Raw genomic sequence first — 55,692 nt, 5'->3', positions numbered from 1 at the left:
GTGGCACTGGAACAGGCGGTCGAGGACGTCACGGGTCTCGAAGGTTTCGAGCTCAAGCGCTTGATGCGCACGGGCACCGTTGCCAGCGTCGACAACCGTAATTGGGAGATCTCCGGACCTGAAGTGATCCGCCGCATGTCGCAATCGCGCGCGGTCGCGCTCGACATGGAATCGGCCGCGATCGCCGCCAACGGCTACCGCTTCCGCGTGCCCTACGGCACGCTGCTATGCGTCTCCGACAAGCCGCTGCATGGCGAGATCAAGCTCGCCGGCATGGCCAGCGAGTTCTACCGCCGCCGCGTCGGCCAGCATTTGGAGATCGGCCTGAAGGCGCTGGAGCGGCTCAAGCAGCAGGAATCGGAGCGGCTGCATTCGCGCAAGCTCCGCAGCTTCGCCGAGGTGGCGTTCCAGTAAGGACAACAGAACTGTCGCACGAACACTGACGTCACCGTGATCAGAGCTTTCCGGAATAATGCCGCCAAGGCAGGGTTATCAATTGGTCCGGGGCCGCTTGCAACAACACGAGAGGCGGAGATGTTCACGAAGATGATCAGGCTCGTCACGCTGGGTACATTCGCGGCAGTCTTGTTGAGCCCGCCGGCATTTGCCGCAGGTGGAGGCGGTGGTGGAGGCGGCGGGGGCGGGGCCGGTTCCACCGATCCCTTTGCGGCAAGCTCTTCGGGTCAGCAGCAATCGCAGCCGGTCTATCCGAAGCGCTCAGGCACTAAGGCGACCCAGAAAGGGAAGAAGGCGAACAACCAGTCCAGTATCGACGATCCCGGATTCGCGGCCGGCTACCGCATGGCCTATGACACCATCTACGAGCGCAACGACTATGCGACCGCGATCGCGGAATTGAAGTCGCTCGGCCATGACGACCATCCGAATGTCGCCAACCTGATCGGCTATTCCTACCGCAAGCTTGGCGACTACGAGCAGTCGCAGGTCTGGTACGAGCGCGCGTTGAAGGCGGATCCGAACCACGTCCTGACATGGCAGTATTACGGGCTGTGGCAGCTCGAGCGGGGCAACCGCGAACAGGCGCTCTATCATTTGAGCCGGATTGCGGCCATCTGCGGGACGGATTGCGAGGAGTATCGATCGCTGGCCGCGGCGCTCGACAAGCCGACTGGTACGGCGCTCGCCTACTAGGTCCAAAGAGGCGCCGATCGATGCAGCCTCGCTGTCGATCGGCTCCCAATGACGGCCCTGTCTCCTGGCGCGGGTGGTGACAAAGCGTGAGATTTTCAGCATTGTCCCGTTCGGGGTACGAACGGGACAATTGGATGCCGCTGACGCGCGACAGGATCATCGGTCATGACCTCGAACGGCTTGCCTTCCGCTTCACGATGATGCGTGAGGACGAGGTCGTGCATTGCCAGATCAGCGACGCCGCAATGGATGAGCTCGCGGGCATGCAGGGGACCGAGAGCAGCGCGCGGCAGGCGCAGTTCACCTCGCTGCGCGGAACGATCGAGCGGATCGCGTCCGACCTCTATGACGAGGCGCCGCGGTTCAAAGGCTATGTGGTGCGGATATTCGTGCGGCATTTGGCAAGATAGCCGGGCCGGAGCTTACCCGGCAGGAGCTTGGCGCCCAGTCGAGATATCTCGACGGTAACGCGGCTCTGATGTGCAGTGCGGCGACCAAGAAGCAGCTCAATCCGCTTTCAATGGACAGTGCTGACTCGGCCTACGCCTCGCGCAAGCGGAGAGCCGGGAAGTACGACATCGATATCGTCGAGGTTCGCGCAAAGCTCCGCCGCGAGCCCGGCAACGGCTTGTCCTGTTCTTAAGGCAGGACAGCGGCGGGCTGAGGGCTGCGTCACGGCTTGGCGCTTTCGGCGAAATGCTTGCGGAAGAACGCAACGACATCCGCGTGAAGTCGCCGATGGAAATCGACGCGATCGAACCCAGGCGCATCGGTGCAGACGGCCGGAGCCTCCTGAGCGTCCTTTGGGGTGCAGGTCGCGAGGAAGGAAAAATGCTTCGCATTCTCCACGAAATGGTAATCCGGCTTGACCGGAAGTCTTTGATTGATGGCTGCCGCACAGCATCCGGATAGACCGTCGGCACTCTGCGCGGGGTCAGAGCTCCACAATTGAACCGGCGCCGTGATCCCTTTTAGATTCTCCTCAGGGAAGACGAATACGGGATAGGGATCGATGATGACGGCGGCCTTGACGCGCGGATCATGTGCGACCGGCTGCCCGGGAAGCTCGCCGTTTTCGAGTTGCTTGCACGCTTTCAAGCTGGACGTCTCGCAGTTCGGCAATCCCTTGCGCAGATCGGGATTGCCGCCGATGACGGCAAGACCGGTGTAGCCGCCAAACGAAAACCCGTAGAGCCCAATGCGCTGAGGATCGATGCGCGAGGCCTCCGGCCACCCGTCCAGCATATAGTCGATCAACCGCCTCATATCCGTGGGACGTTCGACCAGAACCGACAAACTGTCGGTGCGGCTGGTGTCACGCCAGGTGTCGCCGGGGTGATTGAGCGCAGCCACCACGAAGCCAGCGTCCGCCAACGCCGCCGCGGTGTCATGGTGACCGCCGAACCATCCTCGCCTGCCGTGCGACATCACGATCAGCGGAAGCTTTTCTCCGGAGACCGGACATCCAGGCACCGCGAAGAAAGTGGCGCCACGCGCATCCATCTCCTGGGGAGGCTCTGCGCACGGAGTCCAGACCAGCAGCCGGATTGCCGGCCCCGCGGGCCCGGCGGGTATGTCGAAGTTTCTGACCCCGGCGGCCTGTGCCGTTGCGGTCCCGAGGACAAGCAGGATCGCGACAAGGAGGGCGTTCATCGTTCCAGCTTCTTCAACAAAAGTCTCAACGCCGTCGCTGCGAACATCTGCATGTTGGCAAACCGGTCGTTGCCGCCCGTCTCCAGCGTCATGACCTCGGCCGCAGGCCCTGCGACCGCCATGCAGCTATGGCCGGCAGCATCGCCGTAGCGGTTACCGGTTGGGCCGGCTGCGCCGGTCTCGGACAGGCCCCAGTCGGAGCTGAAGCGGCCGCGCATCTGGTCGGCGAGCAGTTTTGCGTAAGGCTCCGAGGAGGAGCGAAAGCCCTTCATTCCTTCGTCCGAAATATCCATCAGCACGCGCCGGGCGTCGCGGGTGTAGACCACCGCGCCGCCGAGGAAATAAGCGGACGCGCCGGGCACTGCGAGCAGGCTCGCCGAGATCAGGCCGCCGGTCGAGGATTCCGCGACTGCAATGGTCTCTTTGCGCGCGATCAACTTTGCCGCGACCTGTTCCGCTATGCCGGCGAGTTCTTTCATCCCAGTCCCCTGTTCCTTCGCAACCGAGCTGAGCCTTCCTAGCATATGACAACGGCCTTGGCCGAGTTGCGAGCGGCGGGCAGGCCTGCTTGAATGGCGGGCAAGGCGAAGCGGCCGAGCGCCGCCCGAGACGAGACACGACGAGGAAATGTGAGAAGGGAGACGTCATGGCGTCCCTGATCGCCGGCGGGGTAGATTGCGACGTGCATCCAGCCGTGCCGCATCTGACCAGCCTGCTGCCGTACCTGAACGATTATTGGCGCGATCAGGTGACGACGCGCGGCATGGTCGATCTCGTCTCGCAATCCTATCCGCCGAACTCACCGATCGTGGCGCGGCCCGATTGGCGCCCCGAGACTGGCAAGCCCGGCGAAAGGCTGGAGGACATGCAGCGCCATGTGCTCGATCCCTTCCAGCTGAAGCTCGCCATCTGCAATCCGCTCTACGGCGTGCAGATGGTGTTTTCGGAGGATTTGCAAGCCGCCTTCTGCCGCGCGCTGAATGCGTGGCTCGCGAAGGAATGGCTCGATCGCGACAAGCGGCTGCGCGGATCGATCGTGATCCCGACGCAGAGCGTCGAAAAAGCCGTCGCCGAGATCGAGCGCTGCGCGCAGGACAAGCGCTTCGTGCAGGTGCTGATGCTGGTCATGGGCGACACACCGCTCGGCAAGCGCGCGCTGTGGCCAATCTATGAGGCCGCGGAACAACATGATCTGCCGGTCGGTATCCACGCCGGTTCCGCCTATCACAATCCGCCAACCGCCGTGGGGTGGGGTTCCTATCACATCGAGGACTATGTCGGTCAGGCCCAGGCGTTCCAGACCCAGCTGACCAGCCTGATCGTCGAGGGCGTGTTCGCCAAATATCCGCGGCTGAAAATGGTGATGCTGGAGTCCGGGGTCTCCTGGATCTCGCCCTATCTCTGGCGGCTGCACAAGTTCTGGCGCGGGGTGCGGATGGAGACGCCGTGGGTCGATCGCGCGCCGCTCGAAATTGTGCGCAGCAACATCCGCTTCTCATTACAGCCATTTGATGCACCGCCAGACGAAGCGACATTAATTCGCCTGTTTGATCATATGCAGTCCGATGAATTGGTCCTATTCTCCACGGACTATCCGCACTGGCAGTTCGACGGCCAGGACGCGCTGCCCGAAGGTCTCACCCCCGATCTCGTGCGCAAGATCATGATCGACAATCCGCATGCGACCTATCCCCGCCTGACGTGAGCCCGCTGCCAAAGGAGGCAAGGCGATGAACATCCAGTTCCGCGAGAACCTAGAAGCCGCTTCCCTTCCGACAACCAAGACCGCGATTGCGGACTGCGATATCCATCCGGCGCGCGCGACCCGGACCGAGCTTTACCCCTATCTTGCCAAACGCTGGCAGCATCATCTCGAAGTCTACGGCGTCCATGCCTATCAGGGCATGATGGAAGGCCCGCCCTATCCGAAGGCCCAGCCCAATGCCTCGCGCCGCGATGCCTATCCGCCGGAAGGCGGGCCGCAGGGCTCATCGCTGTCCTTCATGCAGAAGCAGCTGCTCGATCCCAACAACGTGCAACTCGGCGTGCTCAATCCGCTCAACAGCGGGCAAGGCATCCGCAATCACGAACTCTCGGCTGCGCTGTGTTCCGCGATCAACGATTGGCAGATCGACAAATGGACCAGCAAGGACAAGCGGCTGAAGGCCTCGATCGTCGTCGGCAACGAGGACGGTCTGTCGGCCGCCGCCGAAATCCGCGAGCGCGCCGGCGACAAGAATTTTGTCCAGGTGCTGCTGCTCAGCCGCAATGTCGAGCCGCTCGGCCAGCGACGCTATTGGCCGATCTATCAGGCTGCGGAAGAGGCGGGTCTTCCGGTCGGCGTGCACGCCTTCGGCTTCGGCGGCAATCCGATCACGCCGTCAGGCTGGCCGTCCTATTACATCGAGGAGATGGTCGGTCACTCGCAGTGCCAGCAATCGGCGCTCGCGAGCCTCGTGTTGGAGGGCGTGTTTGAGCGTTTCCCGAAGCTGAAGATGGTGATGATCGAGGCCGGCTTCGGCTGGGCGCCGTCGCTGGCGTGGCGGCTCGACAAGACCTGGCAGCGGCTGCGCAGCGAGGTGCCGCATGTCAAACGGCCGCCGTCCGAATATATCCGCGAGCAGGTGTGGTGGACCACGCAGCCGATGGAAGACCCGGAGCGGCGCGAGGATTTGTTCGACGTCATCAACTGGATCGGCTGGGATCGCTTGCTGTTCGCGACCGACTATCCGCACTGGGATTATGACGAGCCATCGCGCGTGCTGCCGGCTGGCGTGAGCGACGACAACCGCGAAGCGTTCTATCTTGGCAATGCGAAGAAGCTGTACGGAATTGCTTGATGGCGCGTCACGTGATTGCCCCGGTCGATGAGCTCCCGCCGGGCACGCGAAAGTTTCTGGAGATCGATGGACGGCCGATCGCGGTCTTCAATATCAAGGGCGAATATTTCGGCCTGATGAACCGCTGCCCGCATCAGGGTGCAGCGCTGTGCGAGGGCCCATTGATCGGGCTCGCGCGGTCAAAGGATCCCGGCGAGATCGAGTACACGAAACTCGGCGAGATCATTCGCTGCCCCTGGCACGGCTGGGAGTTCGACATCCGCACCGGCCAATCCTATTGCGATCCCCGCCGCTTCCGCGTGAAGGCCTATCCGGCCCATGTCGAGCCCGGCGCGAGCGTCGTGAAGGGGCCGTATGTCGCCGAGACTGTCACGGTGACGGTCGAAAGCGATTACGTGGTGGTGGAGCTGTAGGTCTTCGCTGCACCGGCAGTGCGCTCCCTCGCCCCGTTCTTACGGGGAGAGGTTAAGACAGAGGCGCTACGCGCGCCCGATCAATGCCCCGCAACCGGCTCGGCCACCGCATCATAGACCGGCACCGCCTTGCCGCCGCCGCGATAGACGATCAGCGCCGCGATGATGCCGAGCACGGCCGCAAACATCAGCCAGGCACCCGGCGCGGCTTTGTTGCCGGTGTGCTCGATCAACCAGGTCGAGGCGAACGGTGTGAACGTGCCGAACAGCGCGGCCGCGAGCGCGAAGGCCAGCGAGAAGCAGGTCGTGCGCACATGGGCCGGCACGATCTCGACCAGCGCGCCGAGCATGGTGCCGCTGTACATGCCGAAATAGAACGAGAACATCATCTCGACCGCGAGCAGCTTGCCGAAGGTCGGTGCCGCCACCAGCCAGCTCAATGCCGGATAGGCGGTGAGCAGCGACAGCGTGGCGATGGCGATCAGCACCGGCTTGCGGCCGATGCGGTCGGAGAGCGCGCCGCCGACCGGGTTCCAGATGAAGTTCGTGACGGCAACCAGCAGCGTGACCAGCAGCGCGTCCTGCGTCGACAGCTTTAGCACGGTCTTGCCGAAGGTCGGCGTGTAGACGGTGACGAAGTAGAACGTCGTCGTGGTCAGGATCGCGATCATCATGCCGAGCAGGACGATGCGCCAGTTGGCGAGCGCGGAGGCGAACACCTCGCTGGCGGTCGGATGCCTCTTCATCGCGAGGAACGCCGGCGTTTCCTCCAGCGTCCGCCGCAGGAAGAAGATCAAGGGAATGATCAGGCAGCCGACGAAGAAGGGAATGCGCCAGCCCCAGGAGGCAACGGTGTCGGCCGGCATCACTTCGGAGAGGAGATAGCCGAGGATCGAGGCCACGAAGATCGCGACCTGCTGGCTCGATGATTGGAACGAGGTGTAGAAGCCGCGATTGCCGGGCGTCGAGATCTCCGCGAGATAGACCGACACGCCGCCGAGCTCGACGCCGGCGGAGAAGCCCTGCAGCAGGCGACCGATCAGCACGATCACAGGCGCGGCGATGCCGATCGTGGCGTAGCTCGGGCAGAATGCGATCACGACCGTGCCGAATGCCATGATGCCGAGCGTGACGATCAGGCCCTGACGACGGCCGATGCGATCGATGTAAGCGCCGAGCACGATGGCGCCGACGGGGCGCATCAAGGCGCCGAGCCAGAACACGCCAAAGGTGTTGAGCAGCGATGCGGTCTCGTCGGTGGAGGGGAAGAATGCCTTGCCGATCGCGGCGGCATAGAAGCCGAACAGGAAGAAGTCGAACTGTTCGAGGAAATTGCCCGATGTTGCGCGCAGGATCGCGCCGATACGCGACTTGATTGCGGGCGGATTGGTTGCTGGTCCAGCCATTGACGTTACTCCCCTGAAAGACGCGGCCGGACCGGAACTCATTTCACGGCAAGGCGATAGATTGTTGCTGCGACAATCTGTCTAACCCCTCTCGCGCGGGACCTTGCGAGTCAACCCATTTCGCCGCGGAAGCTGATGATTTTTCAGGCTTTATTCTGCGTTGCAGCGACCATCCATTGGCGGAAGGCGGCAAGCTTTGGCGCTTCGCGGCGGCCCTCCGGGGAGACCAGATAGAAGCCGGCGTCCGCCGGCAGCGCGATCTTGAAGGGAACCACGAGCCGGCCCTTGGCGATGTCGTCTTGGACGTAGGAGGTCCGGCCCATCGCCACGCCCATGCCGTCGATCGCGGCCTGGACCGTCATGAAGGTCATGTCGAAGGTGATGCCGGGCTGTCGCGAGAGGCCGGTCGACAGGCCTGCCGCCGTCAGCCAGAGGCGCCAGTCGTCGCTGTTGTTGGTGTGCAGCAGCACATGATCCTTCAGGTCCTCCGGCATGCGCAGCGGTTTGTCGCTGCGAAGGAGAGAAGGACTGCACACGGGAAACAGCTCGTCCGCCATCAGCCAGTCGGCGCGCACGCCCGGCCACTGGCCTCTGCCGTAGCGGATCGCGGCATCGACATTGTCGCGCTGGAAGTCGACGAGGCTGGTCGAGGTGGTGATGCGGACATCGATGCCGGGATGGGTCTCCTGGAAATCGGTCAGACGCGGCAGCAGCCATTTCGCTGCAAGCGAAGCGATCGTCGAGACCGTCAGCACCTTGTCGTCGTCCTTGCGCAGCAGGCGGTCGGTGGCGAGGCGGAGATCGTTGAAGGCGGCGCGGACACCCGGGAGGTAGTCGCGCGCCTCCGCCGTCAGTGCCAGCGCGCGGTTCTGCCGGATGAACAGGCGGATGCCGAGCTCCTCCTCGAGCCGGCGGATCTGATGGCTGATCGCAGTCTGCGTCACGTTCAGCTCGCTTGCGGCCAGCGTAAAGCTGAGATGGCGCGCAGCGGCCTCGAATGCCCGCAGTCCGTTCAGCGAAGGCAATCTGGCAGTCATTTGGCAGCAGGATGCATGAGCTTATTTCATGCGAAAGGGTACAAATTGTCGTTTGTGGCAGCGCACTGAGAGGCAGATATTAGCAATTAAGTTAGCTCAAGGAGCTGAGAATGTCTACTTTGACCGACAATTCGATGACAAATCATCATGTACCGGGCCTGATCCAGCAGATCGGCGAGACGCTCCATGTCTGGCATGAGCGCTATCGGACCCGGCGTGAGCTGACCAACTGGACCGCCCGCGATCTCCACGACGTCGGCCTGTCCTGGACCGACATTGCCTACGAGGCCGACAAACCCTTCTGGCGGGCCTGATTGGCCGCCAGGCCGGCGCCGCCTGATTGCTGGGGCGCCGGCGGTCCCTCTTTCTCTGGGCACGTGTCATGACCACCCTCCGCCTGGAAGATCTGAAGCAATACTCGGACGTGGTACGCACCCGGCAAGGCGAGGCGCTCAATGTGCGTTTCGTCGAGCCGCGCGACACCGACGAGCTTCAGCACTATTTCCGCTCGCTCTCGACCCGCTCACGCTACAACCGCTTCTTCGGTGCGATCAGCGAGCTGCCGTATGGTCTGTTGCGCGACTTCCTGCAGGTGGGTGAGCGCGAACGTTTTACTGTGATCGCGACCAAAATGGTCGACGGCTTCGAGACCATTGTTGCCGAGGCGCGCTATGCCTTGCATGCCGAGACTTCGACCCTCGAATTCGGCCTGTCGGTCAACGATCGCTGGCAGGGGCACGGCATCGCGACCGCGCTAATGAAGAACCTGGAATGCCGCGCCGCTGCGCTCGGAGCCGAGCACATGGTCGGCGACACGCTGCGCTCCAACGAGCCCATGATCTCGCTGGCGCGCAAATCCGGCTTCGCCTTCGTCAACCATCCCGACGACTGGAAGCTGGTGCGCTTCGACAAGGAGATCCACGTCGCGCCAAAGGACATTCCCTGCGCCAGCTGGCGTCTCGCCGCACTTTCCCGTCAGGCCGACAGCCCCTCAGCCTCGGTTTGACATCACTCCGAGCCCGGCCTGGCAAAGCCAGAGCCGGGCATTTTTTTGTTCTCACGCCAACGCGCCTACTTCCCGGTGAACGCGGCCTTGCGCTTCTCGATGAAGGCCTGCACGGCCTCCTTGTGATCCGCCGTCGTGGTCAGGCGGACCAGCCGTTCGGCTTCGTGATCCCGGGCGGTTTCGAAATCGAACAGCAGGGCCTCGTCGAGATTGTCCTTCATGTAGCGCAGCGCGAGGCGCGGGCCATCGGCGAGCGACTTGGCCAGGGCAAAGGCCTCGGTCTGGAGCTTGTCGTCGGGCACCACGCGATTGACGAGGCCAATCGCCTCGGCACGCGCGGCATCGACGCGATCGCCGGTGAACAGCAGCTCGCGCGCCCGAGCGGTGCCGACCAGGCGCGTCAGCAGCCAGGCGATGCCGTAATCGCCGCTCAGCGCAATGCGGGCATAGCCGGTGGCGACGAAGGCGGATTGCGCGGCGATCCGGATGTCGCAAGCCATGGCAATGGCGAGCCCGGCGCCGACGGCGGGGCCGGGCAGGGCGGCGATGGTCGGCTTGCGCAGCGATACCAGCGCGCCGGTGAGCAGCCGCTGCCGCTCCTGCAGATCGGCGACCCTGTCGTCAAAGGACATTTCGAGCTTCTTCGGGTCGCGATGCGCCCCCATGCCCTTGACGTTGCCACCGGCGCAGAACGCTTCGCCCGCGCCGGTGAGTAGCAGCGCGCCGACGCCGGGGTTCTCGCCGCAGCTGCGGATCATCGTGCGCAATGCCGGCGTCAGCGCGTCCGACAACGCGTTGCGCGCCTCCGGCCGATTCAGCGTGATGATCGCGACGCGGTCGCGGATAACGCAGAGGAGCTCATCAGTACCGGTGTCGATGGTGGTTTCCGTGGTCATGTCGCCTCCCTCTCTTTCGTCATTGCGAGCGCAGCGAAGCAATCCAGACTGTCTCCGCGGATATAGGCTGGATTGCTTCGTCGCTCCGCTCCTCGCAATGACGATTGTTGTGACGTAATTGCCTCAAAACTTCTCCACCCATGGCCGCAGCTCGAGCTCCCAGCTCCAGGCGCTGCGCGGCTGCTGCAACACGTTCCAGTAGCTTTCCGCGATCGCATCGGGATCGAGCATCGAATCCGGCTTGTCCGTCGGCTCGGTCCGCGCCGCACTGCGGATGCCGCCGTCGATGACGAAATGCGCGACATGGATGCCTTGCGGCGACAATTCGCGCGCCATGCTCTGCGCAAGGCCACGCAGCGCGAACTTGCCCATCGCGAACGGCGCCGACTGCGCATAGCCTTTCACGCTAGCCGATGCGCCCGTGAACAGGATCGCGCCGTGCTGGTTCGGCAGCATGCGCTTCGCCGCCTGCTGCGCCACCAGGAAGCCGCCATAGGCGCTGACCGCGATCGCGTTCGCGACATCGGACGGCACGAGGTCCACGAACGGTCCGCGCGACCGGCCGCTGGCATTGTAGACGACGAGATCAGGCGTGCCGATCTCGCGTTCGACCAGGCCGAACAGCCGCTCGACCTCGTCAGGCTCAATGGCGTTGCAGGCATAGGCCTTGGCGCCGGTCTCGCTACAGAGCGCGCCGAGCTTTTCGATCCTTCGCGCGGCAAGTGCGACGCGGATATTTTGCGCGGAGAGCAGCCGCGCCAGCGAGGCGCTCAAGCCTTCGCCGGCGCCGACGATGAGGGCGATCTTGTATTTCGGATGTTCCATGTTGTGATCTCTCGGGGACGGGACGTCGATGATCTATGCATCCGCCGTGCGGACAACCAGCCGGATCGATCACAATTCCGCAGGGCGAATTGCTCCTTCACGGCGATCATGGCTCCCTGACAATTTGCGGCTTTAACTGTCGCTGCGACGCGAGCATGATCGACACGATCTCAAGCGGCAAGCGATAAGAATGCCGCGGGGCGGAAACGAAGAGGACGATCATGCACGAGCCGGTCATAGCGCAGCCAAACGATGTCGCGGCCGCACCATCCGGCCTGCTGGCGCCGGATACCACGGGCATGAATTTCTATCGCGCCGATCAGGCGCTGACGGACCTGTTGCGCATCCACCTGCCGGACACTCTGCTCCGCCATATCGAGCCGCATCTCGACCGCCTCGGCGAACTCGCCGGCGGCCATCTCGACGAATGCGCGCGACTTGCCGACCGGCACGTGCCGGTGCTGCACCAGCGCGACAAATTTGGCCGCGACGTGCAGTGGATCGAATATCATCCGGCCTATCGCGAGCTGGAGAATGCCGCGTTCGGTGAGTTCGGCATCCATGCGCTGTCGATCCGCAAAGGCATCATGGGCTGGCCGGACAAATATCCCGTGGTGGCCAAGCACGCCTTCACCTTCCTGTTCAACCAGGCCGAATTCGGCATGGGCTGCCCGATCAACGTCACCGACGGCTGTGCCAAGCTGCTTTCGAATTTCGGCAGCGAGGCGTTGAAGGCGAGATATCTGGATGGCCTGACCCAGACCGATATGAGCAAGCTGACCCAGGGTGGCCAGTTCATGACCGAGAAGGAGGGCGGCTCCGATGTCGGCACGCTAACCACGCGCGCGGTGCGGGAAGGCGACCATTGGCGTCTCACTGGCGAGAAATGGTTCTGCTCGAATGCCGACGCCAAGGTCGTGATGCTGCTGGCGCGCCCGGAAGGCGCCGGCCCCGGCACGCGTGGCGTCGGCCTGTTCCTGATGCCGCGCTTCCTCGACGACGGCTCGCAGAACCACTATCGGATCGTGCGTCTCAAGGACAAGCTCGGCACGCGCTCCATGGCCTCTGGCGAGATCAAGCTCGAAGGCGCGATTGCCTATGCCGTCGGCAAGCTGGACCGTGGCTTTGTACAGATGGCCGAGATGGTGAACTCGTCGCGGCTCTCCAACGGCGTCAAATCGACCGCGCTGATGCGCCGCGCTTATCATGACGCGATGACGGTGGCGAAGAACCGCGTCGTGTTCGGCAACCGCATCATCGACCTGCCGCTCGGGCGACGGCAGATGCTGAAGATCATGCTGCCGGTCGAGCAGGCGCTGTCGATGAGCTTTCTCACGGCGGACGCGCTCGACCGCGCGGAAGCGGGCAGCCAGGATGCGGCGGCGCTGCTGCGCATTCTGACGCCGACCCTGAAATTTCGCGCCACGCGGGACGCGCGAAAAGTCTGCGGTGATGCGCTCGAGATGCGCGGTGGTATCGGCTATATCGAGGAATTCGCCACCCCGCGGCTGCTGCGCGATGCTCATCTCGGCTCGGTCTGGGAGGGCACCGGCAACATCGTCGCGATCGATGCGCTGCGGCGCGCGGTTGGCCGCCATGGTGCCGAATCCGCACTCGCCGCCGATCTGCACGCACGGCTCGACGACGGCGCCTCGGTGCCGCAGGCCTGGCGCGACAATTTACGCGGCCTCGTTGATCGCGCCGTCGGCTTTGCCCGCGAGGTCGCCGGCAAGTCCGAGAACGAAGCCGACGCGCGCCGCGCTACGAGCCTGCTTTATCATGTCGCCAGCGCGGTCGCGCTCGCCTGGGAAGCGCATCGCATTCATGAAATGCGCGGCGATGCGCGCCGGCTGCTGCTGTCGCGGCTGGTGATCGATCATCGCGTGGCTCCGAGCGATCCCTTCCAGCTGACGGAAAATGCCACGCAGGCGAAGATCGCAGCTCTGCTGCTCGGCGACAGCCCGGCCGGCATGAGCGAGGTTGGCGAACTGGTTCTGGCAGCGTAGGCTCTGTCTTCACCTCTCCCTATGGGAGAGGTGGAAGCCGCACTCAACGACAATCAAAACAACGGGGAAACACCGATGAAGGCCGCCGTCCTCTATGAAGTCAACAAGCCCCTGGTCATCGAGGATGTCAGCCTGCCGAAGCCCGGCCCGCGCGAAGTGCTGATCCGCACGTCGGTCGCCGGGCTCTGCCACTCCGATCTGCACTTCATGGAAGGCCTCTACCCGCATCCGCTGCCCGCGGTACTCGGTCACGAGTCCGCCGGCATCGTCGAGCAGGTCGGTTCGGACGTCACCTACGTCCGGCCCGGTGATCACGTCGTCACCTGCTTGTCGGTGTTCTGCGGCACCTGTGACAATTGCACCACGGGCCGCACCGTGCTTTGCACCGACACGACCGTAAAACTGCTGCCTGGCGTGTCCAACCGGATGCAGTGGAATAAGCCGGAGAAGCTGCACCAGTTTCTCAACCTCTCATCCTTTGCCGAGCAGATGCTGGTGCACGAGAACGCCATCGTCAAAATCCGCAAGGAGATGCCGCTCGATCTCGCCGCACTGATCGGCTGCGGCGTCATCACCGGCTACGGCGCGGTGGTGAACACGGCGAAGGTGACGGCCGGCGAGACCGTGGCGGTGATCGGCTGCGGCGGCGTTGGCATGGCCGCGATCGACGGCGCGCAGATCGCGGGCGCCGGCCGGATCATTGCGATCGACACCAATCCGGCTAAGCTCCAGCTCGCGACCAAGCTCGGCGCGACCGACATCATCAACCCCGCCGACGGCGACGTCGTGAAGCAGGTCCGTGATCTCACCAATGGCGGCGTGCATCATTCCTTCGAGGTGCTCGGCCGCAAGGAAACCGCCGAGCAGGCCTTCGCCATGCTTGCTTCCGGCGGCACCGCCACCATCGTCGGCATGATCCCGTTCGGCCAGAAGATCGAGCTGCACGGCTTTGATTTCCTGCGCGAGCGCCGGATCCAGGGCTCGTCCATGGGCTCAAACCATTTCCGCGTCGACATGCCGCGCCTGGTCGATTTCTATCTGCGCGGCCGGCTGCACCTGGAAGACTGGATCTCGGCCAAGCTGAAGCTGAGCGAGATCAACGAAGGTTTTGCCAGCATGAAGGCCGGCAAGACGCTGCGCAGCGTGATTGTGTTTGATAGCTGAGCGCTGGCGTGCACCAGCGTCGCTCCAATACAGGTGTCATCGCCCGGCTTGACCGGGCGATCCAGTACTCCGCAGCGGCCGCTGTGCGAACCAATTGCCGCTGCGGAGTACTGGATGCCCGCCTTCGCGGGGCCTGACAGCGGAGAGGATGCGAGCAGTACGCCCATCTCACCGCGACACGTGCGCTGACACCGCGAGCCATTTGCCGTTCTTCTTCGCCCAGCAATCGGTATAGCGCCCGGTCGCCTGCTGACCGTCCGCGGTCGTGTAGCTTGTCGCGGCGTGGATGATGGCGAAGTCACCCATGATGCGGATGATGACGTCGAACGCGTGCAGATTGCGGATCGCGATGGGCCGTGCTGTCTGCTCCAGGAATCCGGCGCGGTCGACCAGCGTCTTGTCGGGATTGGAGCAATAGAACTCCGGCGCCAGGATCTCGTCGAAACGCTTGACATCGCAATTCTGCACGGAGACGACGTAGTCGCGGTTGAGTGCGGTGAGCTGTTCGAGGTCCTGGCTCATGGTGCTTCCTCCTCCCGATCATTCCGGGGCGCGCATCGTGCAGCCCCCGGAATCTCTCAGTTGTTTTACTCCGTCATTGCGAGGAGCCCTTGCGACGAAGCAATCCAGACTGCCGCTGCGGATAGATTCTGGATTGCGTCGCTGCGCTCGCAATGACGAGCGGGGCCAAAATTAGTCGTCAAACATCTTCGGCGGCACGAACCCGCCAAACTCGCGCTCGATCAGCTCGGCCAGTCTCAAGGGGGTGCGGTCCTCGAGCCACGGGCCGACGATCTGCACGCCGACCGGAAGTCCATCCGGCGCAAAGCCGGTCGGGATCGCGGTCGCGGGCAGGCCGGGAAGCGTGGCGATGCCGGGCCAGGCGAGCTGGTCGGTATAGACGTGCTCCTTGCCATCGATCAGGATGCGGCGCTGCTCCTGGTCATCCGAGTGATCGTGAGGATAGGCCGGTGTCGGCATGATCGGGCAGATCACAGCATCGAAGGACTTGAACAGCTCGTGCCATTGCGCGCGCAGCCGTGTCCGGCCGCCGCGCGCCATCAGCCAGTCGCGATGGCTGAGCGCGATGCCGCGCAGGCGTTCAGCCTGCAGGCTGTCGTTGCTGGCCGGCAATGTGGCTGCTGCTGCAACTGCGCCGGCGTAGAATTCGGGCGGGAAGCTGGCGCCGAGAAACGACAGCAGCATCCGCATATAGAGGCGCGAGGACGCCGCGAAATCCGGCAGCAGCGGGCTGTTGCGCTCGATCTTGACGCCGGCCTTGGCAAGATTGTCGGCGAGCGTGTTGATGCTCCCGCGCACCGCAGTGTCGGTCGGCAGCACCGGATCGGTATCGACTACGAGGACGCGGAAATCTTTCAGCGCGCCGTGACGCGCGGCAGGCAGCTCGAGCCTGTAGGCGGTACCGTTGTCGAGCGGGTCGGGCCCGGCCATGACGTCGAGCACCAAGGATAGATCGCCCGCGCTCCGCGCCATCGGGCCGACCACGGCGAGATCACGCTCATAGGGTAATGGCGGAGCCGGCGGCGGCGTATGGCCGCGCGACGGCAACAGCTCGAAGCTCGGCTTGTGCGCGTAGACGCCGCAGTGAAACGCGGGCACGCGCAGCGAGCCACCGATATCCGAGCCGAGCGAGAGCGGGCCGTAACCGGCCGCGAGCGCCGCCGAGGAACCGCCGGAGGATCCGCCCGGCGTGCGGCCGAGATCATAGGGATTATTGGTGGTGCCGTAGATGTCATTGTAGCTCTGCCAGTCGGCCAGCGAGAGCGGGACGTTGGTCTTGCCGAGGACGATGGTGCCGGCCTCCTTCACCCGCGTCACCGGCAGCGCATCTTCCTTGGCAACAAAGTCCTTATGCGCGGGGTTGCCCCAGGTCGTGGGCAGGCCGGCGATATTATAGGATTCCTTCACGGTCATCGGCAGGCCGAGCAGCGGCTTGCGCTCGCCGCGCGCCAAGGCCGCATCCGCGCCACGCGCCGCGTCGAGGGCCCGATCGAAATCCTTGACGCAGATCGCGTTGATCTTGCCGTCGTGACGTTCGATGCGGTCGATCGCATCCTGCGTGAGCTCGACCGCGGAGACCTTCTTCGCCGTCAATGCGGCCGATAGCTCGACCGCGCTTTTGAAACTCCATTCCGATTTGGCCACGAGATGCTCCTGCGCTTCACTGGTGGATGATGCGCAGTTTTAGCCCATGCCGCAACCGTCGTTTGATCGCGGTTGATCTGTCCGGAACCCTATCCAGGCAGCATTCGCCGCATCACGCGATCGCGATAGATGAAGATATGGACGAGCGCGGCTGCGATGTGAATGCCGATGGTGATGAGCAGCGCCCATTCCATTGCCTGGTGGAGGCCGTCGATGGTGCGGCCGGCGGCTGCGTTGTCGGACGCGAGCATCGGCAGCGGCACGAGATAGAAAAACGAGACCGACCATCCGCGGAAGGACGCAAACAGCCAGCCCGAGAGCGTCGTCGCCAGCACCAGCGCGTAAAGCAGCCAGTGAACGGCTTCCGACGACAAGCGTTGCCAGGCGGGCAACGAGCTTTCAGGCGCGACGGGATGGGTGATGCGCCAGAGAAAGCGCAGCGCCGTCAGCACCAGGATCGTAATTCCAATCGACACATGGAAAGTCATGCCGGCGCCCGGGCTCATGCCCCGATGGATATCCGGCATGAGCCAGCCGATCGGGTATTGCACGGCAAGCAGTGCAACGATGAGCCAGTGGAAGAATTTAGCAGGTGTACCGTATTGAAGACGAATCGTCATGAGGATCCCGCGTTGGACGCCCGTGCGCAACGATGAATGAACGACGCAGTGTCACCGCCTACGCCGCTCCGATCAAGATGCCGACCGCCAGCACGATCGCACCGCCGAGCACGATCTGGAACACGGCCTGAAGGAACGGCGTGTCCATGTAGCGCGCGCGGATGAAGGCAATCGCCCACAATTCGAAGAACACGACGATCCCGGCGATGGCGGTCGCGATCCAGAATGCGTTGGGCCAGGTGTCCGGCACGAGATAGGGCATGGTATGGCCGAGGCCTCCGAGCGTCGTCATCGCGCCGCAGGTGATGCCGCGCAGCCAGGGCGAGCCGCGTCCCGTCAGCGAGCCGTCGTCCGACAGCGCTTCGGCAAAACCCATGCTGATGCCGGCGCCGATCGAGGCGGCGAGGCCGACGAGAAAAGTCTGCCAGTTCTGGTGCGTGGCGAAGGCGGCCGCAAACAGCGGCGCCAGCGTCGAGACCGATCCGTCCATCAATCCTGCGAGGCCGGGCTGCACATATTGCAGCACGAACATGCGGCGGTTGGTGCGGTCTTCTTCCGCGCGCACGTCGGAACTCAGGATCTGGTTCGTCAGCTTCGCGGCGGTCTCTTCGTGGCCTTTCTCGGCTTCGGCGAGATCGCCGAGCAGGCGGCGCACCCCGACATCCTGGGCCTGTTCGGCGGCCTTCACGTAAAAGCGCTCGGCCTGCATTTCCATGGTCTCGACTTCCCTGCGGATGGTGTCGAGCGGCAGGTTCTTGGTCAGCCAGATCGGGCGGCGCTTCAGGAATCCCTTGACGTCCTCGCGGCGGATCGGCGGCAGGTGCTTGCCGAAGCGCTGCTCGTACATTTCCAGCAGCATGTGACGATGGCCGCGCTCCTCCTCGGCCATCTGCTCGAACAGCTTTGCCGAGTCCGGGTAACGTTCCCTCAAATCCTCGGCGAAGGTCATGTAGATGCGGCTGTCCTCCTCTTCGGAGGAGATCGCGACCGCCAGAACCTCGCGCTCGGTCAAATCGGCAAAGTTTTTCACGAATTGCGCCTGTTATCAGTTTAGAACGATTCTAAATCGATATAGGCTGCAATTCGTTCAGGGTCAATTCACGCGCGCCGCGCAAACCCTAGCAGTCCACGCGCCGTTACAATGGCGCTTGAGAGCATGGCAGACGTACGGGTTCGAACTCTACATTGTGAATGGACGGGTGAATGATGGCCAAGGTCAAGTTTCGTCTGAACGATCCGCGGCTGGCGCCCCGCCGCACCAAGCTGGAAATCCCCGGATGGGCCGGCAAGCGCGAGCCGCGTGCGGACGGCTCGCGCGAGCAGGTCTGGCATTGCGTGCCGTTTTCCGAGGGCGCGCAATACGGCATCGAGCTGTTCTATCCCTATGATTTCGAGCTTCGCGTCACGACCAGGGAGGGGCACTTGATCCTCGAGGCCGATTGGGGCGAGCCGCCGGAAGGTGGCGCGGAATGGCCGCCGTTTCGCAAGTTTGGCGACGCCTTCTACACCTATCAGATCCTGCTCGATCTCAAGGTCGAAAAAGGCCTGGCGATTCGCACCGAGCCGCATCCGCGGTTCTATACCGATCCGACCGACACCGTGCCGATTGCCGTCCCTGCGCTGATCCGCAATTGGTGGCCCATGATGTTCTTTTGCGTCTTCAAGGCGCCGGCCGAGGGCCGAACCCATATCTTCCGGCCGAACGAGCCGTTCGCGCAAATCATCGTCGTTCCTGAGGAAGCGAACTTCGAACTCGAGCCCATGGGCGAGGAGGAAGCGGCAGAGCGCGAGTTGCAAGCCCGCCGGATCTACAGCAATCGGCCCAAACTGGCGGCCGGCACCGAGTGGACATCGTCATCTGATACCGTGTTCGACGGTACTTACCGGCACCTGCACCGCGCGGCAAAGGACAAGGCCCGTAACGAATAGGGCGTTTTCGAGCGAAACGGACACCGGTTCGCATAACGAAGCGCGTCAAAACAGGAATCAGAGCCCGCGTTCCGATTCCATCGCTTTAGAGCGGACGACCGTTCCTGGACTTGCCGTCATCATCGACGATCGTGATGGGTGATTTGCCCAACTTTCCCTGCTTCGGGCCATCGAAAGCAAACAGGACCCGTAGGTCCTGTTCATCTCATTCCTGGCGTCGCGACCTCAATAGTCGCGGCGATAGAAGCTGTGATGGTGGTGGTGATGGTGATGATGGTGGTGATAATACCGCCGATATCGCGGGACCACCACGACCGGTGCGTCGTAGTCGTAATAGCGACGACGATAGAAGCTGTGGTGGTGATGGTGATGATGATGATGGTAGTAAAATTGAGCGACCTGAACATTGTCGCTCGCTTTTGGCGGAGCCGCTTCATCGATGGCTTGTAGCAGCGCGCTGGCGTTGGCAATCGGCTCCAGCAGCTCGGCGTATGAATTCGCCTGCAGGACGTCCGTCGGTGCAGGCGCAGCTTCGGCGGTGCCCAGCGTTCCGAGCGCAGCTACTGCTCCCAGTAATCCGGCGATCTTCTTGTCCAATGTCGTTCTCCATGGTCGCCGGATGCAGCTCCGGTGTCTCGCAACGTCGGATATTGCCGAATGTTCCCTGAACCGCCGATTAATACCTTGTGGCGGGAGGGTGGCGTTGCTTCAGCCGAAAGAGGCCGTCGCGGCGCGGTGGAGAAATTGTAACAGCAGCCGGCTCACCTCAGCCGGCTGCTCCTGCTGCACCCAATGGCCGGCGCCATCGACGAGATGGCAGCCCAGCATCCTGGTGCAGCCGCGTCCCTGCATGGCCTCGAACACGCCGGGGCGCTGATAGGTGCCCCAATCCTGCTTGCCCGAGATGAAGCAGGAGGGCACGTCGATGCTGCGGCCCGAAAACAGCTGCATCTCGTTGTTGAGCATGCCCGTCGTGCCGTAGCGATACCATTGCAGACCGCCCTGAAATCCGGTGCGGCCAAATTCGGCGCTGTAAAAAGCGAGGTCGCTGTCCGGCAGCCATGTGTTGGCGGCGATCGCAGCGGGCGATGGCATCTCCTTCGCGACCGTCTCGGCCATGGTCTCGCCGAGGTCCATCACGTAGTAGGTCGGCAGCTTTGCGAGCTCACCCGCAGACCATGATTTCAGCGGAGTGGGCTTGTTGTCGATCCAGTCCGCGCTCTTGTGATGGTAATAAGCGCGCAGGAAGTCATGCATGCCCTGTGGCGCGTGCTGCATGTCGGCATTGGCCGGACGTGTCGAATAGTACCATTGATAGTGAATGCGCGGGCGCGGCAGCGCGGCGAGCTCGCGATGAACGGGATCTTCGACCGGCGGCTTTACCGGCGTGTCGACCGTGTTGAAAGGTAACGGCGGCGCTCCGCCGAACGGTGCGCTCATCAACGTCACCGAGCGAAACACGTCGGGCCGGATCAGCGCGCACCACGCCGCGACCGGGCTGCCGAAATCATGTCCGGCCAGATCGACCTGCTTGTAGCCGAACGCCGACACCAGCGAGAGCCCATCGCGCACGAGGTTGAGGAGCGAGAATGGCGCGAGATCGCCGTCGTAGTCCGCGGTCCATCCGGTGGTGCGACCGTAGCCGCGCTGGTCGGGCGCGATCACGTGATAGCCCGCACAGCTGAGCGCCGGCATTACCTTGCGCCAGGAGAAGGCGAGTTCGGGAAAGCCGTGCAGCAACAGAATACAGGGACGGCCTTTGGTCTCGAAACCGGCCTCGAGCAGATGCATGCGCAAGCCGTTGATGCCATCGACATAACGCGAGCGGATACCGGCGGGGAGAGGGATGTCGGGAAGTGCAGTCATTGCTTTCTCCACACGGGTGGAATCGTAAGGTGGGCAAAGCGAAGCGTGCTCACCATAAGGAGCGGTGGGCAAGGCGCGCGTAGTGCGCGCCTTTGCCTACCCTGCGGCACCTCGGCTAACTCACACCGCCGCACACACGAATGCGTTGCCCTCGCGCTTGATCTTCCCCACCGACGGCGAGGGGAAATGCGCGGTGCAGCACAGCGTGTCGGTGTCACAATAGCGTTCAAGAAAGTTTCGACGCGTCGTGGCCGCCTTGGCCGGATCGACGTCGAACTTGATCGATAGCTCCGGGTACCGCGTCTGCAATGGCGAATGCATGAGGTCGCCGGAGAACACGGCGTCATCCTTGCCCCGGCCCATGGTGAAGGCGACATGGCCGGGCGTATGGCCCGGCGTCGTCAGGATGCGAACGTGATCGCCGATCTGGTGGTCGTTGCCGACGAGCTCATGGCGCCCTGCCTCGACCACCGGCAGTACGCTGTCGGCGAAGGGGGGGATCTCCGCTTTCGCATTCTGCTCGAACCAATGGTCGTATTCCTGCCTGGCGAAGACGTAGCGTGCCTTGGGGAAGGTCGGCACCCAGCGACCGTTCTCCATCCGCGTGTTCCAGCCGACGTGATCGACATGCAGATGCGTGCACATCACGAAATCGATGTCGTCCACGGCAAAGCCCGCGGCGCCGAGTGCCCGCAAATACGTGTCATCGGTCTTCATGTTCCATTTCGGCCGCGGTCGCGGCTTGTCGTTACCAATGCAGCTGTCGATCAGGATGGTGTGATGCGGTGTCTTCACCACATAGGACTGGAAGCACAGCAGCAGTACGTCCTGATCGTCCAGCGCCTTGGCTTCTCGCATCCAGCCCCGGTTCTCGGCCAGCACCTCGGGCGTCAGCCCCGGCAGCATCTCCAGCGCCGGGACGAACGAGGTTTCCTGCTCGATGACGCGATGGATGGTGAGGTCGCCGACCGCGTATTTCAGGCTCATGCTCGCTTCCTTTAAAATCAGTGCGCGTCGCGTACGGATGGAATGACGATATTGGAGAGGATGTCGATCGCGGCCAGGCCTTCCTTGGGCTGGCCGTATTGCGCGGCTGAAGTCATCACGACGAGATCAAGCTCGGGCACGATGAAGACGCGTTGACCGCCCCAGCCGAAGGCTGCAACCCATTTGATCTCCTTGCCGCCGGCCAGCGAGCGGCCCATCCACCATTGATAGCCGTAGAACAGCGTGCCGCCGAAATAGCCGACCGCCTGGAAGCGCGGCGTGATCGATTGCGCGATCCAGTCGGCCGGGACGATCTGCCGGCCCTTCCACCGGCCGTGATTGAGCACGAGCTGGCCGATCTTCGCCGCATCGCGCGGCCGCAACCGCAGGCCCGCGGCCGCTGCGATCTTGCCGTTCTTGTAGGCCTTCCACTCGACATCGGTGATTCCGAGCGGCTGGAATAGCGTTTCGCGCGCAAATGTCTCCAGCGGCTTGCCCGAGACGTGCTCGAGGATGTTGCCGAGCAGTTCAGTCCCGCCGCCATTATAGGCCCACAGCACGTCGGGCGGCGCAGCGACCGGCTTTGCGAGCACATAGCCGATCGGATCGGCTTCAAAGACGAGGTGCGGCTCGTCGTTTTTCGGATCGGTCCAGGCCCGCGCCTCGTCCCATGTGATGCCGGAGGACATTGTCAGCAGATGGCGCAGCGTGATGGCATCCCATCCCGGCTGCTTCACCGCTGCGGAGTCGGGGAAGAATTTCAGGACGGGCTCATCGACACCGGCGATGAGCTTGCGGTCGATCGCGATTCCGACCAGCAGCGAGGTCACGCTCTTGGTTGCCGAGCGCATGTCGTGCTTGGTCGTGGCGGCGAATTCGTACTGGCCGTCCGTCTGTCCCCAAGGCTGGTCGTAGCCGGGAAAATATTGCTCGAAGACAAGCTTGCCATGCCTGATGACGACGATCGAATGGACCGCGGTTGCCCGCTGCTCGAGTCGCGCCGCGATGCTGCACAGCTGCGCGCCGTCCATGCCGACATCGTCGGGCGAAGCGATCTCCCAGCCATCGTCGATCGATGACGGCGATCCGCAAGCCTGATTGGCTTGTCCGGGCGACATGCTCTCGGCCCGTAGATGGGTGCCTGAGACAGAGAGCGCGAGCAGAAGGCTCGCGCTGAGATTTGTGAGACGGGAGAACCGATCGCGCATCGTCATTCTCCCGCCATGTCTTGGCTACGCCGCCGGCGGCACCGAGATCTTCACGGAGGGCCGCTCCAGCATCTTCTGATGGAAGGCGTCGAGTTGCGGATAGGCCTTGCGCCAGCCGCAATCGGCAAAGCGGAAGTCGGCGTAACCGAGCACGCAAACGAGGCCGATCTGCGAGATGTCGAACGGACCGTTCAGCACGTCGGGCATGTTTTCGAAGCGCGCCATGCCGGTCCAGGCCCGGTTCCAGTGGTCGTCCGACCACGCCTGCCATTGCAACCCCTGCGGCCGCACCATCTTTTCGTAGCGACACAGCAGCATGGAATCGAGCATGCCGTTGATCAGCGAATGATTGGTCTTGGCCTTCCAGCGCCGCGGACCGTAATCCGGGATCAGGCTGCCGCCGGCCATCTCGTTCAGATATTCGACGATGACGTAGGAATCCAGGATCACGTCGCCGTCATCGGTGATCAGCACCGGCAGCTTCTTCAGCGGCGTAATGCGCGAATAGTCCTCGTTGACCGTACCCGGCGCGACGGTCGCGGACGTGAATTCGATCTTGTCGATCAGCCCAAGCTCGATCGCGGCGATGCGCACCTTGCGGGCGAAGGGCGAGGCTTGGGAGAAGGAGAGTTTCATGGGGACAATTCCCTGCAATCAAGTTCTTCGAACACTATCCCCACCGTCATGGCCGGGCTTGACCCGGCCATCCACGCGCTTCCGCGTGGCGAGACTGTGAGACGTGGATGCCCGGGACAAGCCCGGGCACGACGACGGTGGGCGTGACGAGCGTGCCCGACCTTACGCCGCAACGATCTCCTGGCGCTGCTCGCCGAGGCCTTCGATGCCGAGCGTGATGACGTCGCCGACATTGAGGAAGGTCGGCGGCTTCATGCCGAGGCCGACGCCGGGCGGGGTGCCTGTCGTGATGATGTCACCCGGCAGCAGGGTCATGAACTGCGAGACATAGGAGACGCACTTGGCCATCGAGAAGATCATGGTCTTGGTCGAGCCGGTCTGGCGGCGCTGGCCGTTGACGTCGAGCCACATCGACAGGTTCTGCACGTCCTTGATCTCGTCCTTGGTGGCGAGCCACGGGCCGACCGGCCCGAACGTGTCGTGCGACTTGCCCTTGGTCCACTGACCCAGGCGCTCGATCTGGAAGGCGCGCTCGGAGACGTCGTTGCAGACGCAATAGCCGGCGACGTAGTTCAGCGCATCGGCCTCCGAGACGTACTTGGCGCGGGTGCCGATGATCGCGGCGATCTCGACCTCCCAGTCGAGCTTCGTCGAGCCGCGCGGCTTCTCGACATTATCGTTCGGGCCGGAGAGCGAGGTGTTCGCCTTCATGAAGATGATCGGCTCGGTCGGAATCGCGGCGCCGGTCTCCTTGGCGTGGTCGCTGTAATTGAGGCCGATCGCGACGAATTTCGAGATGCCGGTGACGGGCGCGCCGAACCGCGGCTTGCCGGAGACTGCGGGGAGCGAGGCCGGATCGATCGCGGCGAGCTTCTTCAGGGATTCCGGCGAATAGGCCTCGCCGGTCAGGTCTTTCAGATGCGCAGATAGGTCACGCAACTGGCCTGATTTGTCGATCAGGCCGGGTTTTTCCGCACCCTTTTCGCCGTAACGGACAAGCTTCATTCTCGTTTCTCCCTTGGGATGGACTGATCGGTTAAATAGCTTCATGGAACAGGGCGGCGGGAAATTCAACCGCCGAAAATGGGGCGCATTGCAGTCCCCCGATTCAGGTGAGCCTACGATTGCAGCGCCACAAACCTGAACGCATCGCCCTCCCGGCGGATGTGGCCGGCCGAGAAATGCCCGCCAATCACCAGCGTCGGCGTGTCGGCAAACCGGCCGAACAGTGCGTCGCGCGTCGCGGCCGACTGGGCCTGGTCGGAATCCGCGGTGGAGGACCAGTCGAGATGCGCCATCTGGCAGGGGTGATGGGCGACGTCACCGGTCAGCAGTCCCTGTTCGCCGTCCGACTGGATCAGGATGCTCATATGGCCGGGGCTGTGGCCGGGCGTCGGGATCATGCTGATCTCATCGCTGAGCCGGTGATCGCTCGGGATCAGATCAGCACGGTCGGCATCGATGATCGGCTTCACGGAATCGTCAAAGACCGCCTGCTTGTCCGGCTCGGTCGAATGATCGCGCCAATGCTCGTATTCAGTGCGGCCGAACACGTAGCGCGCCCTGGGGAAGGTCGGCACCCATTTGCCGCCGACAAGCTTCGTATTCCAGCCGACATGGTCGACATGAAGATGCGTGCACAGCACAGTGTCGATGCTGTCGGGCGCGAAGCCCGCCGCCGCCATCATCTCGGGGAACAGCGTGTTGCGGTTATTCCAGGTCGGGACGTTGCGGCCCTGCTTGTCGTTGCCGAGGCCGGTATCGACCACGATCCGGCGCGACGGCGTCTCCACCACCAGTGAATGGATCGACATTTTCAGCCGACCCTCGTCGGTGGCGAAATGCGGGATCAGCCAGGGCAACTTCCGGATCTCGTCGTTGCTCGCCAAAGGCAGGATAAAGCGGGTCGAGCCGACCGTCTCCAACTCCACCACTTTGGTGATTTTGACCTTGCCGACCTTCCACTGCATCGGGCGAGCCCCCATTTTCTTTGCTTGTGCCCTCACCGTCGTTCCGGGTTCGTGACGTCGTCGCGCTCCGGAATGACGGGGATCATTGGCGACGAAAGATGCGCACTTTCCGTCATGAAGCGCAATGGATCATCTGTCGTGATGCCGCGTTATCGAGGGAACCCGGACCAACCCGAACGACGAACAGGGGGAGCCCATGCCAGAGCTTGCGATTTCTGCCGACAAGGTCGCCTTCATCATCGAGAAGGCGCGCGAATTCGATGTCAAGGAATCCGGCTCCGATCCGGATTCAGGCTCCAACCCATCCGATGACGACGAGATCGATGTGCTGGAGGATTCCAATTCCGATCCGGTTGCAGCCGAGCTTGCAGGCTTCATCGGGGCGTTGAATGAGGACGAGCAACTCGATCTGGTCACGCTGATGTGGCTAGGCCGCGGCGATGGCGATGTGGACGAGTGGGACGATCTGCGTGCCCGCGCCGTCGAGGCCCGTGCCGAATACAAGGCGCCCCGCCGCGAGGCGGTGCAATATCTGCTGGGTGAGCCGATGCTGGGTGACCTGCTGGCCGACGGCATGGACGAGCTCGGCATCGACTGGAGCGGCGAGCGCACCACGCCGGTCGCTTAAAGCGTGCTAGATCAAGTCGATGGAGCCGCAGTCTCGGTGCACCTCCCCCGAGCGGGAGATGGAGCGCGCCTTTGTCGTGGCAAAGACACCAGCTCAGCACTCACCGCGCGCAGTCGACGATCACAGTGCCGAGCTTGTCGCCCTTCTCGACGGCGAGATGCGCCTGCGCCGTGTCCGACAGCGCGAATTGCGCCGCGACGTTGTGAATCCGCGGCCCCGCCGCCAGCCATTTCGAAATGTCGGCCTGCGCTGCCGTAAGCAGCGCCGGCGGCAGAGCGAACAGCACCAGCGCGCGCAGCGTGATACACTTTTCCATCAGCTCGCGCATCGGCAACGTCGGTGTGCGGTTGCCGTTGGTGGCGTACACTGCGATGGTCGAATTGGCCGCCATCAGCTTCAGCGTCGTGGCGATATTGCCGCCGAAATCGACATCGACCACGCGGTCCACACCGCGTCCGCCGGTGAAGGCCATTGCTTTCGCAACGACGTCCTCATCTTTGTAATTGACCACGAGATCCGCGCCCGCGCGCCGCGCCTGCTCGCCCTTCAGTGCCGAGCTGACGGTCGCGATCACCTGCGCGCCGCCCCACTTTGCCAGTTGCACGGCATAGTGCCCGACCGCGCCGGCGCCGCCGATGACAAGTATGGTCTTGCGCACGATCGGCCCATCCGCAAACAGGCTGCACCACGCGGTCATCGCTGGAATGCCGAGCGTGGCGCCTTCCGCAAAGGAGAGATGATCCGGCAGCGGTGTCACCAGCTGCGCGGCGAGCGCAATATATTCCGCCGCGGTGCCGAAGGCCCGGCCGTTGCGCTGGCCGTTGAACAGCCAGACCCGGTCGCCCACCTTGAAGCGTGTCACGCCGTCACCGACCCGATCGACAAAGCCCGCGCCGTCACTGTTCGGAATGACGCGCGGATAGTCCATCGCGCGATAGGAGCCGCCGCGCCGGCCGACATCGGCCGGGTTGACGCCGGAGGCTTCCAGGCGAATGCGAACGTCGCCCGGGCCCGCGGCCGGCGTCGCCATCTCACCATAGGCGAGAACGTCCGCCGCCGGTCCTGTCCGCTCGTACCAGACCGCTCTCATCTGGACTGCTTTCCGAGTTGTAGTTTGGGCAAGCGGACACGGCATTGGGAATCCACCTCTCCCTTGGGAGAGGTGATGAGCCCCATCGCTCTCACAGCGTTCCCGGGAACGCGCCACCATCGAGCAGGATGTTCTGCCCGGTAATGAAGCCGGCCTTGGCGCCGCAGAGGAAGGCGCAGGCGTAACCGAACTCGTCGGGCTGGCCGAAGCGGCCGGCTGGGTTGAGCTTGGCGCGCTCGGACAAAATCTGCTCGGGCGTCGTGCCGCGCTTGTCGGCCTCGGCCTTCGCGGTGCCGGTCAGGCGATCGGTCTCGAATGGGCCCGGCAAGAGGCCGTTGATCGTGACGTTGTTGATCACGGTCTTGCGCGACAGGCCGGCGATGAAGCCGGTGAGGCCGGCGCGGGCGCCGTTGGAGAGGCCGAGAATGTCGATCGGCGCTTTCACCGCGGCCGAGGTGATGTTGACGATGCGGCCGAATTTGCGCGCCATCATGCCGTCCACGGTCGCCTTGATCAGCTCGATCGGCGTCAGCATGTTGGCGTCGATCGCCTTGATCCAGTCGTCGCGGGTCCAGTTGCGGAAATCACCGGGCGGCGGGCCGCCGGCATTGTTGATGAGAATGTCCGGCTCGGGGCAGGCCTTGAGCACGGCTTCGCGGCCGGCTGGGGTCGTGATGTCGCCGACGATCTCGGTGACTTTCACGCTCGGATAGGCCTTCCGGATTTCGTCGGCCGTCTTCTTCAGCGCATCGGCGCCGCGCGCGGTCAGCGTGACGTCAACGCCGGCTTCGGCCAGCGAGATGGCGCAAGCGCGCCCGAGGCCCTTGCTGGATGCGCAGACGATGGCGCGGCGACCTTTGATCCCAAGATCCACTGTTTCACTCCCGAAAATTGCAGGCAGGCTTTTGGACGGCCGGCACTTTAGCCAACCTGGGCGGCCCTGATAAGGGAGATGCCCGCGTCAAAATGCATGCGCGTTCGCGCGGCGATGCAAATGTGCGGGCATGATCCGGAAAAGTGTGCAGCGGTTTTCCGAAAAGATCATGCCCAAACAGTAGAAAAAAGCGCGATCCCGCCGCGCTTCAGATGCGCCGCTCCTGCTTGAGGCGGTCGATCGCCTCAGCGGCCTCCGGTGGCAGCGACTTGAAACCCATCTGCCCGACCGCAGAGAACAGCGGGCGCAGATGCGAGCCGGCGAGGAAGGGCGGCTGGCGGTTGGCCGGGACGATCTGATCGAACACCAGCACCAGCGTGGTGGCGACGAGGCCGACCCTGATGGCGCCGAGCGCGGCGCCACCAAGGCGGTCGCCGATCCCGGCATCGCGGATCGTATCGCTCAGCGCGAGGCGGCCGAGATGTCCGAACAACATGCCGACCACCAGGAAGATGCCGAAGAACCAGATCCAGTTCTGGATTAGCGGCGCGTTCGGGTTGCCGGCGACCTGCGGCACGATCAGCGGCATCAGCGCGACCGCGATGGGGGCGGCGAGGAGATAAGCGAGGATGGTCATGGCGCTGCCGAGCAGGCCGGTCCTGAAACCGAATCCCATCGCAATCGCGAGCGCGGCATAGACCGCGAGATCAAAACTGTTCATGAGCGAAACCCTGCCGTGGAACGAATGAACGCTGAACCGATCGTTCCGGTTTCAGATCGCTAAAATCGTCTGTATTTTTCTTGGCTCCAGAGGCTGGGGGGTGTGTTCGTCCAAGGCCTAGTCGACGTCAATAAAGAAACCATCTTCGGGGTTGAGGTTGTCGTCGGGTTGAGTTCCGCCGTCGTCCCGGACAAGCGCGCCCAAAGCGCGCGCGTGGTTTGGCGACGACTCGTGGTGACCAGTTCGCCGCAATTGCTCCCGGGGGGTATAGGTCGCGGATCTGCGCTTCGCTTGTCCGGGACGACAGCAGAGAACGGCGCGGCACCTTTGTGCTACCGCACCTCCGCCCGGATCATATCCGCTGCCTTCTCCCCGATCATGATGGTCGGCGCATTGGTGTTCCCTCCGATCAGCGTCGGCATGATCGAGGCGTCGACGACACGCAGGCCATGCACACCGTGCACTTTCAATGTCGGACCGACCACGGCCATCGCATCCGTGCCCATCTTGCAGGTGCCGACGGGGTGATAGACGGTGTCGACGCGACTGCGCAGGATGGCGCGGATGTCGTCGTCCGTGCGCACGTCGGACGTGAACATGTCCTTCTTCTGCAACGCGCGCATCGCGGGCGTCTCCATCAGCTGTCGCGTGGTCTTGAAGCCCGCGACCATCGTCTCGAGATCCTCCGCCTCGCCCAGAAAGTTCGGATCGATCATCGGCGCCGCGAGCGGATCGGCGCTTCTGAGCCAGACGCTGCCGCGGCTTTTCGGCCTGAGCAGGCAGACGTGGCAAGAGAAGCCGGCCTCCTTGTGCTTCTTGCGGCCGTGGTCGTCGAGCATCGCGATGATGAAGTGCAGCTGAATGTCGGGCACATCGAGATCGGGCCGGGTCTTCAGGAAACCGCCGCACTCGGCGAAATTGGTGGTCATCAGGCCACGTCGCTCCCGGCGGTAGCGCTGGATGGCGCGGAGCAGAGATGGCAAGCGGCCGATCGACGAGTGAACGAAATGCGGATAGTCGGAGGCGTAGACGAACACGAAGTCCGGATGGTCCTGCAGATTGCGCCCGACGCCCGGCAGGTGATGTGTGACGCCGATGCCATGTGCGCGGAGCGCCTCGCCATCGCCGATGCCCGACAGCATCAATAGCTGCGGTGATTGGAACGCGCCGCCGGCGAGGATCACCTCGCGGCGGGCGCGCAGCTGCTTCGTCTGCTTGCCCTGCACATATTCGATTCCGACCGCGCGCCCGCTTTCGAACAGGATTTTCGTGGCATGCGCCCCGGTCTCGACGCGCAGATTCGCGCGCTTGTCCATGTGAGGCTGCAGGTAGGCGCGTGCCGCGCTCCAGCGCTCGCCCTTGTGCTGCGTCACCTGGTAGCTGCCGAGCCCTTCGTGATCCTCGCCGTTGAAGTCCTCGCGGATGCGGAATTGCGCCTCGCGCGCGGCCTGATGGAAGATGTCATGGATCGGATTGTCCGAGCGCAGCCTGTTGACATGGAGCGGGCCGTCCTTGCCGTGATACTCGCCGTCGAAATCGGAATTGTTCTCCGAGCGCTTGAAATAGGGCAGCACGTCTGCATACGACCAGCCTGCATTGCCAAGTGCAGCCCAATGGTCGTAGTCCGATTTGTGGCCGCGGATATAGACCATGGCGTTGATTGCGGAGGAGCCACCGAGGCCCTTGCCGCGCGGTTGATAGCCGATACGGCCGTTCAATCCTTTCTGCGGCACGGTCTCGAAGGCCCAGTTGGCCGCGCTGTAGGGCAGCGCGAGCCCGAATGGTGTGGTGATCCGCCAGCTGTCGTTCTTGCCGCCGGCATCGAGCAGCGCCACCGATGTCGCCGCATCCGCCGACAGTCGCCCCGCCACCGCGCACCCGCCGGAGCCCGCGCCCACGACGACGAAATCGAATGTGTCAGTCACTGATGTTTCCCCCATTTCCTTCGTCATTCCGGGGCGCGCGGAGCGCGAACCGGAATCTCGAGGTTCCGGGTTCGCTACGCGCCCCGGAACGACCGTCCCTACGACATGAACCGCATCATCTTCTCCAGCCGCGCGATCTTGCCGCCATAGGGCGGATAGAGATCGGCGAGGCGGTTGAACTTCGAGCGATAGAACACCGGCTTCAGCTTGCTGAACGTCCTAAAACCCCATTCGCCGTGATAGGCGCCGGTGCCGGAGGCGCCGACGCCGCCCATCGGCTGGTTGATTTGCGCGAAGTGAAACAGGCAGTCGTTGATGGTGACGCCGCCGGAGACGGTGCGCGCCAGCACCTCGTCGCGCGCGTTGCTGTCCTTGCCGAACCAGTACAGCGCCAGCGGCCGGTCGCGGCGATTGATGAAGGCGATCGCATCGGCGGGATCGCGAGTGCCCAGCACCGGCAGCACGGGACCGAAAATCTCCTCCCGCATCGCCGCCATCTCTTCGGTCGCACCGAGGATCAGTGTCGCCGGGAATTTGCGGTGAGCCTTCCAGTTGGGATCGTCGGCTTTCGCCGGTTGCAGGATCTTTGCGCCGCGCTGCGCGGCATCCGCGACCAGCGCTTCGAGCCGCGCATAGTGTCGGTCGGAAATGATCGAGGTGTAGTCCTTGTTGGCGGGATCGGTGCCGAACATGCGCCGCATCTGCGCGCGGACCTTTTCGGCGAAGGCCTGCAGCGCAGGCTCGGGCACCAGCACGTAATCCGGCGCAATGCAGGTCTGCCCGGCATTGAGCAGCTTTCCATAGGCGATGCGCTCGGCCGCTTCGTCGAGATCGGCGGAGACATCGACGATCGCCGGTGACTTGCCGCCGAGCTCGAGCGTCACAGGCGTGAGATTGCGCCCCGCCGCTTCCGCCACCAGCCGTCCGACCCGGGTCGAGCCGGTGAAGACGAGGTGATCGAACGGCAGGTGCGCGAACCCCTTTGCGACCTCGTCCTCGACACCGGTGACGAGCAACTCGGTGGTGTCGAATCTTTGCGCGACCGTCTCCTTCAACAGCGCGGAGAAATGCGGCACAAGCTCGCTCGGCTTGATGATGACGCGGTTGCCGGCGGCGAGCGCGCCGATCGCCGGGGCGAGCGTCAGCTGCAGCGGATAATTCCAGGGCGCGATGATGCCGACGACGCCGAGCGGCTGCGGCATCAGCCGGTTGCGCGCAGGCAGGAACTGCAGCGCCGTCGCTACGCGCTGCGGCGCCATCCAGCTCTTCAGGTGTTTCGTGGCGTGCCGGATCTCGGAGAACACCATCATCGCCTCGGCAATGGTGGTCTCGACCGCCGAGCGGTGGCCGAAATCGGCCGAGATCGCCTGGCGGAACCGCTCCTCGTTATCGGCGACCACGGCGCGCAATCGCGCCAGCCGGTCGAGCCGCGTGGCGCAATCAGGCGCCGGCTCGGCCCGCGAGCGCGCCGTCATGGCCTGGAAATTGTCCGTCAGCGCCGCGAGCGGGGCGGTCGCGAGGGGGCGGTCCAAAGTCTTGTCCAAGGAAGTTTCCATGGCGCTCCTCCCCAAATCGGCGTTTCGCCGCTGTTTTGTTGCCGCAAGCTGGCGCTTTGTGGAACTTCTGGCAAGTGCAGGGCAAACCGGCCGGAATCCGCGCCCGAGAGCTGTCATAAAGTCGAAAAAAACGTCCCCGCAGCCCTTTCCAAAGCCGGCCCGGGTTGGTACATACCCCCCGCACCCAACGGGCTTTGCCCGGGGTTGCCTTCCAGGGAAGCCTTCGGGACGGGAGAAGCAAGCCACGCGAGCAGCGTCGGCCTCAATCCACCGTCCCCGGCTGATCTGCGAAGGCGCGCAACGGTTTAACGCGGGGTGGAGCAGCCCGGTAGCTCGTCAGGCTCATAACCTGAAGGTCATAGGTTCAAATCCTATCCCCGCAACCAACTTTTCCTTAGTTGGATCAATGAATTAGCCCGCCTCTGGCGGGCTTTTTCATGCCTTACAAGGCATTCCCAAACCTTCCCGAGGGAAACCATTGTTTGACAATGGGTTAGGCCTATTCCAGCTCGGATTCCCAAACAGTTCGAAATACTCCACGGCACAAAACTGGCACAAAGCGGCACAAAATCCGGTGCAGCGTTCTCGTAAAATTCCTCGCGTGTTGGCCAGGATCTGAAGCTTCAGATCGAGCCATTGACGCGACTAGCTCGCTTCTTATTTCAGAGAATTTTCGCTCTCGCCTAGGAGAGACAAATAATTATCTTGCAACTTTAAGATGTTGCGAGCATACCGGTCGCCTCTTCAGGCCGCGGGATGGAGCAGCCTGGTAGCTCGCAAGGCTCATAACCTTGAGGTCGCTGGTTCAAATCCGGCTCCCGCAACCAAAATCACAAGACCCTTTGGACGCCTACCCGTTGCTCGGCTCCAGTTCGATCGACTTCCAATCTGGTTTTGAACCAAGGCTGAGCAGCTTGTTCACGACAGTGACGTATAGCGCGAAGCATTCTTCAAGGACCTCATCGACCGGCTTCTTGTTCTTCGCCTTCAACGAGCCGCCATGTGTTGCTTGGTTGCGAAGGTCGTAAAGGACGGCCATGCCATCCCTGTTCTGCTGGCGCGTGGCAAGTGGGCCGCCGATCAACTGCGCCGAACGGACGCTTACTTTCCAGCTCGGGGGAGCATTGTCACCCTGATCACTCAGGGCAATCTCGAAGGCGAGCGCGAGATCGAGAACGCGATCTATAGGTTGCTGACGAGACTGGCTGAGCCTGAAGCGTTCCATCGATCGAAAAATGCGCGCGCGGTAATCCTCGGCAAGCGTCGCATAGCGTCCGATGTTCGTGTTCAGCACAGCGATATCGGTCGAGACCGTGCGTTTGACAGCGGGATGGATCTCAGGGAGCAGCCAAGTGAGGCTATTTTCCCATTCCGCCCATTCAAGTTCGGTGTCCGCATACTCAAACCAGCAGGCGACGGCAATAGGATGACCAACAGCCGATGCTTGCGCCAACACGGAAAGTGTCTCGACCTTCCAGACCATCTCGTTCATCTTCAGGAACGCCGCGTTGTCGGTGCGGATATATGGGAATCCCGGCAGATCCTCGACGAAAGCCGCCGATGGTTTGTCGAAATAGCTCTGCATCATCCATTGAGAGCCGTCATAGCAGCGCCTGGCTCGCTCGACGATCCGTTTCTTCATATACGATTCCGGCAATGCGTCGAACGGCATCAGGCGAGATCGAGTGGACAAGCAAGCTTCCTGATCGACTTGCAAGCCCCAGAAAGCGGCTTTGAACCGTCCGGTGGTTTCCTGCGTTGTCATCAAACGGATCACCCAATCCACGGCTCCGTCGATGTCTTCAGCGTATTCAACGCCCTTGGAGAATAACCTGGATGCCAAACCGTAGGCGTCGATGATTGGTCCCGAGCCTCCGCTGAACAGAACCTTGCCCGCAACGGCCCTGTATGTGGCGCAATTCTCGAATGCTGCCTCGAGTTCATCCATAATCTGATTGCTCGGGCCGCCACCAGCTAATGTTGGCCTCGGCGTCTGATGCTGATAGTCAATCGAGGCCTTCCGCAGCGCGGCCGTCAGGATGCTCCTGTCATTCTCGTGCATTCTGTTTCCCATTGGTCGAGGGCGGCAATGACCGCGCGTCCATCACGATCCGACCGCGCGTCACAAGTTCACGCAGGCTTACGGTTGCACCTCCTGTGACGGTGTCGGAAATGCGCTCTGGAATCTTGAGATCGAGCAACGCGTTCGCGGGCGTCACGAAGGCGATGTCGGTCGCTCCATCATAGCTGCACGATGCCACGCCAAAGACTTCGCCGGCCGTGTTGAAGACCGGCCCACCACTCGAACCTCCATGGAGATTGATGCTGGTCCGAAAATAGGGCGGCCTAAGCTTTGCCGATGGGCCCCGATCCTGGAAATATTCCTCCAGTATGCCGTTGTAAAAATCAGGCTGAAGATGCACCGACGGCCCTGCCGTACCATCGATGATCCGATGCAGCGGATATGCCCAGGTGCTCACCGAGGCTCCGGTTTCCGGCGCCTGCGATGTCAAGGACAGAACCTTTGGTCGAAGGACCTCGCCCGTGGCGTCGTCCACGAACTCGTAGCGCGGAATGCCGAACGCCACGTCTGCAGTTGGATGAATGAAGAACTTCCAGATCGGAAGAAACCGGGTTTTGCCGTTGGGGAGGGTGTGTGCAATACCAACCGAGTCCGGCGCTTCGGCGAGCTGTTGTTCGGCTTCCAGGGCAACATGCGCAGCCGTCGCAAAACCGCCTTTGGGTTGCAGGTAGAAGCCCGTGCCGATCAAGGCAACCGTTGTCGGTGTTGGCCGCTTCAGAATCGCGAATGTTGCAAGACGCCCGTCTGCGATTACGTCGTCGGCATTGTGCATACGCCAGGTCCCAGCGGATGCGGTGCCCGGCAATGGCTTCAGGTGCGGGTCATTCATAGCAAAGAGGCTATTCTAGCCTTCGAGGTGGCGTCTAGATGATCGCACGTCCGCTTCGATGAATGTCGGCGCTCTGCTCATCCCTGTTGCGCAATAAGATGCCGGTGTCACGTCAGCGCGAAAAGTCAGGCCGAGATATGAAGCCAGCCGCCATCTCGCCCTTGCCGCAGGATAGCGAAATCGTCCTCCGATCCTTTGTGTTCAACGAAGGGGATCGCGCCACTGTTGTTCGGGTCTGGCGTTATATCAATCAACTTGCCCGAGGCGATTTCACGAACCACGCTGTGGGGTACGAACCAATGGCCCCCGAAGACCAGCCATCCGCGGATGACTTCATAGCCGGTATGACGCCGGGCGAATTCCTCGCAATTGCCGTGACATGCATTGGGCTGAGCCAGCGGCTCTGGTTCGCGCGGGATCGCGGAGGCAGTCACGGCTCGCCTGACAAGTTCATCGAAGTAAGCTTGCGTGCGTTGATTCATGACGAGGAAACTTATCGTAAGCCATTCCCGCTCTGATAGAGGCGGACGCTTGGCTGCATCTTCCATTTATTGGCGGTTTAGGAATTTTGAGGTTTGTCAATAACAGCTTGATTTGTGAGGCCTTTTTCAAACTAGCCTTTGGTTTATAAATATGCTATATTATAAATCATGGATAGACAAAGAGGAAAACTTCTAAACCAGCTCGCGACCGTACTCCCGGAGGGCATGCTCGTCGACGCCGCGTGGCTCAAGTTCCAAGGTTATTCGACCCAACTGCAGCATCAGTACGTCAAATCAGGTTGGCTTGAGCAACCTACCCGCAGCGTGTTCCGCCGACCGCGCGGGACCTTGAGCTGGCAACAGGTGGTGATCTCGCTTCAGACGATCCTCAACTATTCGCCTCTGGTCGTCGGAGGACGAACGGCACTCGAACTACAAGGCTATGCGCACTACCTGCCGCAATCGACCACCCGCGTCCATCTCTATGGACCGAAAGCGCCACCGCCGTGGGTCCATAAGCTGCCGCTGCCAACCAAGTTCGTCTACCACAACGACCGGCGGCTCTTTAAGAACGATCCCGTTGCGAAGGGCATAAGCAGCGTCCGCTGGAATGTCGAAACCGGGAAGATGACTGATGTCACGGCCTTTCGTGGCGGCGACGTCATCCAATTAAACTGGGGGCAATGGGATTGGCCTCTAACGCTCTCGACGCCCGAGCGGGCGGTCTTCGAGCTGCTCGACGAACTGCCCAACAACGAAAGCTTCGAACAGGTCGATGCCCTGCTTGGCGGGCTTGCCAACCTTCGGCCGGAGCGTCTCCAAAAGCTCCTGCACGATTGCGAGAGCGTGAAGGTCAAGCGTCTCTTCTTTTATTTCTCTGACCGCCATGAGCACGCTTGGCTCAAGCACCTCAAGAAGGACTCCGTTGATCTCGGTCACGGCAAGCGCATGCTAGTGAGAGGCGGCGTTCTCGATCCCACCTATCAGATAACCGTTCCCGGAGATCTCGATGGCGTTCGCTGACATCTACAAGAGGCAGGTTGCGCTGCTGCTAAGCGTCCTACCGATCGTCACGGAAGAGAAGTGCTTTGCCCTGAAGGGCGGTACCGCCATCAATCTCTTTGTGCGCAACATGCCACGACTCTCCGTAGACATAGACCTGACTTATGTTCCCGTCGCGCCACGACCGGAATCCCTTGCCGATATCGATGATGCAATGAAGCGCATCGCCGCAAAGATCAGGAAGAGCATTCCAGGAGCACAGGTTCACGAGACACAAAAGGAGAATGCCACTATCAAACTGGTCGTTCGCTCGCAGGGCGTCCAGATCAAGATCGAAGTCACACCTGTCCTGCGTGGCTGTGTGTTTGAGCCAATCCAGGCTCCTTCGACGTCCGCTGTCCAGAAAGAGTTCGGGTTTGCGGAGGCCCGCATCGTCTCCTTCGCCGATCTCTATGGTGGAAAGATTGTTGCCGCGTTAGATCGGCAGCATCCGCGCGACCTGTTCGACATACGTGACCTGCTCGCAAACGAAGGTATCACCGACGACCTTCGCAAGGCCTTCATCGTCTATCTGCTGAGCCATGATCGGCCGATGTTCGAAGTTCTTGGCTCAAAGCAGAAAGATATCAGCGACCAGTTTCTTCACGGTTTCGAAGGTATGACAGACAGGCCGGTCTCGAAGGACGAATTGCTTGCCGCACGGAAAACCCTCGTGGATGAGATCGTTGGCAAGATGCCTGCGGCACACCGAAAATTCCTCATATCGTTCGAACGCGGCGAGCCCGACTGGACGTTAATCGACGTTCCGGGTGCCGCAGAACTGCCCGCGATCAAATGGCGTCAGCAGAATCTCGACAAACTGTCGAACGCGAAACGCGCTGAACTCGTGGCGGCTCTCGAAAAGGTTCTTTCGGCCTAGCGGACGGTTTCGACCCCTTGAAACCATTTAGCTCTCCGACGAGATTTGCCGTGCGAAATTGCTTCAAATCGCCTAGCTTTTCGCGGACAGGGCGAGGAAAACGTGTCAATCATCGTTGAAAATCTGAATCAGTTCGTCGAATACGCAAAGACACTTTCGGGGGACGAAAAGGGCGAAGCTCAGGTCTTCTGTGACAGGCTATTCCAGGCATTCGGGCACGCCGGATACAAGGAGGCTGGCGCGACCCTCGAATTTCGGATCAAGAAGAACTCCGGCAAGGGTACGCAATTTGCCGACCTTGTGTGGAAGCCTCGTCTTCTGCTGGAGATGAAGAAGGGCGGCGAGAAGCTTCATATCCATTACCGGCAAGCCTTTGAGTACTGGATCAATGCCGTCCCAAACCGCCCGCGATATGTTGTTCTCTGCAACTTTCGTGATTTCTGGATCTACGACTTCGATAAGCAGCTAGACGAGCCGATCGATACTCTCAGACTTGAGGAGCTACCCAAGCGTTACACAGCGCTGAATTTCCTCTTCCCCGACGACCGCAAGCCGATATTCAACAACGATCGGGAAGCCGTATCGCGTAAGGCCGCCGATCAAATGGCGGATCTGTTCCAGTCTCTGCATCGTCGCACTAGCGATCCGATACCTCGCGTGCAGGCTCAACGGTTCGTCCTGCAGACCGTGGTGTCGATGTTTGCCGAAGATATCGATTTAATGCCGTCAGGGATGGTGCAGTCGATCGCGCTCGACTGTCTGGAACGGCAACAAAGTGCCTACGATCTCTTCGGCGACCTATTCCGTCAAATGAACAATCCGGTCCCGGCGACCGGCGGCCGTTTCAAGGGTATCCGCTACTTCAATGGTGGCCTGTTTAGTTCCATCGAACCCGTTGACCTCCGGCACTCGGAACTTGAGTTGCTGGGAGGCGAGGACGGAGCCGCAAGTAAGGACTGGTCCAAGGTCAATCCGGCGATCTTTGGCACGTTGTTTCAGCACAGCATGGATGCCGACGAGCGCCATGCTCTGGGCGCTCATTTTACGTCCGAAGCCGATATTCAGCGGATCGTTGGCCCCACGATTGTTGCACCATGGCGCGCGCGCATCGATGCCGCGAAAAACACCAGTGAGCTATTTGCGCTTCGCCGTGAATTGATGAATTTCAGGGTTCTTGATCCGGCATGTGGCAGTGGAAACTTCCTCTATGTCTCTTTCCGCGAGCTGGCGCGGCTCGACCTGAGAATCTTAACCCGTCTGCAAGGACTCATCCCAAAGGAATTTGCCGCCAGAGCGCGCCCATATAGCATCATCTCTCCCAAGCAGTTCTTTGGACTCGATATTGACCCCTTTGGTGTCGAGCTCGCCAAAGTGACGCTGATGCTGGCCAAGAAGCTGGCGATCGATGAAGCGATGCAGGCGCTCGGGCTGCACCAGCATGACATGGAGCTTGGCGGCGCCGATGCATTGCCGCTCGACAATCTCGATGAAAATATTCGTTGCTGCGACGCCCTCTTTGAGCCGTGGCCGGAGATAGATGTAGTCGTCGGCAATCCGCCTTATCAAAGCAAGAACAAGATGATTCCGGAATTCGGGGCACCTTATGTCAACAAACTACGTAAGGCGTATCCGAAGATGCCCGGAAGAGCAGACTATTGCGTCTATTGGTTCCGTCGTACCCATGACCATCTCAAACCAGGACAGAGAGCGGGCCTGGTCGGCACCAATACCATCCGCCAGAACTACAGCCGCGAGGGAGGCCTCGACTACATAGTCGCTAACAGCGGCACAATAACCGAAGCCGTTTCGAGTATGATCTGGCCCGGCGAGGCGGTCGTGCACGTCTCCATCGTCAACTGGACCAAAGGCGAACAGAAGGGAAAGAAGCGCCTCTATACACAGGATGGCAACGACATCTCTACCGGTTGGAGGCACGAGGATTTCGATCAGATTGGCCCGTCGCTTTCGTTCGAGATCGACGTTTCGAGCGCCAAACGAATCGAAGCAAATGCTGCTCGTGGCGGCTGTTTTCAGGGCCAAACCCACGGGCACAAAGATTTTCTCGCCAAACCCCACGACGCCAAGCTGCGAATTGCCATGCACCCGGAGTACGCCGCAGTCCTATTTCCCTATTTGATCGCGGACGATCTTATTGGCGAACGGGATGCCAAACCGACGCGGTATGTAGTCGACTTCGGAGAGCGAACCTTATTGGAGGCCCAGGACTATCCGGAGCTCTTTGATAAAGTGAAACGACTTGTTCTTCCGACACGCCAAAAGGCGGCCGATAAAGAGGCCGAAAAGAACAAGGAGGCGCGCACCGCCGACCCAAAGGCCAAGCAGGCCAAAGATCATGCAATGGCGCTCGAAACGTGGTGGCAGCTTTTCCGCGTGCGCGGCGATATGTTGAGAGCCATCTCCAAGCTCCCGCGGTATATCGTTTGCGGCCGTGTCACCAAACGACCGATCTTCGAATTCATAGACCCGCAAATTCATCCAAATGATGCATTGCAGGTGTTCCCATATTCGGATGATTATTCGTTTGGCATCCTCCAGTCTGGGATTCACTGGACCTGGTTTGTTGGCCGATGTTCGACGCTCAAGTCGGATTTTCGATATACGTCAAATACAGTTTTCGACAGCTTTCCGTGGCCCCAGGCCCCCAATGAAAAATTAGTCAAACGCGTGGCTGATGCGGCAGTTGCGCTTCGCGCGCTACGGAATGAGCTTCGTGCAAAGCACAAGTTGACTTTCCGGGAACTTTACAGATCACTGGAGCTGCCGGGCGATCATCCCTTGAAATCGGCGCACACCGCTCTCGACGAGGCGGTACGAGCGGCATACGGAATGGCAAAAGATGAAGATCCCATGGCATTCCTTCTGAATCTCAATGCGAAGGTCGCAGCGGACGAGGCGAATGGAAAACGAGTCGAGGGCCCTGGCTTGCCAGATTTTATCAGGGATGATGCGCCCTATATCACCCAAGATAAGATAGTGCCGTAGGATGACGCCAAGCGAGCTTCATCGACATATCGGTCGCGATCTTCGGACAATACAAAGAATTCCAATTCGTTCCGAATGCTCTTCTGGTTCGAGGCGGTAAGTTACGCCAGGCGATTACCTCTCCGGGAGAGTGCCCATGTGGGAGCCTCTGACAGCAACAGCCGAGCGGATAAATGGCCCTAACGCCGCGCAACGTGTCGAGGCCGAGCGGGCGGCGGCCTGGGCCTACTATATCAATGGCGGTGGCGGCGAGATCGCGTATTTCGACGGCTATAAATGGCATGAAATAGCCTGCCGACACATAGCCGACGACGAGGAGCGCAGACGCGAGCGGTCGCGTTAGGCGCGGCTACTTGCGGGTGTCGCCTCTGCCTGCGCTTGGCAGCTTCACCCGCCCGTTCAGCTTCATCCAGCGGGCGTCTTCCGCCTCGATCTGCTGCTTAAGGGTGCCGTTCGCTATCGCAGTGCAAAGCCTAGCTATCGCTCCTTTGCTCAAAATCCTCCTCTCCATCCACTCGTCCACCCCTTCGCCGGCGACGATACCCCCTCGGTGGTGAGACGCGTATCTCCTGCGCGGCGATGAAGTCCAGCAGCACGGACTTGCGCACGCAAAGGATCGCGCCGAGCCTGAAGAAGGGAAGCTGGCTATTCTCAGCAAGATAATAGACCTTGCGGCGATTGCGGCCGCGCTCAAAATCGCTCGTGCCGCGAAAGAGAAAGTCGGCAATCGCTTCCGCACCTTCGAGAATGTCGTCCGCAAGCTGTACATGCTTCTTTTGAGGTGCGGCTTCTGACTGCATGTTTCCTCCCGAGCTGCTGTTTGAAATATCCCTTCACGGTCGCGAAGGGACTTCAGAGACGGGAGCGACCGCTAGTACCTCGCAGGCGGCACTTTTCATCGCCTGCCAAAAATAGGTAACCCCCTCGTTCTTTGCGCTCGCTTGGCCAATGAAAGCGCCGAATGAGCAGATCCATTGTCTTTTTTTGGTAGGTGTAAATCAAACATAAAATGCTGCATCGCGGAACGTTCCCGATCATTCCGCTTACTGAGGACGAGGGTATGCAGGAGCATCGTCGTCCTTGCCGATCCTTGCAAAATATTCCGGAAGATTCCGATTGCGCATTTCGATTCCGAATCTTTCCCGATTGCTACGCCTCGATTCCCAATCGTTTCGGTTCCAGTTGGGGACGTCATTTCGCTAGCGTGATCCCTCGATCAACCTATGCGGAAAGGAAGTCATTATGAAAGTGGTCACCATCGGAAAGAGACTAGTACTGGTTGAACAGGTCGCGTTCGTCGAGCCCTTCGACCCGGCAGCGAATCCGGAGTTCAAGCCGGAGAAGGAGTTCAAGGCTCGCCTTGTTCTCCTCAATCGCGATATCGTCCTCACAGAACAGACGGTGCAGGAGTTTGCAACCGAGCATCAATTGCACCTGTTCGCGGAGGACAGTGTCGCGGTCAACCGGGCGATCCCCTTCCGGGTCGAGAGCTTCGAGCCAACCGAGAGCTTCAATCCGGCCAAGCCCTATAAGACACGGCTCAAGTGGAAGGACCTCGCCGGCGGGGAACAAAGCAAGCTCCTCCTCACTGTGCCCGAGACCGTCATCACTGAACTGCTCGAAGCCAAGGCGGAACTGGTGAAGACACCGAAACGTCCCTCCAAGAAGCCCGCGCGCGGACGAAGCGGCTCGCGCAGGATGGAAGGGTTTAGCAGCTAAGTCCAAATGATACCAAGACAAGCCAGGCGCCCCTGCCGATCTCTCGGCAGGGGCGTTCTGTTGTGGCGGCCATCAGAAATGAAAGCCGCGGATTGTCATGACACGCCGGATATTCTCAAGGCTAGTCAGAGCATTCAGCCGCTCAACCGTGCCGGGTTCGGACCCGGGCAGCCCCTGCTCGATTTGGGCGGCTAGCCTGCATAGCTCATCGCGCGTCAGGTGCATCAGTTCACTAACTGTCAAAAGCGGCATCTCGTCCTCCATCGCTCTGACCGCGCCAATCGCGGTCTTCGGATAGGGCCGCTGCGACGGAGGAGGCAGGCGCACCTCAGGCGGAAACGAAGTGGACGAGCGCGGCCCTGCCCGCCGAAGCCTTGGCGTAGGCGGAGCGCTTGCGCCGAATTGTCGAGGACGGTGCGATAAGGCCGGAGAAGAACGTGTGGCGTAGTCAAAGCCGGGGAGGAGGTCGCGGCCAGGTTGTAAGGCGCTCGGCACCGTTGTAGCCTGCGAACCGCCTTTTGAGCTTGATCCAATTGCGCGAGAGCAAATGAAGACTCCCAAGCATTCTTTGCGAAAGATTGTCAGCTACCTCAATAATCCCGACGAGGAAGGCGGCTTCTGGCTTCCGAACATTCAGCGGCCGTTCGTCTGGAACGAGGAACAGACTTGCCGCCTGTTCGATTCCATTCTTCGCGAGTATCCCATCAGCACGTTGCTGGTCTGGAAAACGCGCAGTAATATCCGGTGCCGCAAGTTCATTGATAATTTCTGGCCGGAGCAGCGAAATCATCTATCGGATTTCTACATTCCGCAGAACGACAAGAAGAAGTGCCTGGTCCTCGACGGCCAGCAGCGCCTTCAAAGCCTCTTTATTGGACTTAAGGGCAGCTACGAAGGCCGCGAACTGTTCCTCGACATCCTAAGCGGCGAGGTCTCAGCACCTGACGATATCAAATTCAAGTTTGCCTTTTTGAATCCCGCCGAAGCCAAATTCCCGTGGATCAAGTTCAAGGATCTTGTTTTTGGCGATGCAAACTCATTCACCGCGACGCAACGTATCATCGACCAGGCGAACGGTGAGCTGACCGACCAGGACAAGGACAAAATCGGCAGACACATCGCCATCGTGTTCAAAGCCTTTCATAGCGACGACGGGATTAGCTACCAGGAGCTCGACAGCACGGAGAATCCGCAGCTCTATACGGAAGACGATGTCGTTGAGGTCTTCATTCGGGCGAATTCCGGCGGCACCCGCCTTGGAAAGTCGGACTTGCTGTTCGCCCTGCTAACCTCGACCTGGGACGATGCGAATGACCAGATGGAGGAATTGCTCGAAAAGCTGAACCGGCACGGGTTCGCTTTCACACGCGACTTCGTCCTGAAAACTTGCCTTACCTTGCTGGGCCACGGTGCGCGATATGAGGTCGAAAAGTTTCGCAAACAAGGCGTGCGTGAAGAGATCGAAGGCAAGTGGGACAAGATCGCAGATGCGATCAGCGATGTACTCGACTATGTGCGCGGCAAGACCTTCATACGCTGCGATAAGGCGCTGCCGTCATACCTCGTCCTGATCCCGCTGATCCATTTCCGCTATCATTTTGCCGATGCATGGCGGCGCGCGAAGGACGTGGATCAATACCTGCTGCGGTCATCATTGACAGGCGCGTTCAGCGGTACACCCGACCAGCTCATCGATGATCTTGTAAGAGAGATCAACCGGGCCGAAGATTTCGAGCTGAACGAAGCGTTCGGCATCATTCGATCGCAGAATCGGAGTCTGGAGCTAACGGACGACCGTTTGTGGAAGATGGGCTATGGCTCTGAAACGATCCATCTACTCTTCAATCTTTGGTACCGTGACTTCAACTACACGCCGGCCTACGCAAACAATCTTCCGCAAGTCGATCACATCTTTCCGCAGAGTGTGCTCCGTAAGGTGAAGACGATCAATCCGGCGACGGGGCGCATGAACATGATGAAGTACCGGGAGGGTGACCGCAATCAGTTGGCGAACTGCATGCTTCTCACCATGCAGGAGAATGGTTCAGGAGGAAAGTCGGACCAGATGCCGGAAGACTGGTTTGTTGGTCCGCGTGCAGAAGCTGCCTATCTCGATATGCATCTGATACCGCACGACAGACAGCTTTGGAAACTCGACCGCTTCGAGGACTTTATTGCCGAACGCAGCAAGCTGATCGCCGATAAATTCCAATGGCTTCTTGTTCCGGAGGTCTCGGGCCGGCCTCCGCAAATCGATGGCAACAGGGTACAGAAGGCCCTGGCCTATCTCATAGATACGGGAATCCTCTTGGAGGATTCGCCACTGTACCTGACATACAAGGGCCAGACATTTACCGGTAAAGCCAGGCGGGCGGGCATAGAGCTGGCCGACGGCTTTATCGCCGCACCGAGTGCGGCTGCCATTCGCTGCTACGAGCAGGCTGGCACGGTCCGGCCCTCGGAAAACGGTTGGCAGGTGTGGAAGTCGGCCGATGGCCGGACTCTCAATACCCTGTTCGCCGATGCAGTCGACAACGCGGACGAGGTCCCGATCGATCCGTCGCAAGATCTAAGCCGTCTCTGATAGCGCACCCCGGCTTCAGCCGCGTGCCATGCGTTCAGGGACACAGGCCCGACGAATGGTGTGGTGGCGTCATGCCCAAGACGAAGCGCCGTGCCAGCCCGGCGGAGGCCGTATCTTGCTATATCATTCAGATCGTGGATTGGGACTGGAGCTACAGTTTCGGTATCAATGATCCTCGCTATGATGACCGGCCCTACAGCGACTACCGCCATCTGGTCGTGCGGGCGAAACTGTTGCTTCCCAGCAAGCTCAAGAGCAAAGCCCAGACGGCGGAACTCACTTTCATGCCGGATGTTCAGCACCACCCGCCTATAAAGGAGCATGACCAAAGGCCGCTCGGCGTTGGCTATATCGACCTGCGTGACGTGGGCATAATCGGGGGCTTTTCCATGGCCGCCGACGCATTGGGCCCCGTCATGCAGATGCTGGTCGCAGGACGCTTCAAGTACATTGTTCTTGATGGGGAGCCGTTGCGATACCGGAAAGCGCGTATTCGCCATTTTCGGTTTGAGACGCGGATCGAGCTGGATGAGTATCCAGACGAGTGATCTTTTGGGCGCGCCCGGCTGCGCCGGTCAGGCTCTACGCCACCGCGCCTACGCGGATGGCGCGGAGCCACGAGGTCTCCGCCCTGCGGGTAACGATCCTTCGCGCAAATATCGGCGAACGTCTCGGCCTGATCACTTGTAGCGACGTTCCCCCTGAACTTCGCGGTCACATTTCTCGCAGATCAAGCGGGTATTGACGGCCGTATATCCTTGCGACGCTTCGATACGGTCCAGAACTACATATTTCTCCGGAAGTGGCTCGCGACAACGGGCACATCGGCCCTCCTGGTCCACGCGCTTCTGGACCTTCAGCCTGCGGCGGACCATCGGCGGGCTGCGCTCGTCATAAATCAATTCCTTCGCGATCTTGCGACGGTACGCAAACAGCAATTCGCTGTCCTCACCTGCGAGCGCGACAAGCTGTTCTCGGATCTCAACGAGCAGCGCTCGGGCGCGCTCCAGTTCTGCGGGCTTTAGCGTCCGGTTCGGCATCAAAGTGGATCGTCAACAAGAGGCGATGGATTCGTAGTGATCACATTAGGGGCCTGCGGCCCCCAGGCCGTCAAGGCCAAGCCCCCACGGAGAGCGTGGGGGCGGAAAGCGGCGGGCCGTGTAGTCGGCTCGCTTCGCGCACCTCCGGCCCGCACCAGCTCCCGCTCGCTTTCCGGCCTGTGACGGCCAACCCCCGCTCATTGGCGCTGGCCTAGTTCCGGTTGCATGCGCAACCGGCAAAGAGGACGGCAGCAATGAAGGCGGATGTTTATCAGAAGATCACGGACCAGATTGTTCAGAAACTCGAGCAAGGCGTCAGGCCATGGCATCAGCCATGGAAAGCAGAACATGCCGAGGGACGCATCTCGCGGCCCCTGCGCGCCAATGGCATCCCATACAACGGCATCAATGTTCTTATGCTGTGGTCGGCGGCCATTGAATGCGGCTACAGCGCGCCCATCTGGATGACCTTCAAGCAGGCGAACGAACTCGGGGCCCACGTGCGCAAGGGCGAAACAGGAACGCTCGTCGTCTATGCCGACAGGATGATCCGCAAGGACACCAACAAGGAGACGGGAGACGAAGCCGAACGCGCGATCCCCTTCATGAAAGGGTACACTGTTTTCAATGTCGGGCAGATCGAAGGGCTTCCCGCGCACTATTACGGCGAAGCACAGAAGCCGGCGGATTCCGTGGCGCGCATCGCGCAAGCCGACGCATTTTTCGCAATGACGGGCGCGAATATCGTCCATGGCGGCAGCCGTGCCTGTTACGTGCCGTCGACCGACAACATCCACATGCCCTGTATCGACTTTTTCGAGGACGCTGTCAGCTACTATGCCACGCTCGCGCATGAATGCACGCATTGGACTCGCCACGAGAAGCGCCTCAACCGCGAGTTTGGCCGCAAGCGCTTCGGCGATGAAGGCTATGCAATGGAAGAACTGGTGGCGGAATTGGGAGCCGCGTTCCTTTCTGCCGATCTCGGCCTGACGCCGGAGGTGAGGGAGGATCACGCTTCCTATATCGCCTCCTGGATCAAGGTGCTGAAGAACGACAAACGCGCGATTTTTACAGCGTCTTCGCACGCGCAGCGCGCGGCAGACTTCCTCCATGGGTTTCACAACAAAAATTCCGCCGCGGCCTAAGCCGCGGCGGTGACTATACCATGCGCGATCTCGCTTTTGGGCGGCCCTATCAACGAGCGTAGCGGGTGGACCGCCCCTGCTCACTGGCTTGCATGCCACGGCTTCCATAAGGGCTCGGGAGGTTTCGTCCCGGACCTGTAATCTGTTGGAGGTCTGGCTTCCGCGCAAAGGGTTCGAGTCCGATACCGATTACCTCAAGGCCCTTCCAGACGAAACAGGCTGCAATCACATCCAGAAACCACGAACTGCCGGACGGTAGGACCAGCCAGACTGCGAAGCCGATCATCAAGCCGCCAACGAAGGCGAGGAATACGGCTCGTCCACTCATGACGGCTAAGCGGACGAAATTGGCGATCCGGGTGATGCCGCTCATGGACGTCCCCAAGGCTATGAACCAACCGGGCCAGACTAGCGGGCGCGGACTAGCATCAAAATCGATCCGATTGGGATTGGCTGGTAAAGTCTAGCAATCAGGTGGGGCAGATTTTCTGAACGGATCGCAGCCGACCGACGAGGCAGTACAAGCACACGCTGCGCCGCCTGATCGCCAATTGCCCGTTGCCAAAAATCCTGAAGGACGACAGGGCGCCAGACAGCTCGAAAACCTGCTCGCGCAGACCTGGCGAAACATCGACAAAATCAAGGGCAATTCGGATTTAAAGAAATATTTACCGCCTTTGAGTATCATCGAACCTCATAAGCACCTAGTCCCGCCGACTTTGCCGGCGGTCATCTACCGTTTTTCAGACGAGCCGTTTTCAAGAAGTTTGTGTGCCGAGAAATCATATGAGCGAAAGTCATTATGCCGGATATTTCATTTTCAGAGGCGGATTACAGGCAAATCGCCACGCAGGCCCTTGAGGCTTTCCGCAGAAATGTCGGCATAGAAACCAATCGACTGGTCCGCGGTCGAGGTCCCGTTACCGGCGCTGAAAGTGTCATTGCTCTCGGTAACCTCAAAGCAAGACAGTCCGAAGTGCCGCACATGATAGATTTCCATGGCAAGATGGGAATCACACCTGGCAACAATGCAGACTTTGCGAAAAAGGTTCTTACGCAAACCGTTGCAGAAGATATTGCGCGGGCACCGAACAGCGTACTTTTCTTGAATCCACAGCATGCCCAGTACAATATTGCTGCGCTGGAAACAGCGACTGACATCGCCAAAAATGCTGGCTCCACAATTCTGGACAATGCACCGAAGATCAAAAGCACACCGCCGCTTCAAGCCGCCAAAACCTCACTGCCACCTGCAAGTGTGTGGGACATGCCGCATGAAACGCCACACCTGCCGCATGCTACGGGCAAACTAGGCAAAATCTTCGGCGTGGTCGGCACAGCTGCGTCTGGCGTTTTGGCGGCCGGTGTTACGCTGGCGAGCGGCGGTTCTGCGGCTCAGGCTGCCGAAGCCGGAGCTAACGCCATGCTTGTTTCACGAGAAGGATTAGCGGTTGCCCAAGGTCATATGGTCGAGGCCGCGATCCGTGGTCTCGAGGAAATTCCTGGTGCCGGTGTCGTGATCGGCGAAGTCGCGCGTCCTGTCGCACAAATGGCAGGTGCCAATGTTGAGAAATCATTTTTGCAGGACGCTCGCTCCCTGGGCCATGAAAACAATGCGCGACAACTAGGCTTGCAGCACGATATCGGTGCGATGAACGACAAATTCTCCATTCTGCGCGAAAATGGCTTTGGCTTGACGGCCGACCGGCAGGAACGGCAGCTTGCCTTCAACATGCGGCAAATCGGCGATCAACTCAGCAGCGGCGTCGGACATGAGGATAAAGTTGCCGGAACTCGGAATCTTGTCGGCAGGACGGCTCAGGGCTTGGCAAACTATCTGGAGTCTCCCGACGGTGCGCACGCACGCGAGTTGGTTAAACAGTCATTGAATGAAGAGCCGAAAGCGTTTGTCGAGGAGCTGCGAAAGACAGCAAGAGATCTGGGGGCAGAGTCAGCACCCACGCCCAGGGCCTCCAGTCCATCTCTCGCCGCTCAACCTCAACTTCCTATGGCGAGCGCATCTTCGAAGAGTTTGCTATCGGCTTCACTGTAGACGTTGCGAGGTGAATAAACTGGCGCACCGTGCGGCCGACGATCTGAACGGTGCGCAGCCAGTTGCCGATGTGGGCAAGAGGAGCGACGGCTGTGAGCACTCCGCCAATTGCGCTAAGGAAAAGAGCTCGCTAACTCAGGACAATCAAGCGGAAGAAATTGGCGATGGGCGTGATGCGGCTCATGGCCGCCTCTTCAAGAAACGAAAATCAGGCTAGCGGACCTGGACGGCTATCGAAATCGGTCTGTTTGGGACTGTTGCGCAATGTCGCGTAGTCCCCTCCGGTCGGATCGCCTTTCTGTAGCTGAGAGGTAGAGAAATTGCGACGAGATCGACTAACCTTGGAGTTCGCCGATAAGGCTGAGCATCTTGATCAGCGTCTGTTTGGAATCGCCAAGCTTCTTTGCCAAAATCAAATCGCTCCTGCCCGACATGCGCAATACCGACTCCAGAACCTCGTCGGAGATGCGAACAAGATCAACGAGGTGTCGACCCGTTGGCCCATTCTTGGCCGAGAACCAGTTCTTCACGGCGCGCTCGTTGGCCTTTGTCAGGGCGACGACCGTCTTGATGGCAGCGTGGGTCTCACCAAACTCCTTGTGAAGAGCCTCTGCAATCTCTAGCGCAAACTCGGAGCTTCCGAGGTCTGCCGTCCCGTCAGGATGAGAGTTTCCTGAAACGGACTGAATCTTTCGGTCCTTTTTCGGAAGCGACATTCCAGCTCTCCCTTGGGTACGCTGAGCTATCCGCGAGGCTCGACCCGAATTCAGGTTGATCGATGACCGAGTAGCTTTCCGTGCGACGTCCCAAACAAGCAAATGCCGAGGACGCAACCAGAGACCCGGCACGGGCTGCGCAATATGTGCGCATGTCCACGGACCATCAAAAATATTCGACGGAGAACCAGAAGGATGCGATCGCAGCCTACGCTGCCCGGCACGGCCTCACGATCGTTCGCACCTATGCCGATGAAGGCCGCAGCGGCTTGCGGATCGAAGGACGGGATGCCCTCAAGCAACTGATCGACGATGTCCGAAACCGCCGCACTGACTTTAGCGTCGTGCTAGTCTATGACGTGAGCCGCTGGGGCCGCTTCCCCGATGCCGACGAGAGCGCCTACTACGAATACACCTGCAAGGAAGCGGGCATTCGGGTCCAGTATTGCGCCGAGCAGTTCGAAAACGACGGCAGCCTGTCCTCTACAATAATAAAGAGCATGAAGCGGGCGATGGCCGGCGAGTACAGCCGGGAACTCTCAGCGAAGGTCTTCGCCGGGCAGTGCCGGCTGATCGGTCTTGGTTTCCGGCAGGGCGGTACTCCCGGATATGGTCTCAGGCGGCAACTGATCGACGAACATCGGACGCCCAAGGCCGATCTTGGCCGTGGCGAGTACAAGAGCCTGCAAACCGATCGGGTCATCCTAAAGCCGGGACCGCCGCAGGAGGTCGAGCTGGTGCGGCGCATCTATAGATGCTTCGTCCTCCAGCTCAAATCGGAGGCCGAAATTGCTGCCATGCTCAATCTTGAAGGAATTCCGAACGAGTTTGGCCGGCCCTGGACCCGCGGGACAATCCACCAGATCCTTACCAACGAAAAGTATGTCGGTAACAACGTCTACAACCGGGTTTCCTTCAAGCTGAAACAGGCGCGCGTGATCAATCCGCCGGATATGTGGATACGCGCCGATCATGTGTTCGACGCTGTAATCGACAGCGACTTCTTCCTTGCCGCCAGGCGCATCATCGAGGAGCGCAGCAAGAGGCTGACGGACGACGAAATGCTGGAACGACTCACAACGCTTCTGAAGCAGAAAGGGCACCTTTCCGGTCTTGTTATCGACGAGATGGACGAGATGCCTTCAAGCTCCGTCTACAGAACCCGGTTTGGCAGCCTCATCCGGGCTTACCAGCTCGTTGGATACGATCCCGGGCGCGACTACCAGTATATTGAAACCAACCGTGCCCTCCGAACAATGTTTCCGGATGTGCTTGAGAAGGCGATGGCGGGAATACGCGAGGTGGGCGGGACCGTCGAGTTCGATGAGCTAACGGACATTCTGACGATCAATGGCGAATTTACGGCCTCGATCATAATTGCCCGATGCTTGCACACGCCGGCCGGTTTTCTGCGTTGGAAGCTCAGGCTGGATACCGGCCTGCGCCCGGACATCACCATCGCGATCCGCATGGACGGAGAGAACAAAGAGATACTCGACTACTACCTCCTGCCTAGCATCGATATGTCAGCCGACCGGCTCAGGCTTGCGGAGGAGAATGGTATCTACCTGGACGCTTATCGCTTCGATGATCTCGATGCGCTTTTTGGACTAAGCGCGCGCAACGAACTGGGAGTTGCCGCATGAGCGACGCAACGGCTCCGGAAATCATCAAAATTCCCGTAACGGATATCAGGGTTCTCAATCCTCGATCGCGCAACAAGCGGATCTTCAGCGAGCTTGTAACAAGCATTGCCCATCTTGGCCTCAAGAAGCCAATCACGGTTAGCCGCCGCAATGGTCACGGATTTGACCTCGTCTGTGGCCAAGGACGGCTGGAAGCCTTTATAGCGCTTGGTCAAACGGAAATACCGGCGATTGTCATCGAAGCCTCCGAAGAGGATTGCTTCGTGATGAGTCTCGTCGAAAACCTCGCGCGGCGGCACCATTCTCCACTGGAGCTTGTCTCCGAGATCGGCAATCTCAAGAAGCGAGGCTATTCGATTGGGCAGATTGCGGCCAAGATCGACTTCAGCACCGAGTATGTCTATGCAATCTGCTCCCTCCTGGAGAACGGAGAGCAACGGCTATTGGCGGCGGTAGAGAGGGGGATCATTCCTCACACAATTGCCATGGAAATTGCAAAAGCCAAGGACGGCGATGTTCAGAAGGCGCTTGCGGAAGCCTATGAAGCGAATGCGATTCCCGGCAATCAGGTCCTCGCGATCCGCAAAATCATTGAACAACGTAACCTGCTTGGCAAGGCAAAGACTCCAACTGGGCCGCGGCAACAGGCCAAGCGCGTAACATCCGGCGCCCTCGTGCGCGCTTACAAGAAAGAGGCTGATCGGCAGAAACTACTCGTGAAGAAGGCTGGCCTCGCCCAAGGCCGCCTGCTCTTTGCCGTCAACGCCTTGCGAATGCTGATGGCAGAGGCCTCGTTCGTCAAATTGCTCCAGGCGGAGGAATTGCATACGCTCCCGAGGCCAGTTGCCGAGCGGCTCCACGGAGCGGGAGGACAGCCATGAGCATGGCTGATGTCCGCATAGCCTTTGAGCAAAACATCATTGTCATCCCGTTTGATTCAATCCTGCCGCTCAAGCAGATATCAGACGAGACAAAAAGGCTTGTCCGGTACAAGCGCGTGGCGCAGTCGATTGCCGAAGTCGGATTGATCGAGCCGCTGGTCCTGTCGAAGAACCCTGACGAGAATGGGAAATATCTCCTGCTCGATGGCCATTGGCGTCGTGCGGCGCTACTGGATCGTGGCGAAACAAGCGCCCGCTGCATTCTGGCGCATGATGATGAAACCTTCACCTATAACAAACGTATCAATCACCTCGCGACGATCCAGGAATACTTCATGATCGTGCGGGCACTTGCGCGGGGCGTTTCGGAGGAAAAGCTGGCAAAAGCGCTCGACGTCAATATCGGCCACATCAAGCGCCGCCGGGCCATGCTGGACGGCATAAGCCCGGAAGTCATCGAGATGCTGAAGGACAAGATGGTCAGCACGGTCACATTCGATGTCATGCGGAAAATGAGTTCGATGCGACAGATCGAAGTCGCGGAATTGATGTTGTCGGCGTCGAACTTCACCGTCGGCTATGCGCGGGCGCTTCTCGCCGCAACGAAGCAGGCTGACCTGGCGAAGCCCGAGAGAGCAAAACGGATCGACGGCATGACGCCGGAGCAACTGGCACGCATGGAACGCGAGATGAGCACGCTTCAGCAGGACTTCAAGGCTGTCGAGGCCTCCTATGGCGAGGACGTCCTGCATCTGGTGATTGCCTCCGGTTACATATCGAAGTTGATCGCCAACCGGAAGGTCGAGCGCTATCTCGATCAGAACCACCCCGAGATCCTTGAGGAGTTCAAGGCGATCGTTTCAGTGACCTCCCTCGATCATCCCGTGCCGGAATCCACGGCGCGGTGATCGCGGCGTAGGTGATCAAAGCGCTGAAATCGATTCGTAGAGCATTCGGGACGTGCACGAATTATCACGCTCCCATGGGCATTAATACAACTTCATTGACCCGCCCAACCGCCGTGGCAGTGTCGAGGTGAGGGCAGAGAAAGCCTGCCTTCGGGGTGTCAGAACCTCTTGATAGCCGGTGTTTGCGTTGCCGATGAAACGCTGCCTTTCGACCCTATGGGCCGGGAGGCGGCGGCGAGAATATTGCGCAGGCAATGTCCTTGGATGTCCAAGCCTCACGGCCAAAGGCCGTCGCAATCGTGCTATCACGATGTCTGAACTCCCGTGCTCGCCAGTGGAAGGTTCTCTTCCCGGTGTCTTTCCGAGCTTTCCGGAAGGGAGTTCTTGTGAAGCGTTGCATTTGTGTCCTCTCTTTTGTCCTCGGCTTGTTCGCGCATGGCGCGGCGGCGGCCAATCAGCCGAAGGCCACACAGCCCCCAACTAATCCAATCGGCGGCATGGTGTTTTCGGGAGCCAACCATTGCTGCGTCGGCATCGGCACAGCATCTCCCGCGGCCAATCTCGATGTCTATCAGGGCGAACTCAAGGTTGGATCGTCGGGGGTAGGTTGCGCCGGCACCAACGCGGGATCGCTACGCTACACCGACAAGCATCTGCAACTTTGCGATGGAACGAACTGGCGAAATGTCAGCCTCGATAAAGCCGAATGAAATGTAGTCGGCGCCAATTATTCGCAATCGCGGTTGCTCTGGCTACCCTGCTCAGTCCCGCGCAGCTTCTGGCCCAGTTGGCCACACCGCCAGGATTCTCCGTCGGGACGTCAGGCCAAGCTTGCAGCGGATCAAGTGTTCAGTATGGCTGGCCCGACGCGAACGGACAAATCCTTAAATGCTCCTCGAACGTATGGAGCGTCGTTTCGCAAACTGCTGCGGCGGGCGGAAGCAACACACAGGTGCAGTACAACAGTGGCGGCGGCCTAGCCGGCGACAGCGGGCTGACTTACGTCAATCCCAATCTGACCATTGGTTACGGCAGCCTCTATATCGGTACGTCGCAGGCGACCAGCGGGACGCTTTATATCGGCGGTATGAACGGCGTCAGTTATCCTTCGTCAGATACAACCAGAGGCGCTTCCATCGCCATAGGCCCAAGCGCGCTCGCCAATCAACCCGCAAGCGCCGCTTACAGCAACATCGCCATCGGTTCACAGGCCCTTAGCAGCGCAAGCATGACAACAGCCGCCGTTGGTAATGCCGCATTGGGTTTTCAAGCTCTCGCTAACGTAACATCGGGCAATTACAATACGGGCGTCGGCTATCAGGCCGGTATGGGGATTACTACCGGAGCATCCAGTGTTGCCATCGGCGATTTTGCTGCTTTAACAGGTACGGGTGGCACCATTACGGCTGTGGGTGGAGGCGCGGGTTCCTCCAACATGGGGCAGAATACGGTAGCCGTTGGTTTTCGCGCAGGTAAAATAAACATGGGCGCGAATAGTGTCGCTGTTGGTTATCAATCGCTTTACAATCTATCCATGACGTCTTCGGCGGCGAACGAGACGGCGCTCGGTTATCAATCGGGTTTGTCGATTACGACCGGGGCGAACAACACGATCCTTGGCTATAACGTCGCAAGCGCGACCCTTAACACCGGCAGCAACAATATCCTGATCGGCACTGACAACCAGGTCGATACGCCCGCCCAAGGCACCAACAACTTCCTCAACATCGGTAACCTGATCTACGGCACCAGCATCGGTACCGCCGCCAGTCCGGGAAAGGTCGGCATCGGCGCGACAGCGCCGACGGCGCTTCTTGATATTCCAGGCGCCTGGTCAGGGGGAAATACTATCGGTCAACTGGTGCTTGGGAGTACAAATAATGCTGGATGTCTGACTCTTCGTCGTGGGAGCGATGGGAGCCCACAGGGGGAGTTATGTTACGCATCACCAACTGATAGCGGTGAACTCCGACTTACATCGAACGGAGGGGCTGGACTTCTTACGTTTTACGCAGGCGGCACAGAGCACATGCGCCTGACTACCGCCGGCAATGTCGGCATCGGGACGACGGCGCCGCTGTTTCCCCTCAGCATTGGTAACGGCG

Annotated in this window: 57 protein-coding genes and 2 tRNA genes (2 of these 59 running past the window's edge); 29 read left to right on the top strand and 30 right to left on the bottom strand. The window is 60.7% G+C overall.

The genetic code is table 11. The features are described from left to right. From ACWAT4_RS37380 to ACWAT4_RS37370, 3 genes are all read left to right on the top strand, one after another. Positions 1–414: the final stretch of an AMP nucleosidase gene (locus ACWAT4_RS37380; protein WP_212302684.1), read on the top strand. The gene continues 1,056 nt to the left of window position 1, outside the view; only the last 414 of its 1,470 coding nucleotides appear in the window; the start codon falls outside the window, past its left edge; the stop codon is at positions 412–414. A gap of 120 nt (positions 415–534) precedes the next feature. Continuing rightward, a complete protein-coding gene (locus ACWAT4_RS37375) occupies positions 535–1,152 on the top strand; it encodes a tetratricopeptide repeat protein (protein ID WP_449729422.1) in 618 nt (205 codons plus the stop codon). A 134-nt stretch (positions 1,153–1,286) separates the two neighbouring features. After that, positions 1,287–1,562, top strand: a complete 276-nt coding sequence (locus ACWAT4_RS37370; protein WP_212302682.1) for a DUF1488 family protein — start codon at positions 1,287–1,289, stop codon at positions 1,560–1,562. A 262-nt stretch (positions 1,563–1,824) separates the two neighbouring features. On the opposite strand, the gene ACWAT4_RS37365 is transcribed toward ACWAT4_RS37370, so the two are convergent. Together ACWAT4_RS37365 and ACWAT4_RS37360 are read right to left on the bottom strand one after the other, a co-directional pair. Further along, positions 1,825–2,805: an alpha/beta hydrolase family protein gene (locus ACWAT4_RS37365; RefSeq protein WP_449729421.1), complete on the bottom strand. Its 981-nt coding sequence runs from the start codon at positions 2,803–2,805 to the stop codon at positions 1,825–1,827. Further along, positions 2,802–3,284, bottom strand: coding sequence for a CinA family protein (locus ACWAT4_RS37360; protein ID WP_212426051.1), 483 nt, complete (start codon positions 3,282–3,284; stop codon positions 2,802–2,804). Before ACWAT4_RS37360 ends, ACWAT4_RS37365 begins: the two co-directional genes overlap by 4 nt. 167 nt (positions 3,285–3,451) lie before the next feature. On the opposite strand from ACWAT4_RS37360, the gene ACWAT4_RS37355 reads away from it, so the two are divergent. The 3 genes from ACWAT4_RS37355 to ACWAT4_RS37345 are packed head-to-tail and all read left to right on the top strand — an operon-like array spanning position 3,452 to position 6,058. Then, complete coding sequence (locus ACWAT4_RS37355; protein WP_212426052.1) at positions 3,452–4,510, top strand: amidohydrolase family protein; 1,059 nt, start codon at positions 3,452–3,454, stop codon at positions 4,508–4,510. A gap of 25 nt (positions 4,511–4,535) precedes the next feature. After that, positions 4,536–5,645 (top strand): amidohydrolase family protein, encoded by a 1,110-nt coding sequence (locus ACWAT4_RS37350; RefSeq protein ID WP_212426053.1) that lies wholly within the window; start codon positions 4,536–4,538, stop codon positions 5,643–5,645. Then, on the top strand, positions 5,645–6,058 hold the full coding sequence (locus ACWAT4_RS37345; RefSeq protein ID WP_212426054.1) for a Rieske (2Fe-2S) protein: 414 nt from the start codon (positions 5,645–5,647) through the stop codon (positions 6,056–6,058). Before ACWAT4_RS37350 ends, ACWAT4_RS37345 begins: the two co-directional genes overlap by 1 nt. A gap of 80 nt (positions 6,059–6,138) precedes the next feature. Here the strand turns inward: ACWAT4_RS37345 and tcuC are convergent, their stop codons facing one another. Both tcuC and ACWAT4_RS37335 read right to left on the bottom strand, forming a co-directional pair. Then, on the bottom strand, positions 6,139–7,464 hold the full coding sequence (gene tcuC / locus ACWAT4_RS37340) for an MFS transporter (RefSeq protein ID WP_212426055.1): 1,326 nt from the start codon (positions 7,462–7,464) through the stop codon (positions 6,139–6,141). Between the two features lie 143 nt (positions 7,465–7,607). Next, entirely contained in the window at positions 7,608–8,501 is an 894-nt protein-coding gene (locus tag ACWAT4_RS37335; protein ID WP_212302675.1) for a transcriptional regulator GcvA, read from the bottom strand. 110 nt (positions 8,502–8,611) lie between these two features. On the opposite strand from ACWAT4_RS37335, the gene ACWAT4_RS37330 reads away from it, so the two are divergent. After that, the gene (locus ACWAT4_RS37330; RefSeq protein WP_212302674.1) at positions 8,612–8,815 is read left to right on the top strand and encodes a DUF1127 domain-containing protein; all 204 of its coding nucleotides are present in this window, start codon (positions 8,612–8,614) and stop codon (positions 8,813–8,815) included. Between the two features lie 68 nt (positions 8,816–8,883). After that, positions 8,884–9,507: a GNAT family N-acetyltransferase gene (locus ACWAT4_RS37325; protein ID WP_212302673.1), complete on the top strand. Its 624-nt coding sequence runs from the start codon at positions 8,884–8,886 to the stop codon at positions 9,505–9,507. 65 nt (positions 9,508–9,572) lie between these two features. Here the strand turns inward: ACWAT4_RS37325 and ACWAT4_RS37320 are convergent, their stop codons facing one another. Then, positions 9,573–10,403, bottom strand: coding sequence for an enoyl-CoA hydratase (locus ACWAT4_RS37320; RefSeq protein WP_212302672.1), 831 nt, complete (start codon positions 10,401–10,403; stop codon positions 9,573–9,575). A gap of 123 nt (positions 10,404–10,526) precedes the next feature. Next, the gene (locus tag ACWAT4_RS37315) at positions 10,527–11,228 is read right to left on the bottom strand and encodes an SDR family oxidoreductase (protein ID WP_449729420.1); all 702 of its coding nucleotides are present in this window, start codon (positions 11,226–11,228) and stop codon (positions 10,527–10,529) included. Positions 11,229–11,449: 221 nt separating this feature from the next. Between ACWAT4_RS37315 and ACWAT4_RS37310 the strand changes: the two genes are divergently transcribed. Together ACWAT4_RS37310 and ACWAT4_RS37305 are read left to right on the top strand one after the other, a co-directional pair. Further along, on the top strand, positions 11,450–13,234 hold the full coding sequence (locus ACWAT4_RS37310; RefSeq protein WP_449729419.1) for an acyl-CoA dehydrogenase family protein: 1,785 nt from the start codon (positions 11,450–11,452) through the stop codon (positions 13,232–13,234). A 75-nt stretch (positions 13,235–13,309) separates the two neighbouring features. Then, entirely contained in the window at positions 13,310–14,398 is a 1,089-nt protein-coding gene (locus tag ACWAT4_RS37305) for a Zn-dependent alcohol dehydrogenase (RefSeq protein ID WP_449729418.1), read from the top strand. Between the two features lie 168 nt (positions 14,399–14,566). On the opposite strand, the gene ACWAT4_RS37300 is transcribed toward ACWAT4_RS37305, so the two are convergent. From ACWAT4_RS37300 to mbfA, 4 genes are all read right to left on the bottom strand, one after another. Continuing rightward, positions 14,567–14,920 carry a nuclear transport factor 2 family protein gene (locus ACWAT4_RS37300; RefSeq protein WP_212426061.1) on the bottom strand — a complete coding sequence of 118 codons (354 nt, stop codon included), beginning with the start codon at positions 14,918–14,920 and terminating at the stop codon, positions 14,567–14,569. Between the two features lie 171 nt (positions 14,921–15,091). Continuing rightward, the gene (locus ACWAT4_RS37295) at positions 15,092–16,564 is read right to left on the bottom strand and encodes an amidase (protein ID WP_449729417.1); all 1,473 of its coding nucleotides are present in this window, start codon (positions 16,562–16,564) and stop codon (positions 15,092–15,094) included. An 89-nt stretch (positions 16,565–16,653) separates the two neighbouring features. Beyond that, positions 16,654–17,184 carry a cytochrome b gene (locus tag ACWAT4_RS37290; protein WP_212426063.1) on the bottom strand — a complete coding sequence of 177 codons (531 nt, stop codon included), beginning with the start codon at positions 17,182–17,184 and terminating at the stop codon, positions 16,654–16,656. Positions 17,185–17,242: 58 nt separating this feature from the next. Continuing rightward, complete coding sequence (gene mbfA, locus ACWAT4_RS37285; protein WP_212302665.1) at positions 17,243–18,214, bottom strand: iron exporter MbfA; 972 nt, start codon at positions 18,212–18,214, stop codon at positions 17,243–17,245. A gap of 176 nt (positions 18,215–18,390) precedes the next feature. Between mbfA and ACWAT4_RS37280 the strand changes: the two genes are divergently transcribed. Further along, positions 18,391–19,113, top strand: a complete 723-nt coding sequence (locus tag ACWAT4_RS37280; RefSeq protein WP_212426182.1) for a hypothetical protein — start codon at positions 18,391–18,393, stop codon at positions 19,111–19,113. A 225-nt stretch (positions 19,114–19,338) separates the two neighbouring features. On the opposite strand, the gene ACWAT4_RS37275 is transcribed toward ACWAT4_RS37280, so the two are convergent. The 7 genes from ACWAT4_RS37275 to ACWAT4_RS37245 all read right to left on the bottom strand — a co-directional run bounded on the left by ACWAT4_RS37275 (position 19,339) and on the right by ACWAT4_RS37245 (position 25,780). After that, positions 19,339–19,710 (bottom strand): hypothetical protein, encoded by a 372-nt coding sequence (locus tag ACWAT4_RS37275; protein ID WP_212302664.1) that lies wholly within the window; start codon positions 19,708–19,710, stop codon positions 19,339–19,341. Between the two features lie 111 nt (positions 19,711–19,821). After that, on the bottom strand, positions 19,822–20,979 hold the full coding sequence (locus tag ACWAT4_RS37270) for an alpha/beta hydrolase (protein WP_449729416.1): 1,158 nt from the start codon (positions 20,977–20,979) through the stop codon (positions 19,822–19,824). A gap of 120 nt (positions 20,980–21,099) precedes the next feature. Further along, positions 21,100–21,966, bottom strand: a complete 867-nt coding sequence (locus ACWAT4_RS37265; RefSeq protein ID WP_449729415.1) for an MBL fold metallo-hydrolase — start codon at positions 21,964–21,966, stop codon at positions 21,100–21,102. Between the two features lie 17 nt (positions 21,967–21,983). After that, positions 21,984–23,174 carry a serine hydrolase domain-containing protein gene (locus ACWAT4_RS37260; protein WP_449729414.1) on the bottom strand — a complete coding sequence of 397 codons (1,191 nt, stop codon included), beginning with the start codon at positions 23,172–23,174 and terminating at the stop codon, positions 21,984–21,986. Positions 23,175–23,198: 24 nt separating this feature from the next. Further along, entirely contained in the window at positions 23,199–23,810 is a 612-nt protein-coding gene (locus ACWAT4_RS37255; protein ID WP_212302660.1) for a glutathione S-transferase family protein, read from the bottom strand. A gap of 162 nt (positions 23,811–23,972) precedes the next feature. Further along, on the bottom strand, positions 23,973–24,815 hold the full coding sequence (locus ACWAT4_RS37250; RefSeq protein ID WP_212302659.1) for a fumarylacetoacetate hydrolase family protein: 843 nt from the start codon (positions 24,813–24,815) through the stop codon (positions 23,973–23,975). Positions 24,816–24,928: 113 nt separating this feature from the next. Beyond that, positions 24,929–25,780, bottom strand: a complete 852-nt coding sequence (locus ACWAT4_RS37245; protein WP_449729413.1) for an MBL fold metallo-hydrolase — start codon at positions 25,778–25,780, stop codon at positions 24,929–24,931. A 196-nt stretch (positions 25,781–25,976) separates the two neighbouring features. On the opposite strand from ACWAT4_RS37245, the gene ACWAT4_RS37240 reads away from it, so the two are divergent. Further along, positions 25,977–26,408, top strand: a complete 432-nt coding sequence (locus ACWAT4_RS37240; protein WP_212302657.1) for a DUF3775 domain-containing protein — start codon at positions 25,977–25,979, stop codon at positions 26,406–26,408. A 100-nt stretch (positions 26,409–26,508) separates the two neighbouring features. Here ACWAT4_RS37240 and ACWAT4_RS37235 read toward each other — a convergent pair whose 3' ends face one another. The 5 genes from ACWAT4_RS37235 to ACWAT4_RS37215 form a co-directional block, all read right to left on the bottom strand. Further along, positions 26,509–27,498 (bottom strand): NADPH:quinone reductase, encoded by a 990-nt coding sequence (locus tag ACWAT4_RS37235; protein ID WP_449729412.1) that lies wholly within the window; start codon positions 27,496–27,498, stop codon positions 26,509–26,511. 91 nt (positions 27,499–27,589) lie between these two features. Then, positions 27,590–28,372, bottom strand: coding sequence for an SDR family oxidoreductase (locus tag ACWAT4_RS37230; protein WP_212426069.1), 783 nt, complete (start codon positions 28,370–28,372; stop codon positions 27,590–27,592). A gap of 208 nt (positions 28,373–28,580) precedes the next feature. After that, positions 28,581–29,093, bottom strand: a complete 513-nt coding sequence (locus ACWAT4_RS37225) for a CvpA family protein (protein WP_212426070.1) — start codon at positions 29,091–29,093, stop codon at positions 28,581–28,583. A 332-nt stretch (positions 29,094–29,425) separates the two neighbouring features. Further along, positions 29,426–31,018, bottom strand: coding sequence for a GMC family oxidoreductase (locus tag ACWAT4_RS37220; RefSeq protein ID WP_449729411.1), 1,593 nt, complete (start codon positions 31,016–31,018; stop codon positions 29,426–29,428). Between the two features lie 98 nt (positions 31,019–31,116). Continuing rightward, positions 31,117–32,574, bottom strand: coding sequence for a coniferyl aldehyde dehydrogenase (locus tag ACWAT4_RS37215; protein ID WP_449729410.1), 1,458 nt, complete (start codon positions 32,572–32,574; stop codon positions 31,117–31,119). Between the two features lie 309 nt (positions 32,575–32,883). Between ACWAT4_RS37215 and ACWAT4_RS37210 the strand changes: the two genes are divergently transcribed. Then, positions 32,884–32,960: transfer RNA gene (locus ACWAT4_RS37210), tRNA-Met, on the top strand. A 364-nt stretch (positions 32,961–33,324) separates the two neighbouring features. Next, positions 33,325–33,401: transfer RNA gene (locus tag ACWAT4_RS37205), tRNA-Met, on the top strand. Positions 33,402–33,424: 23 nt separating this feature from the next. Here the strand turns inward: ACWAT4_RS37205 and ACWAT4_RS37200 are convergent. The 3 genes from ACWAT4_RS37200 to ACWAT4_RS37190 form a co-directional block, all read right to left on the bottom strand. Continuing rightward, complete coding sequence (locus tag ACWAT4_RS37200) at positions 33,425–34,636, bottom strand: hypothetical protein (RefSeq protein ID WP_449729408.1); 1,212 nt, start codon at positions 34,634–34,636, stop codon at positions 33,425–33,427. Next, a complete protein-coding gene (locus tag ACWAT4_RS37195) occupies positions 34,623–35,429 on the bottom strand; it encodes a S1 family peptidase (protein WP_449729407.1) in 807 nt (268 codons plus the stop codon). The genes ACWAT4_RS37200 and ACWAT4_RS37195 overlap by 14 nt, the downstream gene beginning before the upstream one ends. Before the next feature lie 182 nt (positions 35,430–35,611). Then, entirely contained in the window at positions 35,612–35,968 is a 357-nt protein-coding gene (locus ACWAT4_RS37190) for a hypothetical protein (protein WP_449729406.1), read from the bottom strand. A gap of 168 nt (positions 35,969–36,136) precedes the next feature. Here ACWAT4_RS37190 and ACWAT4_RS37185 point away from each other — a divergent pair, with 168 nt between their 5' ends. The 4 genes from ACWAT4_RS37185 (at position 36,137) to ACWAT4_RS37170 (ending at position 41,235) form a co-directional block, all read left to right on the top strand. Next, on the top strand, positions 36,137–36,991 hold the full coding sequence (locus ACWAT4_RS37185; protein ID WP_449729405.1) for a type IV toxin-antitoxin system AbiEi family antitoxin domain-containing protein: 855 nt from the start codon (positions 36,137–36,139) through the stop codon (positions 36,989–36,991). Further along, positions 36,978–37,889, top strand: coding sequence for a nucleotidyl transferase AbiEii/AbiGii toxin family protein (locus ACWAT4_RS37180; protein ID WP_449729404.1), 912 nt, complete (start codon positions 36,978–36,980; stop codon positions 37,887–37,889). The genes ACWAT4_RS37185 and ACWAT4_RS37180 overlap by 14 nt, the downstream gene beginning before the upstream one ends. 102 nt (positions 37,890–37,991) lie before the next feature. Beyond that, positions 37,992–40,892 (top strand): DNA methyltransferase, encoded by a 2,901-nt coding sequence (locus tag ACWAT4_RS37175; RefSeq protein ID WP_449729403.1) that lies wholly within the window; start codon positions 37,992–37,994, stop codon positions 40,890–40,892. Positions 40,893–41,028: 136 nt separating this feature from the next. Then, complete coding sequence (locus tag ACWAT4_RS37170) at positions 41,029–41,235, top strand: hypothetical protein (protein WP_449729402.1); 207 nt, start codon at positions 41,029–41,031, stop codon at positions 41,233–41,235. Positions 41,236–41,365: 130 nt separating this feature from the next. On the opposite strand, the gene ACWAT4_RS37165 is transcribed toward ACWAT4_RS37170, so the two are convergent. After that, positions 41,366–41,692, bottom strand: coding sequence for a hypothetical protein (locus tag ACWAT4_RS37165; protein WP_449729401.1), 327 nt, complete (start codon positions 41,690–41,692; stop codon positions 41,366–41,368). A gap of 442 nt (positions 41,693–42,134) precedes the next feature. Here ACWAT4_RS37165 and ACWAT4_RS37160 point away from each other — a divergent pair, with 442 nt between their 5' ends. Beyond that, a complete protein-coding gene (locus tag ACWAT4_RS37160; RefSeq protein WP_449729400.1) occupies positions 42,135–42,611 on the top strand; it encodes a hypothetical protein in 477 nt (158 codons plus the stop codon). A gap of 72 nt (positions 42,612–42,683) precedes the next feature. On the opposite strand, the gene ACWAT4_RS37155 is transcribed toward ACWAT4_RS37160, so the two are convergent. Continuing rightward, positions 42,684–42,863 (bottom strand): hypothetical protein, encoded by a 180-nt coding sequence (locus ACWAT4_RS37155; protein ID WP_449729399.1) that lies wholly within the window; start codon positions 42,861–42,863, stop codon positions 42,684–42,686. A gap of 295 nt (positions 42,864–43,158) precedes the next feature. On the opposite strand from ACWAT4_RS37155, the gene ACWAT4_RS37150 reads away from it, so the two are divergent. Continuing rightward, positions 43,159–45,195 carry a GmrSD restriction endonuclease domain-containing protein gene (locus tag ACWAT4_RS37150; RefSeq protein WP_449729398.1) on the top strand — a complete coding sequence of 679 codons (2,037 nt, stop codon included), beginning with the start codon at positions 43,159–43,161 and terminating at the stop codon, positions 45,193–45,195. A 71-nt stretch (positions 45,196–45,266) separates the two neighbouring features. Then, positions 45,267–45,743, top strand: coding sequence for a hypothetical protein (locus tag ACWAT4_RS37145; RefSeq protein ID WP_449729397.1), 477 nt, complete (start codon positions 45,267–45,269; stop codon positions 45,741–45,743). A 132-nt stretch (positions 45,744–45,875) separates the two neighbouring features. Here ACWAT4_RS37145 and ACWAT4_RS37140 read toward each other — a convergent pair whose 3' ends face one another. Continuing rightward, entirely contained in the window at positions 45,876–46,235 is a 360-nt protein-coding gene (locus tag ACWAT4_RS37140; protein WP_449729396.1) for a hypothetical protein, read from the bottom strand. Positions 46,236–46,489: 254 nt separating this feature from the next. Here ACWAT4_RS37140 and ACWAT4_RS37135 point away from each other — a divergent pair, with 254 nt between their 5' ends. After that, entirely contained in the window at positions 46,490–47,383 is an 894-nt protein-coding gene (locus ACWAT4_RS37135) for an ArdC family protein (protein WP_449729395.1), read from the top strand. 49 nt (positions 47,384–47,432) lie between these two features. On the opposite strand, the gene ACWAT4_RS37130 is transcribed toward ACWAT4_RS37135, so the two are convergent. Then, a complete protein-coding gene (locus ACWAT4_RS37130; protein WP_449729394.1) occupies positions 47,433–47,756 on the bottom strand; it encodes a hypothetical protein in 324 nt (107 codons plus the stop codon). A 429-nt stretch (positions 47,757–48,185) separates the two neighbouring features. Here ACWAT4_RS37130 and ACWAT4_RS37125 point away from each other — a divergent pair, with 429 nt between their 5' ends. Further along, a complete protein-coding gene (locus tag ACWAT4_RS37125) occupies positions 48,186–49,436 on the top strand; it encodes a hypothetical protein (RefSeq protein WP_449729393.1) in 1,251 nt (416 codons plus the stop codon). A 10-nt stretch (positions 49,437–49,446) separates the two neighbouring features. Then, the gene (locus ACWAT4_RS37120; RefSeq protein ID WP_449729392.1) at positions 49,447–49,653 is read left to right on the top strand and encodes a hypothetical protein; all 207 of its coding nucleotides are present in this window, start codon (positions 49,447–49,449) and stop codon (positions 49,651–49,653) included. A gap of 118 nt (positions 49,654–49,771) precedes the next feature. Here ACWAT4_RS37120 and ACWAT4_RS37115 read toward each other — a convergent pair whose 3' ends face one another. Further along, positions 49,772–50,152 (bottom strand): hypothetical protein, encoded by a 381-nt coding sequence (locus ACWAT4_RS37115; RefSeq protein WP_449729391.1) that lies wholly within the window; start codon positions 50,150–50,152, stop codon positions 49,772–49,774. 152 nt (positions 50,153–50,304) lie between these two features. On the opposite strand from ACWAT4_RS37115, the gene ACWAT4_RS37110 reads away from it, so the two are divergent. From ACWAT4_RS37110 to ACWAT4_RS37090, 5 genes are all read left to right on the top strand, one after another. Next, positions 50,305–51,798 (top strand): recombinase family protein, encoded by a 1,494-nt coding sequence (locus tag ACWAT4_RS37110; RefSeq protein ID WP_449729390.1) that lies wholly within the window; start codon positions 50,305–50,307, stop codon positions 51,796–51,798. Further along, the gene (locus ACWAT4_RS37105; RefSeq protein ID WP_449729389.1) at positions 51,795–52,679 is read left to right on the top strand and encodes a plasmid partitioning protein RepB C-terminal domain-containing protein; all 885 of its coding nucleotides are present in this window, start codon (positions 51,795–51,797) and stop codon (positions 52,677–52,679) included. Before ACWAT4_RS37110 ends, ACWAT4_RS37105 begins: the two co-directional genes overlap by 4 nt. Continuing rightward, entirely contained in the window at positions 52,676–53,587 is a 912-nt protein-coding gene (locus ACWAT4_RS37100; protein WP_449729388.1) for a plasmid partitioning protein RepB C-terminal domain-containing protein, read from the top strand. Before ACWAT4_RS37105 ends, ACWAT4_RS37100 begins: the two co-directional genes overlap by 4 nt. Positions 53,588–53,973: 386 nt before the next feature. Continuing rightward, on the top strand, positions 53,974–54,297 hold the full coding sequence (locus tag ACWAT4_RS37095; RefSeq protein WP_449729387.1) for a hypothetical protein: 324 nt from the start codon (positions 53,974–53,976) through the stop codon (positions 54,295–54,297). Positions 54,298–54,539: 242 nt separating this feature from the next. Beyond that, a protein-coding gene (locus tag ACWAT4_RS37090) for a beta strand repeat-containing protein (protein ID WP_449729386.1) crosses the window boundary here: on the top strand, positions 54,540–55,692 show its 5' portion. The gene runs 2,810 nt beyond the window's last position; the window shows 1,153 of its 3,963 coding nt (coding positions 1–1,153); the start codon lies at positions 54,540–54,542; its stop codon lies off the right edge, out of view.

It is taken from the genome of Bradyrhizobium sp. T-1, assembly GCF_053592855.1.
This window is presented reverse-complemented; position numbering and strand designations above follow the sequence as displayed.

Bases quoted from the DNA above. Each gene is read 5' to 3' on its own strand.
- ACWAT4_RS37375 (WP_449729422.1), top strand. From the start codon at position 535: ATGTTCACGAAGATGATCAGGCTCGTCACGCTGGGTACATTCGCGGCA.
- ACWAT4_RS37370 (WP_212302682.1), top strand. From the start codon at position 1,287: ATGCCGCTGACGCGCGACAGGATCATCGGTCATGACCTCGAACGGCTT.
- ACWAT4_RS37365 (WP_449729421.1), bottom strand. From the start codon at position 2,805: ATGAACGCCCTCCTTGTCGCGATCCTGCTTGTCCTCGGGACCGCAACG.
- ACWAT4_RS37360 (WP_212426051.1), bottom strand. From the start codon at position 3,284: ATGAAAGAACTCGCCGGCATAGCGGAACAGGTCGCGGCAAAGTTGATC.
- ACWAT4_RS37355 (WP_212426052.1), top strand. From the start codon at position 3,452: ATGGCGTCCCTGATCGCCGGCGGGGTAGATTGCGACGTGCATCCAGCC.
- ACWAT4_RS37350 (WP_212426053.1), top strand. From the start codon at position 4,536: ATGAACATCCAGTTCCGCGAGAACCTAGAAGCCGCTTCCCTTCCGACA.
- ACWAT4_RS37345 (WP_212426054.1), top strand. From the start codon at position 5,645: ATGGCGCGTCACGTGATTGCCCCGGTCGATGAGCTCCCGCCGGGCACG.
- tcuC (WP_212426055.1), bottom strand. From the start codon at position 7,464: ATGGCTGGACCAGCAACCAATCCGCCCGCAATCAAGTCGCGTATCGGC.
- ACWAT4_RS37335 (WP_212302675.1), bottom strand. From the start codon at position 8,501: ATGACTGCCAGATTGCCTTCGCTGAACGGACTGCGGGCATTCGAGGCC.
- ACWAT4_RS37330 (WP_212302674.1), top strand. From the start codon at position 8,612: ATGTCTACTTTGACCGACAATTCGATGACAAATCATCATGTACCGGGC.
- ACWAT4_RS37325 (WP_212302673.1), top strand. From the start codon at position 8,884: ATGACCACCCTCCGCCTGGAAGATCTGAAGCAATACTCGGACGTGGTA.
- ACWAT4_RS37320 (WP_212302672.1), bottom strand. From the start codon at position 10,403: ATGACCACGGAAACCACCATCGACACCGGTACTGATGAGCTCCTCTGC.
- ACWAT4_RS37315 (WP_449729420.1), bottom strand. From the start codon at position 11,228: ATGGAACATCCGAAATACAAGATCGCCCTCATCGTCGGCGCCGGCGAA.
- ACWAT4_RS37310 (WP_449729419.1), top strand. From the start codon at position 11,450: ATGCACGAGCCGGTCATAGCGCAGCCAAACGATGTCGCGGCCGCACCA.
- ACWAT4_RS37305 (WP_449729418.1), top strand. From the start codon at position 13,310: ATGAAGGCCGCCGTCCTCTATGAAGTCAACAAGCCCCTGGTCATCGAG.
- ACWAT4_RS37300 (WP_212426061.1), bottom strand. From the start codon at position 14,920: ATGAGCCAGGACCTCGAACAGCTCACCGCACTCAACCGCGACTACGTC.
- ACWAT4_RS37290 (WP_212426063.1), bottom strand. From the start codon at position 17,184: ATGACGATTCGTCTTCAATACGGTACACCTGCTAAATTCTTCCACTGG.
- ACWAT4_RS37280 (WP_212426182.1), top strand. From the start codon at position 18,391: ATGGCCAAGGTCAAGTTTCGTCTGAACGATCCGCGGCTGGCGCCCCGC.
- ACWAT4_RS37270 (WP_449729416.1), bottom strand. From the start codon at position 20,979: ATGACTGCACTTCCCGACATCCCTCTCCCCGCCGGTATCCGCTCGCGT.
- ACWAT4_RS37265 (WP_449729415.1), bottom strand. From the start codon at position 21,966: ATGAGCCTGAAATACGCGGTCGGCGACCTCACCATCCATCGCGTCATC.
- ACWAT4_RS37260 (WP_449729414.1), bottom strand. From the start codon at position 23,174: ATGCGCGATCGGTTCTCCCGTCTCACAAATCTCAGCGCGAGCCTTCTG.
- ACWAT4_RS37255 (WP_212302660.1), bottom strand. From the start codon at position 23,810: ATGAAACTCTCCTTCTCCCAAGCCTCGCCCTTCGCCCGCAAGGTGCGC.
- ACWAT4_RS37250 (WP_212302659.1), bottom strand. From the start codon at position 24,815: ATGAAGCTTGTCCGTTACGGCGAAAAGGGTGCGGAAAAACCCGGCCTG.
- ACWAT4_RS37245 (WP_449729413.1), bottom strand. From the start codon at position 25,780: ATGCAGTGGAAGGTCGGCAAGGTCAAAATCACCAAAGTGGTGGAGTTG.
- ACWAT4_RS37240 (WP_212302657.1), top strand. From the start codon at position 25,977: ATGCCAGAGCTTGCGATTTCTGCCGACAAGGTCGCCTTCATCATCGAG.
- ACWAT4_RS37235 (WP_449729412.1), bottom strand. From the start codon at position 27,498: ATGAGAGCGGTCTGGTACGAGCGGACAGGACCGGCGGCGGACGTTCTC.
- ACWAT4_RS37225 (WP_212426070.1), bottom strand. From the start codon at position 29,093: ATGAACAGTTTTGATCTCGCGGTCTATGCCGCGCTCGCGATTGCGATG.
- ACWAT4_RS37215 (WP_449729410.1), bottom strand. From the start codon at position 32,574: ATGGAAACTTCCTTGGACAAGACTTTGGACCGCCCCCTCGCGACCGCC.
- ACWAT4_RS37200 (WP_449729408.1), bottom strand. From the start codon at position 34,636: ATGCACGAGAATGACAGGAGCATCCTGACGGCCGCGCTGCGGAAGGCC.
- ACWAT4_RS37195 (WP_449729407.1), bottom strand. From the start codon at position 35,429: ATGCACAATGCCGACGACGTAATCGCAGACGGGCGTCTTGCAACATTC.
- ACWAT4_RS37190 (WP_449729406.1), bottom strand. From the start codon at position 35,968: ATGAATCAACGCACGCAAGCTTACTTCGATGAACTTGTCAGGCGAGCC.
- ACWAT4_RS37185 (WP_449729405.1), top strand. From the start codon at position 36,137: ATGGATAGACAAAGAGGAAAACTTCTAAACCAGCTCGCGACCGTACTC.
- ACWAT4_RS37180 (WP_449729404.1), top strand. From the start codon at position 36,978: ATGGCGTTCGCTGACATCTACAAGAGGCAGGTTGCGCTGCTGCTAAGC.
- ACWAT4_RS37170 (WP_449729402.1), top strand. From the start codon at position 41,029: ATGTGGGAGCCTCTGACAGCAACAGCCGAGCGGATAAATGGCCCTAAC.
- ACWAT4_RS37165 (WP_449729401.1), bottom strand. From the start codon at position 41,692: ATGCAGTCAGAAGCCGCACCTCAAAAGAAGCATGTACAGCTTGCGGAC.
- ACWAT4_RS37160 (WP_449729400.1), top strand. From the start codon at position 42,135: ATGAAAGTGGTCACCATCGGAAAGAGACTAGTACTGGTTGAACAGGTC.
- ACWAT4_RS37155 (WP_449729399.1), bottom strand. From the start codon at position 42,863: ATGCCGCTTTTGACAGTTAGTGAACTGATGCACCTGACGCGCGATGAG.
- ACWAT4_RS37150 (WP_449729398.1), top strand. From the start codon at position 43,159: ATGAAGACTCCCAAGCATTCTTTGCGAAAGATTGTCAGCTACCTCAAT.
- ACWAT4_RS37145 (WP_449729397.1), top strand. From the start codon at position 45,267: ATGCCCAAGACGAAGCGCCGTGCCAGCCCGGCGGAGGCCGTATCTTGC.
- ACWAT4_RS37140 (WP_449729396.1), bottom strand. From the start codon at position 46,235: ATGCCGAACCGGACGCTAAAGCCCGCAGAACTGGAGCGCGCCCGAGCG.
- ACWAT4_RS37135 (WP_449729395.1), top strand. From the start codon at position 46,490: ATGAAGGCGGATGTTTATCAGAAGATCACGGACCAGATTGTTCAGAAA.
- ACWAT4_RS37130 (WP_449729394.1), bottom strand. From the start codon at position 47,756: ATGAGCGGCATCACCCGGATCGCCAATTTCGTCCGCTTAGCCGTCATG.
- ACWAT4_RS37125 (WP_449729393.1), top strand. From the start codon at position 48,186: ATGCCGGATATTTCATTTTCAGAGGCGGATTACAGGCAAATCGCCACG.
- ACWAT4_RS37115 (WP_449729391.1), bottom strand. From the start codon at position 50,152: ATGTCGCTTCCGAAAAAGGACCGAAAGATTCAGTCCGTTTCAGGAAAC.
- ACWAT4_RS37110 (WP_449729390.1), top strand. From the start codon at position 50,305: ATGTCCACGGACCATCAAAAATATTCGACGGAGAACCAGAAGGATGCG.
- ACWAT4_RS37105 (WP_449729389.1), top strand. From the start codon at position 51,795: ATGAGCGACGCAACGGCTCCGGAAATCATCAAAATTCCCGTAACGGAT.
- ACWAT4_RS37100 (WP_449729388.1), top strand. From the start codon at position 52,676: ATGAGCATGGCTGATGTCCGCATAGCCTTTGAGCAAAACATCATTGTC.